Raw genomic sequence first — 56816 nt, 5'->3', positions numbered from 1 at the left:
GCCGGTGGGCAACTCCTGGCGTGACACCGGCGACATCGCGGCCAACTGGAATTCCATCATGGGCATCCTGGACCAGCAGGTCGGGCTGGAGTCGTACTCGGGCCCGGGGGGCTGGAACGACCCGGACATGCTGGAGGTCGGCGTCGGTTCGGTGACGGGCACCGAGGGGCGCGCGCACTTCAGCCTGTGGTCGCTGCTGAACGCGCCGCTCATCGCCGGCAACGACCTCCGTACGATGAGCGCCGACACGCGCGCCATCCTCACCAACACCGAGGTCATCGCGGTCAACCAGGACTGGGGCGGCCGGCAGGGCCACAAGATCAGCGACAACGGCGACCTGGAGGTCTGGCGCAAGCCGATGAAGAACGGCTCGGTCGCGGTCGTCCTGCTCAACCGGGGCACCTCGACCGCGACCGTCTCCACCACCGCCGCGGCCCTCGGGCTGGGCTCGGCGTCCTCCTACTCCGTGCGTGACCTGTGGGCGCACACGACGTCCTCCTCGCCGGGGACGATCAGCGCGCCGGTCCCCGGGCACGGGGCGGCCATGTACGTCGTGACGGGAGGCGGCATCGTCCCGCCTGCCACGGTCGTGATCAAGGGAGTGGGCTCGGGACGGTGCCTCGACGTCGCCGGCGCCTCGCAGGCCAACGGCGCCCAGGCGCAGATCTGGGACTGCCACGGCCAGGCCAACCAGCAGTGGACGCCCACCGCGAGCGGCGAACTGCGCGTCTACGGCGGCAAGTGCCTGGACGTGTACGACGGCGGAACCACCGACGGCACCAACGTCATCATCTGGGACTGCAACGGCCAGAGCAACCAGCAGTGGCGCTTCAACGCCGACGGCACCCTCACCGCCGTCGGTGCGAACAAGTGCCTGGACGTGCCGAACAACGCCACCGCCAACGGCACCAAGCTGACCATCTGGTCGTGCAACGGCGGCGCCAACCAGCGCTGGACCCGTAGCTGACCCGTCGTCCCGGGAGCGATCGTGAGAATGGCATTACGGTTTCCGGCCACCACAGGAGCCGGACGCGGAATCGTAGGGGTGCTGGTGCTGCTCGGGCTCGTGGCGCTGCTGCCCGCCCACCCTGCCAGGGCGGACAATCCGATCATCCAGACCGTCTACACCGCCGACCCGGCGCCGCTGGTGCACAACGGACGGGTGTACCTCTACACCGGCCACGACGAGGACGGCTCGACCTGGTTCACCATGAAGGACTGGCGGGTCTGGTCCTCCGCCGACATGGTGAACTGGACCGACCACGGATCCCCGCTGAGCCTGACCACCTTCAGCTGGGCGAAGTCCGACGCCTGGGCGGGACAGACCATCTACCGGAACGGCCGGTTCTACTGGTACGTGCCCACGACCAACCGGGCGACCGGCCGCATGGCCATCGGGGTGGCCGTCTCCGACAGTCCGACCGGGCCGTTCAGGGACGCACTCGGACGGCCGCTGATCGAGAACGGCGAGATCGACCCGACGGTCTTCATCGACGACGACGGGCAGGCCTACCTCTACTGGGGCAACCCGCACCTCTGGTACGTGAAGCTGAACGCCGACATGACCTCCTACTCGGGAAGCGCGACGCAGATCCCGCTCACCACGGCGGGATTCGGCGCCAGGACGGGTGACGCCAACCGCCCGACGCTGTTCGAAGAGGGGCCCTGGGTCTACAAGCGGAACGGTCTGTACTACCTGGTGTTCGCGGCCAAGTGCTGCTCGGAGTTCATCGCCTACTCCACGGCCCCCGGCCCCACCGGGCCCTGGACCTACCGAGGGACGATCATGCCCACGCAGGGCGGCAGCTTCACCAACCACGCGGGGATCGTCGACTTCCAGGGCGGCTCGTACTTCTTCTACCACAACGGCGCACTGCCGGGCGGCGGCGGCTTCACCCGTTCGGTGGCCGTGGAGAAGTTCACCTACGGCTCCGGCGGCACGATCCCGACGATCAACATGACCGCGTCCGGGGCGCCCCAGGTGGGCACCCTCGATCCGTACGTCCGCCAGGAGGCCGAGACGATCGCCTGGGAGTCGGGGGTCGAGACCGAGCCCTCCAGTGAAGGCGGGATGAACGTCGGCTGGATCGAGAACGGCGACTACATCAAGGTCAAGGGCGTCGCGTTCGGCGCCGGCGCCAGGACCTTCACCGCGCGGGTCGCCTCGGCGTCCGCCGGCGGCAGGCTCGAACTCCACCTGGACGGCGTCAACGGCCCGTCGGCCGGGACGTGCACCGTGCCGGGCACGGGCGGCTGGCAGACCTGGACCACCGTGTCCTGTCCGGTCAGCGGCGCGACCGGCACCCGCGACCTGTACCTGAGGTTCACCGGCGGAAGCGGCTACCTGTTCAACATGAACTGGTGGCAGTTCAGCTGACGTCGCATCCCCACGCGTCACCGGCGTCACCGCCCTCGCCGGAGGGCGGTGACGCCACCCCGCAGCACGCGGGTGCGGTACGGCCCCGCCGCCGTGGCGGGCGGAGGGGCCATGACCTGCTGGGCCGATCTATCCGAGCACCGGGTAGTTCGCGCGGAACACGTTGTGCGGGTCACGGGCCCGCTTGATCTTCCGCAGCCGCGCGAGCGCGTCGCCGGAGAAGGACTGCGCCGCCGTCTCGCCGGGGGACAGCAGGGTGTACGGCTTGCGGCCGCTGACGTACGCCTCCAGATCGGCCACGACCCCGGCCTGCTTGGCGCGCGTCGCGTCGGCCGCGTGCGGCAGGCCGAGACCCACCAGTCCGAGCAGGTACGGCTCAGCCACCGCGCCGCTGGCGCCGGCCCCGCCGTCCGGCTCGGCGAGCGCGCCGCCCAGGTGCCTGATCTGCACGTTGACGAGCGGCTCGATCGGCTTGGCCAGCAGCAGCTCCACCGCGTCCGCGTCCAGCCCGGTGAGCAGCTCCGCCCGAGCGATGGACGGGACCGGGCCGGTGGGTTCGGCGGATATGACACCCAGGTCGGCAACCGGGACGACGCCGCGGCTGTCGGAGATCGCGTCCTCGATCTTGTCGATGCGCGCCAGCAGGTCCGCCCCCTGCGCCGCCTCGCCCAGGTAGGCCAGATCCAGCGTCACCATCGGCGGCGCGCCGGGGGGCTGGAGCCGGTTGATCCAGACACTGAGTTCACGCGGCGCGTCGGCGGTGATCTCCAGGAACGCGTCGTACACCTCCCTGGTCCGGTGCTCGGGCCAGATCACGCGCCCGCCGTACAGGTCCGGAGCGGGATACAGGTCGAGTTCGAGGGCGGTCACCACCGCGAAGTCCCCGCCGCCGCCGCGCAGCGCCCAGAACAGGTCCGGGTCGGACTCGGCGGTCACCCGGCCCGGCTCGCCGTCGGCGTCCACGATCTCGATGGCCCGCACGCTGTCGGAGGCCAAGCCGTACGCGCGGCTGAACCAGCCGACCCCACCGCCCAGGGTGTAGCCGGTCACGCTGACCCCCGGCGCGCTGCCGGACAGGCCGGTCAGACCCAGCGGACCGGCCGCCGCCAGCACCTGCCCCCACTTCACGCCCGCGCCCACCCGGACCACGCGCTCCTGCGGGCGTACCTCCACCTCGTTCAACCGGCCGGTACGCAACAGGATCAGGCCGTCCACATCGCCCGAGGCGCCATGCCCGCTCGGCTGCGCGGTCACCGTCATGCCCGCCCGCCGGGCGTAACGCACGAGCGCCGTCACGTCATCGGCATCCGCGGCCTCCGCCACGGCCGCCACCGGCTGCCTCACGGTCAGGTTCCACGCGGTGGCCGCCTGTTGGAAGCCGTCGTCACCGGGCAGGAGCACACGCCCCTTGAGGACACCGGCCAAATCGTTGATCGTCATTGTCGTCTCCCTGGTCGAGTTGTCAGAAAAATGTGGGCGTCAGGCGGGCTGCGCGGCGGTCGCGGGGGCGGTGCCGGCCTCGCGGAGGGTCAGCAACCCCGTGACCGCGATCAGCGCCGCGGTCAGGCCGTGGACGCCGAGCGCGACGGCCGTGGATCCGTGGTGGGCCAGGACGTTGACCATGTCGCCGAACGGGGCGACGGCCGTCATCAGCAGGACCCAGCCCAACGGGCGGCGGTGACCTGTCACCAGCAGGACGCCCATGGCCAGGCCCATCGCGATCTCGCGGCTGCCCTTCACGATGGAGAAGCCGCTGCCGTCAGAGGGCCAGTTCGCCAGCCCCGGGAAGGTGGTCCCGAGGGGCAGGACGAAGGACAACCCGAGGTAGAGGGTGAACAGGACGACGACGGCGGCCAGGACGGTGTTGAGCTTCTTCAGCGACATGGTCGTTCTCCTTTGTCTGTACGGACGGTCAGGAAGTTCAGCCGCGGACACGGCGGATGTGGCGGGCGTAGCGGGGGCGGCCGATGACGTGCCAGATGACGCGGACCGGAGCGGGAAGGCCGCGGAGGACGACGGCGCGCTCGGCCGGGTTCGCGTCCTCCAGGACGGCGCCGCAGAGCGTGAGCAGGGTGAGTTTGGGCGTGTTGTGCACCAGGTGGTCGCCCAGGGAGGCCCACTCCCGTGGGGTGATGTGCTTGGCCGCGAGCGGGAGGAGGGTGGCCTCCTCGTCGCGGAGGTGTTCCAGCAGGACCGCGCGGTGCTCGCAGAGCGCGGCCGCCAGGGCGTCGCGCTCGTCGGCGCCCGCGGTGGCCTCCCAGGCGGGGAACGCGGCGTCCAGCCTGCTCAGGGTGGCCGCGACGCGTTCGTGCTGGGCCTGCATGCGCAGGACGACGTCGGCCTCCAGGTCCACCCGGGAGAGCAGCGGCGGCCACAGCAGCTCGTCCTCGGCCTCGTGATGGTTGCGCAGGCCCAGCCGGTAGAGGCGGAAGTGGCCGGAGATCACCTTGGCGCGAGCGGTGTCACCCGGGGCGACGGCCGCGACGAGCTCCACCAGCAGCCGCGACTCACGGCGGAGCACGCGGTGGACGATCTCCATGTCCTGGGCGTTGACGCTCATCTGTTCCCGCTCCTTCATCGGTTGCGATGTGTTCAGCCTGCTCCTGGGTCTTTGGAAGGCATTTGGAAGGGATTTGGAACGTCCACGTCAGATGCGCGGATCATGGTCTTCACCGCTGGACACGAGCCCCGCCGTCCCGGCCCCCCGGCCGGTCAGCGTTCGATGGGGACTGCCGCGGGATGAACGTGCCGTCGTTGGTCCTGGTGATGTCGAAGGAGGCCACCACGTAGGCGCCGTCACGATGGAGCGGCAGCACGTCCACGTTGGGTTTGTCCGCTTGGCGGCGCCATGACCAGGTGGAATCGGCCACCCGCGTTCCCGGATCGGCGCGGAAGGGGGGCCGCCGCTCCCGTGGAGCCGCGTACCGGCCGGGGGAGGGGCTTGTGGTGGCCGCGTCGCCGCGTCCGGCCCTGTTGCTTGATGGAGTAGGAGATCTCCACGCGGCGGTTCCTGGCCCGCCCTGCCGGATTGTCGCTGCCGTCCCGCGGCTTGTATAAGTCAATGCTCATAGAGCGGAGGATGGTTGGGGCGACCTCGGCGAACTGGCCGCGTCAGAACTCCCAGGTGTCGTCGCGCAGGAGCACCACCTTCCCGCCGGGCCCCAGCCCGGTGACCGTGACGTCCGGGCCGCCGACCATGAAGTCGACGTGCACGCGCGAGGTGTTCACGCCCGCCGCGTCCAGCCGTGCGGGGTCGTCCGTACGCAGGTGGGCGGGCACGCCCGGAGGCAGCCCTGCGCCCCAGGCCAGGTGGCAGGTGGCGTTCTCGTCCAGAAGGGTCTCCAGGTAGGTGATGCCGCTTTCGCCCACCCGCGAGGAACGGTCGACCAGAGCGAGCTCGCCCAGCCGGGCGGCGCCCGCGTCGGTGGCCTGGTGCGCGCGGACGACCTCGGCTCCGGCGCTCGCCCTGACATCGGTCACGACGCCGTCGGCGAAGGTCAGCTCCAGGTCGCGGATGAGGGTGCCGTCGAGGGACAGCGGCCGGGTGGCGCGGACCGTACCGGTGACGCGGCGGTAGTCAGGGGTGGTGAACACCTCCTCGGTCGGCAGGTTGGCCTGGAACGGGCGGCCGTTGACGTCCTCCAGGCGGGCGGCGGTCCAGTGGGCGTCCGGGAGCAGGCCGATGGTCAGGTCGGTGCCGGGGCCCTCGAACCGCACGGCGTCCAGGCGCATGTCGGTGAGCCGTCGAGCGCGATCGAGCAGTTCGGCGATGCGCTGCCGCCACGCCTCGCGCGGATCGGGCTCGTCGAGACGGAGGATGCGGCGCAGGTGCCGCCACAGCCTGGCCTGGTCGGGTTCGCCGAAGACGGCACGGGCCCACTCGGGGGTGGCGTAGGGGACGATCGTCCAGCGGACCAGGTTGTTGAGCTGGAGCCGCTGCCGTGAGGTCAGCGCCGGCATGCGGTCCAGCCCGACGCGGATCGGATGGAGTCCGGCCAGGAGGTCGGGGGCGGCGGTGCCGCGGACGTTGACGATGATGCCGCCGTTCCGCCCCAGCTCGTCGTTGCGGGCGTCGAGCCACGAGGGCACCTCGGCCAGGCTCGCGGTGTCGGCGTGCCGGAGTCGGGAGCGTTTGGCGTGCGGGTCGAAGTACCAGATGTCGGCGTAGCGGGCGCCTCGGGCGTAGGCGGCCTCGGCCAGGGCGCGGGCGAGCGGGGCGTGCTCGATCTCGGCGTTGATCAGCACCCGGTCGTCCGCCAGCAGGGGCACGGCCACGTCGAACACGACGTCGGCATAGTCGGACAGGTCAGCGGGGGGAATGGTCAAGGGGGGCTCCTTCGCGTTCGTTGTGGTGCATGGGCGGGAACAGCAGCGCTCCGGCGGACGGCGACGAGGACGCCGCCGTGGACCAGGAGATGGAGACCGCAGGTGACGGCCGGCGAGACGCCCACCATGCCCGCCTGCCGGCCCAGCGAGCCGGTGAGGTGTCGCGGAACCGCCGGGACGAGCGGTCCGATCGGCAGGAACGCGCCGGCCGCGCAGGAGAGCAGGCGGCCGATCACTGTTCGTCACGTAGTTCGAGCAGGAGCGCGGTCATGCTGACCTTGACGCCGTCGTGCGGCGGTCCGGCCTTGTCGTGCAGGAGCGCCACGGCCTGGTCGATCAGGCCGACGATCTCCTCCCAGACAGGCCTGGCCAGCCACACCTCGGCGTCCATGGACGTGCGCCGGCGAGCGGTCTCAGCCAGGCGCCTGGCCAGGTCGGTGCTCATCGCCTGGTGAAGAAGCTGCTGTCCCTCGGACCGGTCGAGGCGCTCACCACTGGACGGGTCGTACCGGTAGAGCAGCTGCGGGCGGCCCTTGCCTGCCCGCGGACGCTCCTCCGTCTGCTGGAGGAAGCCCGCCTTGGCCAACTGGCGCAGGTGGTAGCTGGCCGAGGCGTGCGCGATGCCGAGCTCGTCGGCGACCTCGGTGGCCGACATCGACGCGCCGGTGAGCAGCGACACGATGCGGATACGCAGCGGGTTGGCGAGGGCGCGCAGGGGAACAAGATCGTCCCGGTTTTCCAAAGACACCTTGGGATAATAATTTTCCCAACGACTCTTGGGAAGGGGTGGCTCACGGATGCTGCTGACGATCCTTGGCGGATGCGGTGCCTGGCCGGCGGCGGGTCAGGCCTGCAGTGGTTACCTCGTGGAGCACGACGGGTTCAGGCTGCACGAGTTCGCCGTCGGCAGCGCATTCGACCTCGGCCCGTTTCGCGCACAGACTCGCCTGCTGCCGCACTCGGTCCCCAATGCCGGCGTACGGCTGACAGCGGGCGGACGGGTGCTCACCTATACCGGCGACAGCGGCCCGAGCCCCGACAGGGTGGAACTGGCGCGTGACGCTGACCTGCTGCTGGCCGAGGCCACCTATGTGGACCAGGTCCCGGAGGATTTGCGACGTCACCTGACCGGCGCCCGTCAGGCAGGTCGGCAGGCGCTGGAGGCCCACGTCCGGCACCTGCTCCTGACGCACCTGCAGCCGGGCACGGACACCTCGGCCGCGCGGGCCGCCGCCGGGGCCGAATACGACGGTGAGATCGGCATCGCCACGTCCGGTCTCGTCTTCGACCTGTCGTGAGCCGAGGTCTCAGGGGGCGAAGAACGTTCACCGCACAGGCGCAATCACAGTAGTCGATCGCCTGGTGATGGACCGTATCCCTGATCGATCTCTGCTGTATCATGATTGACTTATATAAGTACTGGCTGAAATTATGGCCCGCGCACGCACTCGACGTGCTCGGCGGCGCTGGACGCTGAAGTCGCGCGCGCCCGGCGCGAGCGCCGTCACCCGCTTGAGGAGATCCGTCCGATGAGGGACGAACAGGCTCGAACGACGAGAAGAAGGACCAATGATCGACATCGTCAACCAGGTGAACGCCACCCGGCGGGAGACCGGCAACCGGCCGGTCGCCGTCGGCGAGGGACGCTCACTGCTGCTCAAGGACAACGCCAGGGGGGAGATCCTGCGCCGTGAGAAGCCCCATCTGATCAAAGTGACCCGGATGTCGGGGAAGGGCATGCCCACCGAGGTCGAAGCGGGTCTGGCGCCCGGCGGTGACGGCGGCGGGACCGTCCTGGAACTGGAGCACGCCGCACCCCAGGCTGCTCGGGGCACCGGCGACGACGGCCTCGCCGCGGCCGTCGCCTTCGCCGTGCAGCACTTCGCCCCCGAGTCCGGCAGGGACGGCGACAGATGACCCGCCGCTCGGTGGGTCGTCCCGTTCTCAGAGGAGTGGGCCGGACGGCCGACAACCCCACCACCACAGCGGTCAGCAGGGCGACGCGGACGCTGCTGACGTGCGGCACCGTCGCCGGACCGTTCTACATCATCGTGGTCCTGCTGCAGATGCTCACCAGGGACGGATTCGACATCAGCCGGTACCCGGCCAGCATGCTGAGCAACGGCGACCAAGGATGGATGCAGATCGCCAATTTCACGGTCAGCGGCCTGCTGTTCGTGGCCGGAGCGGTCGGCCTGCACCGGGCTCGTGGCCCGGCGGGCTGGGACGGCGCCTGGGGGCCGCGACTGGTCGGCGTCTTCGGCGCCGGGATGATCGCCGCTGCCTGCTTCTCCGCCGACCCTGCCGACGGCTTCCCGCCCGGGACGCCCGTCGGCCCGCCCACCAGCATGAGCACGGAGGCGATGCTGCACCTCCTCGTCTCCGGGATCGCCTTTCTCGCGCTGATCGCCGCGTGTTTCGCGTTCGGACGGCGGTTCGCGGCGGCCGGCCGTCGCGGCTGGGCCGTCCTGAGCATGGTGACCGGCGGGCTCTTCGTGGCGGCCTGGATCTCGATCTTCGCGGCGCAGGGCTCCAGGGCGGCCAATGTCGCCTTCGCGCTGGCCATCGCGCTCACCATGGCATGGGCGTCGATCCTGGCCGCGTACCGGCTGGCTTCGACCCGGCGTCGCGGCGTCACCCTGACCGTGGTCTGAGCGGGCATCGTGACCTCATGACGTGATCACGGCGGGGTTCCCCTCGCTCCAGACGCTGGTGATCCTGCGGTGGGCGAACCGCCAGCCGTCCGGGGTGCGGCGCAGCCGGTCGTCGTAGCGACCCCCGGCAAGGAACTTGTCGCCATCGGGCAGGCCGAGGCGGACATGCTGGGCCTGGTAGTAGCACGTGTGCTCGGCCTCGTCGCCGTGCACTGTGGCGACATGGTTGCCGTTCAGGTGATGGGTGGCGTCGAATCGCTCCACGCCGGTCCGGATCCTGGCGGTGATCGCCTCAGGCCCGTGGAGCCGTTCGCCCGAACCGCTGTACTCCCAGCAGGCGTCGTCGGTGAACAGCGCGCCCAGGGTCTTCCAGTCCCTGGTGTCCAGGGCCGTCGCGTAGGCGATGACGGCGTCCACGATCGCGGTGCGGTCTGCCAGTTCCTGCAACATGGGGGCCACCTTCCGGTTTGGTGCACGATTTGATACGGAGTACATGATTGGTGACTGTCGAGACCGGCGGAAGAAGGCACTTTCATGTCCCAGAGTCACATCGATGTGTCAGCCCTGGCCCGCGAGGCGTGCCCGGTCTCGGAGGTCCTCGATCACGTCTCCGGGAAGTGGAGCATCGGCATCCTGGTAGCCGCTGCGCAGGGTCCGGTCCGTTTCACGGAGCTGGAACGCTCGATCACCGGGATCAGCAGGCGCATGCTCACGCTCAAGCTGCGCAAGCTGGAGCGGGACGGCCTGCTCGTCCGCACCGTCCATCCCGTCGTTCCGCCCAAGGTCGAGTACACGCTGACGGAGATGGCCCGGGAACTCCACAAGTCGCTGCTGGAGCTCACCGACTGGGCCAAGCGACACGGCGCCGCCGTCGCCGCCGCCCAGGCCGCCTACGATCACGAACACAAGGGCTGACGGCAGCCATCGCCCAGAAGACTCCGTGCCCTTGACGGTCAGACGGCCCTCGCTGCGGAGCGGCTCGACCAGCTTGGCGACGCCGAGGCTGCGCAGGAATCATCAGCCCCACACCCGGCTTCGCGCCTATGATCACGCGGATGAGCGACATCAGCGGCCCCCCGATCGCCCGAGTGGACGTGGTGCGCGACGTTCACCACGGCGTCACGCTCGACGATGCCTACCGGTGGATGGAGGCGGACGGCGAGGAGTTCCACCGCTGGCTCGACGGCCAGGCCCGCCATGCCCGCGAGCAGCTGGACACCCTGCCCCGCCGGGAGGAGCTGCTGACCCGGATCCGCGAGCTGGGCGGCGCGCTCCCGCAGTACTCGACCTTCACGCCGGCGGGCGACAGGATCTTCCACCTGGCGCGCGAACCGGGCGCCGGCGTACTCGTGCTGATGGTGCGTGAGCCCGACGGAACGAGCAGAGTCCTGTTCGACCCGGACACCCTGCCCGGCGAGGGGCACCACGCCATCGCCTGGTACGTGCCCTCTCCCGACGGTCGCCACGTCGCCTGCGCCGTCTTCCCGTCCGGGTCGGAGGAGAGCACGATCCAGGTCATCGACGTCGGCTCCGGTGCCGTCCTGGAGACGATCCCGCCCACGGCGCGCTTCGCCTTCCTGAGCTGGCTGGAGGACGGCCGGTCGTTCGTCTACCACCGCTTCGTGGCTCCTGCGGCGGGCGCTCCGCCCGAGGAGCGCCGCCTGGACAGCCGTTCCTTCCTGCACCGGCTGGGCGCCGACCCGGCGCGGGACGAGGTGGTGCTGGCGCGCGGGCTCAACCCCCACGTCGAGCTGACCCCGCAGGATCGGCCCTTCCTCGTGGTGCCGCCGCGTGGCGAGTGGATGCTGGCAATCGTCTCCCGCGGCGCACTCGGCCCCTGGACCCGCGAGCAGTTGAGCGATTGCGCGCTGTACGTGGCGCCACGAGCCGCGCTCGCCGATCCGGCCACCTGCCCCTGGCGGAAGGTGGCGGACGTGGCGGACGGTGTCACCGCCTTCGCCGCCAGTCACGACACCCTCTATCTGGTCTCCCATCGGGACGCGCCCCGCTCCCACGTGCTGGCCGTTCCGTTCGCCGCACCCGATCTGTCGCGAGCCCGGGTGGTGGTGCCCGCGGGTGAGCGCGTGGTGGAGGCGGTGCGGGTCGTCGGCGACCGGCTGCTGGTGCGCGATCTCGACGGCGGCGTCCATCGGGTACGGCATGTGCCCCTGTCCGGCGGCGCGCCCGCCGACCTCCCGCTGCCGGGGGAGGTCGCCGTCTGGGAGTTGACCACCCACCCGGAACGGCCCGAGGCCCTGCTGCTGGCGGCCGGTTGGACGGACGCCCCGCGGCTCTACCGCTACGACGGCGAAACCCTCCAGGACACCGGGCTGGCGCCCCGCTCACCGGTCGACTTCGGCGACGTGCACGCCCGCACCCTGCATGTGCCCGCGAGGGACGGAACACAGATCCCGCTCACCGTCATCCACCACAAGGACGTCGTGCTGGACGGCGACAACCCGGTCCTGCTCACCGGCTACGGCTCCCATGGCATGTCCGAGCTGCCGGAGTTCCGTCCGGAGATGCTCGCCTGGTACGAGCGCGGCGGCGTCTACGCCGTCGCACACCTGCGCGGTGGCGGGGCCTATGGCCGGGAGTGGCACGAAGCCGGGCGTGGCCCGCGCAAGGAGGCCACCATCACCGACTTCATCGACTGCGCCGAGCACCTCATCGCCCTGGGCTACACCCGGCAGGGACGGCTGGCGGGCGAGGGCGTCAGCGCCGGCGGCATCCCCACCGGGGGCGCGCTGGTGCGCCGGCCGGAGCTGTGGGCCGCCATGGTGATGCAGGTGCCGACGGTCAACGCCACCCGGATCGAGTTCAGCGAGAACGGGCCGATCAACGTGCCGGAGTTCGGCAGCGTCACCACCGAGGACGGCCTGCGCGGTCTGCTGATCGCCGATGCCTACCTGCGGATCCAGGACGGCGTGCCGTACCCGGCGGTGCTGCTGACCACCGGACGGCGCGACGCGCGGGTGCCGCCGTGGCAGCCGGCGAAGCTGGCCGCCCGCCTGCAGGCGGCCGGCGCCTCCGGCCGGCCGGTGCTGCTGCGTGTGGAGGAGCACGGCGGTCACGGCGCCGGCTCGACCCGGGAGCAGGAACATGCCCTGCTCGCCGATGTGCTGGCCTTCCTGCTGCACGCGTTCGAGGCGTCACGATGAGGACGACCGAGCAGTGGGCCCCGTGCCGTCGCCCGAGTACCACGTGCCCGCCCCCGCGCAGACCTTGAGCTGCTGAGGGCTTGGGCCAACCAAACGAGGAGCCGGGCGAGGGGATAGCTTTAGGTGTCCGTACGACTACTAATGGTGATAACTCTGGAGTGATCAACAAACAGCAGATCGCGAGCGCCCTGAGCGCCGCGCCGCCGGTCGTCCTGTCCTCCAGCGCCAGCTCCAGGGCCGGCGCCACCACCACCGCCCCGCCCGCCGAGCAGTGGAGCGACCGCTGGCAGCTGCCCGGCGGCACGGCCTGGGTGTACTACGGCGAGCGGAACCAGACCCTGACCCGGCCGGTGCTCCTGGCCGACGGCTTCGGGGCCGGGGCCACCGACATCGACGAGCTCTACGACGGCCTGGAGCGGCGCGCCTTCCCGCTGATCAGCGAGCTGCGCCGGCGCGACCGCGACGTCGTCGTCATCGGCTACGACGACCGCGGCGCCTCCATCCTCGACAACGCGGAGACCGTCACCGCGGCGATCCACCGCGCCGCCGCCGAGCGGGTCGGCGACAACCGCCTGCTGGCCGGTGGGTTCAGCATGGGCGGCCTGGTCACCCGCTACGCCCTGGCCCGGATGGAGACGCAGCACGTCGACCACCAGGTCGGCGTGTACTTCTCCTGGGACACCCCGCACCGCGGCGCCTACGTGCCCATCTCGCTGCAGGCGTTCGCGCACCACAGCAAGGCCTACGACCCGCGCTTCTCCGACCTGTTCAACAGCCCCGCCGCCCGCCAGCTGCTGGCCTGGCACCTGCCTGACCCCAATGGCGTGCCCGGCGTCGACCCGCTGCGCACCCAGTTCCTGCGCGAACTGGAGTCCGTCGGTGGATGGCCGCGCATCCCGCGTCTGCTCGCCGTGGCCGACGGTGCGGGCAACGGCGCAGGCAACGGCACCGGCGCCGGCGAGAGCGCGCTGCTCGGCACCGGCGACCTCATCTCCGGCACCGATCTGCGCACCCAGCCCAAGGCGCCCGAGACCCTGGCCGCCAGGCTTCGCCTGCTGACGCCCGACGTCATCGAGGTCCAGGCGCCGGGGGTCCCGTGCGTGGACGGCGCGCCCGGCGGCATCCTGGACGGGTTCAAGATCCTCGCCGACGCGCTCAACGCCATCGCCGAAGCCACCGGTCTCGGCCTGGACGTCGACAATCCGATCGCCGGCCACTGCTTCGTCCCCTCCATCAGCGCCGTCTCCGTGCGGGACGTCACCGACGCCCACCTGTACACCGACATCGACGCGCTGTCGCCGGACGAGAGCGACTTCGACGACTTCCTCTGCGCCAACGACAACCACGGCCACACCGAGATCACGGAAGAGGGCGCCACCTGGCTCCTGGACCGCCTGCCCGACTAGAACGCGCCACCGATCCCACAGCAGCCCGGCATCCTCGATGTCGCGAATGGATCAGAGCGAAGCGGCCCCGTGATCACCAATGGGATCACGGGGCCGCTTCTCATCATGTCCCGAGGGGGAACGGTGTCTGCTTCCCGCGTGAGCGGGCTGCGTCCACCGGTCCGCTGAGTGGACCGAAGATTGCCCGCCGCCGCGCCCCGCCAAGAATATGGATGCTGTACAGGGCCGATCGCGGTCGGTGACGGCCCGAAGGTCGCGTGACACCTATGTCCGGCGGCGGCGATCAGGCCGCTGACGAAGGGACGGCCACGATGAACAACCGATCGGCGAGGGCCCTGTCCCGAGCCCTGATCGCAGCGGTGGTGGCGGCTGCTGTGATGACGGCGCCGGGCCTGACCGGCGCGAGCAGCGCCTCGGCCGCGGCCGGCCCGACATGCGGGAGCTGGATCTCCAGTCTCGTCTTCCCCGGCCTGTCGGCCCGAGCCTGTATCTGGGGCACCGGTGCCCCCTGGAAGCAGGCCCAGACGGAGGTCTTCAACGGCACGGGCTTCTCGGTGGAGGTCGAGAACCTCACCGCCCGCCTGGAGGGCCTTCCCGCGGACGCCCGTTGCGTCCACATCAGCCTCCAGAACGGGCAGACGGCGTTCTGCGGCACCCGTAGCGTGCCCGACAACAATCCCTTCCAGTTCGACCGGGCCCTGGGCACCGCCCAGGTCACGGACCTGATCAGGCGGGAGCAGTTCTCCTTCGATTCCCCCTTCGTGGGGTGAGCGGCGGCCGGGGCGGGAGAGGTCATCAGGTGATGGGCACGTCGTGCATCGGGGTGAACCCGAACAGGTTCACGTCCACGCTGGTCACGTCGGCGGGTGGGGCGGTCATGAGCACGAACATCCGGATCTGCTCGCCCGCTCCCAGCGACTTCAGCACCGTGCTGGAGCAGACGCAGTGCCGGGGCACGTCGAGGCGGCCGGGCGTGGTCAGCGGGAGGTAGCGGGTACGAGCCGCGTCGGTCAGCGCGAGCCAGAAGAAGTCGAGCTTGTACCCGTAGATGCCGGCCTGCTGGTCGACGTCGGGGTCCCAGGCTCCCCTCTCCAAGGAGACCCTGTCGCCGCCGCCGGCGTGTCGGAAGGTCACGGTGGCGATGAGGGTCCTGTCGTTGATGCGTCTCAGTTCCCGCAGGTCGGCTTTGAGGCCGGTCAGCTCGCGCAGGCCGGTGGCCGTCGGAACCGCCGTGGTGGCCGTCGTGGTCGCCGTGACGGACGGCGTCGGAACGGGGGTGCGCGGCGCGCCGGCCGGCTTGGGCAGCCGCTGGAAGGTCACCTCGACCCGCCGGTTGCGGGCGCGGGCGGCATCGGAGGTGGCCGGCACGGCGGGCTCCGTCTCGCCCTTGCCCTCCACCTGCAAGGGGACCGGGCCGACGAGGCCGGTCAGTGCCTTCTGCACGGCCTTGGCCCGTCTCAGGGACAGGTCCATGTTGTAGGTGTCGTCGCCGACGTCGTCGGTGTGCCCGACGACCCGCACGGCGCCCTGGGCCTCGGTGCGGACGCGCTCCGCGACGCGCTGCAGTGTCTGCTTGGCGCGGCTGGTGAGGGCGGCCTTGTCGAAGGCGAACAGGACGTCGGTGTTGAGCGCCAGCTCGACCTGCTGGTCCGACTCGGTCACCGAGGTCGTGGTGGCGTCGGAGCGGGTGGCGAGCGGGACGGTGAGCGGGAAGGCGGCGGCGATGGCGGCGGCGTCCGGTTCGCCGTCCAGCCGGGGGCCGGTGCCGGCGGGGCTGATCGGCAGGGGCGCGGTCAGTCCGGCGCTGTCGAATCCGACGGCCAGGCTGGTGGTCTCCGGCGGCACCTGGTAGGTGGCCCACATCAGCGCGGGGCTGCCGGGCGTGGCCTTGGCGAGCGGCCCGGAGTAGCTGCACAGGCAGCGGGCCCGGACCTCGGCGTCGTCCTTCTTCATCGGGTAGTAGACGGAGAAGCGCGGGTCGTCCAGGAGGAAGAAGCCGGAGGCGGCCTGAATGTAGTCGTAGGGGGTGCCGCCGGCCAGCTGGCCGGCGTGGAAGCCTTCGAGCCGGACCTCGCCCTGGTCGGCGCTGATCCTGAACCGCGCGGTGACGGCGTTGGGGGCGCTGCGTTCCAGCCCGATCACGTCGATGCGGGCCGTGGCCACGCCGTCGGTGTGGCCGTCGCCGTACAGCGTGGCCAGGGGCGGAGCGTCGGCGGGCGGCGTGCCCCCGTTGGCGGTGGCTGCGGAGGGGCTGGCGGACGGCGCGACGGACGGCGCGGCGGACGGCGGTCGTGTGGTGGCCGCCGGTGCCGACGGGACGGAGCAGCCACCGAGTAAGAGCAGTGCCGCGATCAGAATCCGGCCGCTCGCTGAAAGCCTGCCAAAGTTCATGATCCGCCATTAAATCAGCATCGATTCGCCGCGTTCGACGCACTCTCGGCGGCGAGCAGCGCCGCGCGCAGCCGTTCGTACGTCGGGGCCAGCCGGCGCAGCCCGGCCGCCAGCGCCGCGTCGTCGCCCGCCACGAGCGGGCCCTGCAACCCGCCGACGATGCGGGCCTGCTCGGCGGCGACGGCCGCGCCCGCGTCGAGGCGGAGGGACGACAGGCAGGCCGCCAGGTCGTTGAGGCGGCGGGCGCCCACCCGCACCGCGAACGCCTGCCACAGCATCCTGATCTCGGGATCCAGCCCTTCCTCCACCAGTTCGGCCGTGCGCTCGGCGGCCTCGGCCAGCCCCAGCGTGCCGGGCGGGACCCGCACATCCGTACGGCCCGCCAGCCAGGCCAGTCCGGCGGGCAGCGAGCGCCGCAGCGCCTCCTGCCGGCCGACCTGCTGGCGGCGGGTGAAGCCGTGCCGCATCAGGAACGGCCGCTCCAGATAGGGGATCAGCTCTCCGCGCCACGCCTCGGCGAAGGCGCCGACCGGCAGGGTGGCGTACGGGTAGCCCTGCGGGTCGTGCACCAGCACGGTGTCGCCGACCACCTCCAGCACCACCAGGTAGTGGTCGGCGCCGACCGCTTCACCCGACCCGGGCTGGTAGGCCAGCAGGCCGAGCTCAAGCGGGCCGGCCAGCACCGGGCCGTCCTCGCAGGCGCGGCGCAGCCGGTCGAGCGCCGCCGCCGCCGTCCCGCCGTCGGCGCGCTCGCACTCCCAGCCGAGCAGGCCGAGCGCGGCGTCGATCCCGATCCCGGGGTCCCAGCCGAACGCGTCGAACAGCGGCAGCCGGCCGCCGATGAGCTGCATCCCGTACGGGGAGCCCGTCAGGACCTCGATCACGGCCGGAGGCGGCGCCTGGCCGCCCAGGACCATCGCGAGGGAGTTGGCGTAGCAGTACGGCCCGGAGCCGACATAGGTGACCGACATGCTCCGCACCGTGCCGCCTGACACGGTGTCAGGGTCAAGTCCGTCGTCGTCACGGCTCCAGGTGGGTGAGGTCGAGCCGACCCAGCCGATCGGGGTCGGACAGGATGTCGATCGTGGCGATCCTGCCGTCGGAGACGGTGAAGCTCATGACCGAGATCAGCTCGTCGTCGATGGTGTTGACCAGACCGGCCAGGCCGTTGACGAGCGCCGGGCGGGTGGTGGCGCTCGTGGCCATGCGCTGGAAGGTGGCGAGCTGTCCGGCCACGGCCGCGGCGCCCCTGATGACCCGCATGCCGCCGGTGAGCGTCCCGCCGTCGGCGCGCAGCGTCACCTCGGGGTGGAGGACGGACACCAGCGCGGCGAGGTCGCCGTCGCGGGCGGCGGCGAGGAAGGCGTCCACCACCCGGCGCTGACTGCCCGGATCGGGGCCGGGGTTCGGGGTCGCGCCGCGGACCCGCAGGCGCGCCCGGCTGGCGAGCTTCTTGGCCGCCGTGGGAGTGCGGTCCACGACGGGCGCGATCTGCTCGAACGGCATCCCGAACATGTCATGGAGCACGAACGCCAGCCGTTCGGCGGGGGTCAGGGACTCCAGCACGACCAGGAGCGCCAGTCCCACCGAGTCGGCCAGCAGCACTTCCTGCTCCGGGTCGGCGGCGTCCGCGCGGCTGATCACCGGATCGGGCAGGCGTTCCTCCAGCGACTCCTCACGTCGGGACCTGCGGGCGCGGAGCATGTCCAGGCACACCCGGCCGACCACGGTGGTCAGCCAGCCGCCGAGGTTGTCGATGTCGCCCGCGTCCGAACGCGCCAGCCGCAGCCATGCCTCCTGGACCGCGTCCTCGGCCTCGCTCAGCGAGCCGAGCATGTGGTAGGCGACCGCCTTCAGGTGCGGGCGGTGCCCCTGGAACCGGTCGGCAAGGAAGTCCTGGGATGTCACGGTCGCGTTCCTCTCTTGTCAGCCACGTCAGAGCGCTGACGCACCGAACCGGTGAAAGGTGACCGGGCACGCGTCCGGTCACCTTTCCCGCGGACCGTCCGTCATGCCGGCGACCGACACTCACTCACGAAGGGTTGCCGACGATGAGCAGGACGAATGTCCACGGAACGGTCGCGGACGGCTTCGAGCAGGTGCGCGAGGAGTTCGCCGCGGTGGTGGCCGGGCAGGACGGCCAGGCGGGCGCGCAACTGGCGGCCTATGTGCACGGCCGTCAGGTGGTGGACCTGTGGGCCGGGGACGAGGTGGGCGGCGACACCCTGACCGGGGTCTACTCCTCCACGAAGGGCGCCGCGACGCTGGTGACGGCGCTGCTGGCGCAGGGCGGGGTCCTCGATCTGGACGAGCCGGTGGCCCGGCGATGGCCGGAGTTCGCCGCCGCCGGCAAGGACGGGATCACGCTGCGGGACGTGCTGACCCACCGCTCCGGTGTCATCAGCGTCGACGGCGGACTGTCGGCCGCCGAGCTGGCCGACGACGCGGTGATCGCGCGCCGGCTGGCCGGGCAGCGGCCGTACTGGAAGCCGGGCTCGGCCTACGGCTACGGCGGGTTCGTCTCGTTCGCCATGGTGAGCGAGGTGATCCGGCGGGTCACCGGCCAGTCGCTGCAGCAGGTCTACGACGAGCGCGTCCGCGCCCCTTACGGGCTGGACCTCTACCTGGGGCTGCCCGAGGCCGAGGAGCGCCGCTTCCGGCCGATCCGGTGGTGGACCGCCACGCCGGAGCAGGAGGCCGCGTCCTGCAGGGCCTCGGCGCCGCGATCGTCGCCCCGGCCGCGCTGTCGCTGCTCGCCGACACCTTCCCCGCCGGGCCCCGGCGCAACAAGGCGCTCGGCGTGTACGGCGCCATGGGCGGCCTGGGCTCGGTCGCCGGGCTGCTCCTGGGCGGTGCGCTGACCGAGTACCTGGGCTGGCGCTGGATCATGTTCGTCAACCTCCCCATCGCGCTGCTGGTCCTGGCCGGCACGTTCGCCCTGGTGCCCGGCACCCGTGAGCGCGGCGGGCTCGACCTGCCCGGCGCGCTCACGGCGACCCTGGCCCTCGGCTCGCTGGTCTACGCGATCAACCGGGCCGGGTCCCACGGCGTCGGCGACGGGCTCACCCTGGCCTTCGGCGTGGTGGCCGTGGCGCTGCTCGTCGCGTTCGTGGTCGTCCAGCGCGGCGCGCGCAGCCCGATGTTGTTGCCGTCAGGCGTGCTCGCCGACCGGGGACGGCTCGGCGCCGACCTGGTCATGCTGCTCATGGGCGCCGGGCAGCTGGCCACCTTCTACTTCCTCACCCTCTACATGCAGACGATCAAGCAGTACTCCCCGATGATCACCGGCCTGGCCTATCTCCCGTTCGCCGTCGCCGTCGCCGTCGCCGTCGCCGTCGGCATCGGCATCGGGTCCGGGCTCGCCGGGCCGGCGTTGCAGGCGCGTACCTCCACGCGGACCGTCCTGGTGACCGGCATGGCGGTGGCCGCCGCGGCGACGGGCTGGTTCGGTCTCCTCGCCCCGGACCAGAACCCCCTGTTCGTGCTGCTGCCGGCCCAGCTCGCCGGGGGCGTCGGCCTGGGCATCGGCTTCGTCGGCGCCACCATCGGCGGCGTCCAGGGCGTCGTCCTGGCCGCTGTCCTGCTCCTGCGGCCGCGGCCCGCCGGCCGGAGCGCCGAGCCTGTCGGCAGCACGCCTGCCTGACCGCCATCGACCCGCCGGTCACGTTCGGCCCGCGGGATCCGTCATGGCGGCGGAACACCGTTGAACCAGAAAGGAACTCCAGCACCATGACCAGCACCGAGCAGCAGCACCGCCAGTCGCGCCTGTCCAACCCGGCCGTGCTCGTCCCCGAGCTGAAGGAGATCGCCGGAGCCCTGTTCAGGGCGACCGGGAACGGCTCCGTCCCGGAGGTCACCATCAGCCTGCTCCAGCTGCGCGCCGGGCAGATCGTCGGCAACACGTACCTGACGGTCCTGCACACCGGCAGCCTCCGCAAGGCGGGGGAGACGGAGGAGCGCATCACCGCCGTGGCGTCCTGGCCGGACGCCCCCTACTTCACCGAGGCCGAGCGCGTCGCGCTCGCCCTGGTGGAGGCCGTCCTCACCGCGAACCCGGCCGGCGAGCGCGTCCCCGACGAGCTGTACGAGCGGGCGCGCGAGCACTACGACGAGAAGGCGCTCGCCACGCTCATCATGGCCATCGGCCAGGTCGGCTTCTTCACCCCCCTGGCCCTCATCGGCAAGCCGCTGGCCGGCGTGTCGCCGACGGAGCAGTGGAGGCGGTAGCCGGCGGACCCGCTCAGGGTGAGGACGCGGTGCCCGCGCCTCGCCCTGAGCGCTTTCAGTGCTCGGACGCCTACCCGCCGAGCGTGACCAGTTCGACGTCCTCCAGGTATTCGGGGTCGGCGAGCAGGTCGATGTGGGTGATCCGGCCGTTCGCGACGGTGAAGGCGAAGACCACCCGCGGCCGTCCGCCCGGCGCCCACACCAGGCCGGGTGCCCCGTCGATGAGCGCGAGCTCGGCGGCCCGAGCCCGGCCGGCGAAGGTCTCGGCCACGCCGTCCGCCCCTCGTACCAGCCTGGACGCGCCGGAGAGCACGGCGGTGCGGTCCGCGCTGATCTCCACGTCGGGGTCGAGCAGCGCGAGCAGGGCCGCGAAGTCACCGTCACGGGACGCGGCCCGGAAAGCGGCGACGATCTCCCGCTGCCTGACGGAGCCGGTCCCTGCTCCCGGGGCCGACGGGTGCTGCACGCGCCGGCGGGCGCGGCTGGCCAGTTGCCGGGCCGCGGCCGGCGAACGGTTCACGATCAACGCGATCTCGCCGAACGGCACGGCGAACATGTCGTGCAGGACGAACGCGATTCGTTCCGCCGGCGCGAGCATGTCGAGCACCACCAGCAGAGCCAGGCCCACCGAGTCGGCGACGACCACCTCGTGCTCCGGATCGTCCGCCTCGCGAAGGCCGGCCACCGGGGCCGGGCCGGAGACGCGCAGCGGCTCCTCGCGGCGCGTCCGGCGATCGCGCAGCATGCTCAGCGCCACCCGTGCGACGATCGTGGTGAGCCAGCCCGGCACGTTACGCACGTCCTCCGCGCCGGCGCGGCTGAGCCGCAGCCAGGCCTCCTGCAGGGCGTCGTCGGCCTCGCTCGCCGAGCCGAGCAGCCGGTAGGCCACCGCCCACAGATGGTCGCGATGCTGCTGGAACCAACCGGCCAGCAGGTCCTTCTCCTCCATGACGCCGTCCCTCTCGTGCTGTCTGCAACAGATGACGGAAACGACCGCACAGATGTGACGGCGGCGCGCTGTCACAACCTCCCCTCGCGGCGCGTCATCAGGGCGGAAGTCCAGCCGATACAGCGGAGAAACACATGCAGACACGGATGAAGAATCCCGCCGCCGTCCTGCCGGCGGCGATGGCGCCCGTCCAGGAGCTCTTCAAGGCCGCCCGTACGGGCGGCGTGCCGGAGACCACGCTGGGGCTGGTGCACCTGCGCGCCAGCCAGATCAACGGTTGCGGCCCCTGCGTGGAGTCGGGGGTCCGCAGCGCCAGGAAGAGCGGCGAGAGCGACGAGCGGACGGGGCTGGTCGTCGCCTGGCGGGAGACGCCGTACTTCACCGACGCCGAACGGGCCGCGCTGGCCCTCACCGAGGCCGCCACCCGGCTCGCCGACCGCAGCGACCCGGTCCCCGACGACATCTGGGACGAGGCGGCCCGGCACTACGACGAGGCGGGACTGGCCGCGATCATCCTGATGGTCGCGGTCACGAACCTGTCGAACCGGCTCAACGTCACCACCCGGCAGCTCGCCGGCCAGAAGTGGGGCTGAGTCGCATGGCGCACACGACGGAGGGCTCATGACCTTACGCACCTGGCCGCGACGGCTCGCCACGGTCCTCTACTGGTATCTGGCCGCGTCGTTCTTCGTCGGCTTCGTCACCAAGTTCTGGCCCGGGCCGACCTTCTTCGGCCCGGCCTACGCGGAGAAGTTCGTGGACTGGGGCTGGCCGCCGTGGATGCGGTTCGTGGTCGGCGCGCTGGAGCTCGTCTTCGGGCTGACGATGCTCGTCCCGCGGCGGCGGGTCAGGTTCATCGGGGCGGCGGGGCTGGTGTTCGTGCTGATCGGCGCGGTGACGACCCACCTCATCGACGTCGCCCCCCTGTACGAGGAGGTGTCGGCGCCGCTGCACCTGATCATCATGATCGGCGTGGCGCTGGCGAACTGGCCGGCGGACTGGCGGGACCTTCTCCACCCTCTCGACGACCGGAGCGTCCGCGCGGAGCCGAGCCCGTCGGTGGGACGCGCGTCGGCCGTTCGGTAGAGAAACCGGCCTGGCCGTGATCAAGCACGTGATCACGGCCAGGCCGGGCAAGCCTGCCGTGCACAACACCGTGGCCCGGGCGTCCGCATGTCCTTCGGCGGATGCCCGAGCCACGGCGCCGTCCTCAGCTCGTCACAGGTGCGGCGCCTGCGTCGCGGGAGGGCTGGAGGTCGACGACGACCTCGTAGATGCTGGGCCGCGCGGTGATGTGCAGGCCGGGGTCATTGAGCAGCCGCTGCGCGCTCTCCTGCCATTCGGGTCTGCCCAGCGCCTCTTCGAGCTGCCGCCCGCTCTCCCAGTGGGCCACGTTGACGAACCGCAGCTCGGCGTCGTCGATCATCGATCGGTGCAGCCGCGCCCCGACGAATCCCGGCTGCCGCGCCATGATTTCGGCGTTCTCCCTCCACAGCGGCAGGAACGTCTCCGACTCCGCCACCGGGACGGTGAAGGCGTTGATCATGGTGATCGGCTCGTCGACCGGCGTTTCGGTACGGGTGATCGGAACTTCGTTCATGATTTCTCCCTGGTGATCGGTGATGAGAGGGTCAGTTCGCCATGCCGATGACCTGCTCGACCGTTTCCGGCCGGTCGAGCACCGCGAGCATGGCGTGGGCCACGTCGGCGCGTGAGACGTACCGGCCGCCCGGCACGTTCTGTGCCACCGCCGTCCGGTAGGCGCCGGTCACCGGCTTGTCGGTCAGCTGCACCGGCCGGAGCACCGTCCAGTCCAGGCCGCTGTCGCGCACGGCGTCCTCCATGACGGCCAGGTCGAGGTACTGCGGACGTAGCACGGCCTTGACGATCGGATACACCACGTAGCGCAGGAACGGCCCGTCGCCGGGGTCGTGCCGGGGCGGGTTGGGCCGGCCGGGGGAGGGGGTGGTGCCGACCGGGGCGGCGCTCACCACCACCAGCCGGCGGGTCCCGGCGGCCTGCATCGCCGCGATGATCGCCTTGGTGCCCCTGGAGGCCACCCCGGCCGCGGCGTTGTTCGGCGGGCCGAGCGCCGACAGAACGGCATCGGCTCCCTCGACGGCGGGCAGCAGCGTCGTGACGTCGGCCGTGGCCAGGTCGGCGGCACGCACGACGCGGACCGGCTTCCCGTCCAGCTTGGCCGGACTCCGCACGACGGCCGTGACGTCGTGCCCCTCGGCCAGAGCCTGGTCGAGCAGTTGCCGGCCGACGCCGCCACTGGCGCCGAAGACGGTGAGTTTCATGGACGAATCCCTCCGGGTTTGTGGAAAGGGGTTGCTGAGGCAGACGATCCCTGCGCGTGGGCGGCGGCCGGCGGGACCGCCTCGAAGACGCCCCAGTCGCTGACATATATGGACACCCACTTGCTCGCGTTCTGTCTTCGCCTGTACGACGAGGCGGGCACGGCGAAGGTGACGACTCCCGGGAGCGACGCTCCGCGAGCTGCCGGCGGCCGAGCCCGTTCCGCCGCCTCCATGACCCGGCGCGCGGCGGAAATGTGACAGCGGGAATGATCACATCTCTCGGGGCCTCCGGAGTCACGGCCGGCCGGTGCCGCTGATCCTGGGCCGTCCGCCGCCACCCTGGCCACGCCGGATCAGCCGGACCATGGCGGGAGATCTCCAGGACGGCGGCCGGAAGTAAGTGCATCAACGCCGGATGCCTGTGTGGTCCGCCGCGCATGGCGCGCTGCGGCCGGGCGCGGGCGAATCCAGCCGTGACAGCGTTGAGATCTTCATTCGCGAAGATCTCCCCAGCCTCCGTTCCGGACGGCACGGAATCGAGCGGGGAGCGCGTGAGCATGGGGCGATGGAGGATCGGGCTGGTTCTCATGCTGACAGCATCGGTCTCGCTCGTCGGCCCGCATGCCGAGGGCGTCACCCGTCCCGGTCCGGTGGCGGCGCTGAAGCGGCAGCTCAACGGTCACGGCGGGGTGCGGCAGAACTCGGTGTATCGCAGCGTCTGGGGGCGGAAAAGGGAACACGTCACCAGCCGATCGAAGAGCCTCTACGAGTTCGGTGGCGGCGGGATCGTGGCCGTCGACTTCCGCTACTCGATGTTCCCATCCGGCGACTCCCGGAGCATTATCTTCCCCGACCGCGCCTACGGCTGGGAACGCGACCGTTCCGACCATCTGCCGGCGGGCAAGTCCTGGCTTCTGGAGACCAAGAAGTACGACCTGGAACTGGCGTGCGGGCAGATCAGGCTGAGCGATCCCGCCACCCTCCAGCACGTGCTGGCGACCACGACGGTCAAGCGGCCCGCCGGCGTCTACGACGGCACGCGCACCACCCTCCACGAAGGCAGTATCACCATGGGGGAGCTGTACAAGCTGAATCCGCGCCTGCGGGTGAACGACTACCTCGACAAGCCCACAGGACTGTACGCAAGCTATGCCAAGCTGCCCGTGAAGTGGCGGCTGTGGCTGGGCGCGGATCAGCTCGTACGCAGGTGCCAGACGCGGTACGACGAGCCCGACTCGCCCTGGAACGCCGAAGACCGCCGGGTCATGACCGCCGACGTGCGGTTCTCCGGCTGGGGCGACGCGATCGACATCAAGCCGCCGCCTGCCGAACTCGTGGCGACGCGCGACGAACTGGTCTTCGCGGACGACGACTGAGAGCCGGCTGACACCTACGAAGGGCCCTCGATCCCTGGCACGGGTCCTACACGCACCGGCCGTCCACTTCTGCGAGTACGCCTGTAGCGCACCTGGTTGAACACGTTCGCGCCGTACCTGGCCGACATGGATGGCCGGCGGGTCTCTACGCTGTCCCTGTTCAGGCCGCTGAGTACACGGGAGCCCGCGATCCTCACCGGAGCCGGGTGCGCAGACATCCGATCTGCCCAAGATGTCAAGCTGTACTGAGTGCCTGCGTCCCTCGATCACGAGAGTGGCTCCGTCACGCCGAAATCCTCTCACGATGATCCCCAAGCACCGCGATGATGTGCTGATGTTCCCGGAGACCGCCTATCACGACGCGCTCGGAGACTATTTCGCCGAGCACGCCGGCATCAGCCCGTACAACGCCTACACCGATCGGCCCGCGATGCTGGAACTCGCCGGTGACGTCGCCGGCGCGAAGGTCCTCGACGTCGGCTGCGGAGCCGGGCACTATGCGGCTGAGCTGCTGGTACGCGGTGCAGAGGTGGTCGGGGTCGACGGTAGCGCCACGCTGCTGGAGCACGCGCGGATGCGGGTGGGGGAGCGGGCCGCGCTCGTCCTGCACGATCTGGAGGAACCCCTCGACTTCGCCGATGACGCGTCGTTCGACGGGGTCATATGTGCGCTGGTGTTGCACCATCTCACCCATCGCGCGCGGTTGCTGGGCGAGTTGCGCCGCGTGCTACGGCCGGGGGGATGGCTTGTGCTCTCGACGACCCACCCGGCGGCCGACTGGCGCCACTTCGGCGGTTCGTATTTCGCCGACGATTGGGTCGACCTTCCCCTCAAGGGCACCTCGCTGTCGATCCGCTTCCAGCGGATGCCGTTGGAGACGTTCCTGGGTGAACTGCTGGCGGCCGGATTCGTTCTGGAACGACTCATCGAGCCGCGCCCGGTGGCCGACCTGCGAGAGATCGACCAGACCGCATACGACAGGCTGCACCAGAGGCCGTCTTTCCTAGCCGTCCGGCTCGTGCGCCCTTGACCGCCGGCGAAGGTGATCTTCCCCGAAGACGGCCTGCAGCCGGTCGGCCCCGTCGAGCGCAGGATGTCGGCCAACGTCATGGCGTCGGCGTGGTCGGACTTGGCGCGGGCGACGGTGTGGCGTTCGTGGTAGCGGGCCACGGCCAGTGGGTTGATCGCATATACCTCGCGCGGTTTAGGGGCGAGTGCCGGATACGGGCGGGCCTCCAGTCTCACGGAGCCCCGCCCGTTCTCGCTGTAGCACTTCATCGATGGCGCAATCGTCGAGTGTCAAAGATCAGGCGATGACGAAATAGAGAAACTGCTGACAGACGGTTTGATCATTTCGCGATGCCCGTCCCGAGGAGCTGCGGGTCCTATTGCGACCTCGCAAGAGAGCCCGGCGAGATGCGGACCGGCATCAAGGTCAGGGGGCCCTTCAACATCGCCCTTTCCCTGCCTACACTGACCCTGACGTGGACAGGCCGCGCGCACAACAACCGCACCAATCGCCACCACCGCGCGGGACGCCCCGAGATCGGGACCAGCCGAAAACGGAGAAGGACATGGCGCATCCCCCCAAAGATTCCTTCGTGGTTGCAGAACGTCTACGCATGGACCTTGCCGAACGCTTCTTACGTCCCGTGCCACTGCCTGTCCGCGAGTTCTCTTCGGATTTCGGCGACCGGTCGGATGTGGATCTGACCCCGCCTCCCGGAACGGTCGTGGTGTATTTCGCCCGCGACACCACGGTCCTGGATCGCCTGTCCCGGGCTTTTGAGGCAGCGGATCTGACCGTACTGGCGGAGCTGCGCAGAGAACTGGACGGCAGGCGTTCCATCACGCCCTCCAAGAACTTCGACCTGCTGCAGCTCGTGAGACAATCCGACTGCGTATTCGACATCCGTTACGGAGGTCGAACGCTCGCCAGTAACAAGATCCTGCCGGACGCCGAGCTCCTGGGCTCCGTATCCATTTCGTGGACCGGCGGAGAGCTCGACGACAACCTGTTCTCGGTCGTCGAATACCATAAACGCGAGGAGGCCGGTCCACACCTGCAGTACGTGGCGTACCGGCGTCCGCCGTATCTCACGGACATGGAGCGATCCATGGTCTCCCGAATTCCGTCCGCGATCTCGGAAATCCACCTGGGCGTGGTGACACCGGACGAGACGCGGACCGCGCGCGAGGTCTGCGCGATCGTCGAGAAAGCGGCCAAAGACGCGGCCAAGACGCGGACGTGCGGCCCCGACCTCACCTTGCTTGCTCAGCTGGAAGAGGAGATCCGCAACGGTACGATCTCCCCGGAGGCGTCCGTTCGTGAACTTGTCCGAGCGCGCCTGGAGCTCATGACCCGCACACTTCAGCAGTAAGTCCGTGGTCGAGAACATCCTCGGATGGCTTGCCTGGACAGTGCTGTCCGGTTGGTACCTGGCCACCGTCGCCGTGAACATCCCCTACGTGGAACGCTTGATCGGCAGCCGTTTCGCCTCCAGGCGGGTCTGGTCATTCATTCCGAACTGGTCGTTCTTCGCTCCGCGTCCTGCCGTCAGCGACACCTTTCTCTTCTATCGAGACCGTCTGGCCGGCGGAACCTGCTCGCCGTGGCGAACGGCAGCCGAACCGCCGAAGCTGCACTGGCTGCGCCGAATGGCGTGGAATCCGCACAGCCGGCCGGGGAAGGCGATATCGGATGCGGAGTCCGTGCTCCTGCAGGAGGGGATCGCCGCCAGATCCATGGCTGCCGAATCCCTCTTCCTGACGGTTCCGTATTTGCTGCTGCTCAACCACGTCTGCTCCTTCGCCGTCGGTCCTGGGGTAGGAGCCCGTCAGTTCGCCCTGGCTCGCCGCGACGGGCGCAGCCGTCAGTTGGAAATCGTCTTCGTCTCCGGATTTCACACGCTCGGGGATCGCCAGGACGCTCAGGAGGACAGGCAGGCGTGGACGTAGCGATGTTTGCGCAGGCCCTTCCCTTGTCGGTTTCGCTGATCGGGCTGGCGGGACTGATCCGGGCCGGTGAGGACTGGGCAATCCGCAAGGAGTACGGCGCGGACGGGGTGATGTCCGGGGACATCGTCCTGCTGCAGCAACCGGGCAGGCCCGGCTCTGTGTGGACGGCCCTTCGTCCCCTTCTGAGATCCGACCGGGTGCTCTCTTTCTGCGTCGTCGGCCGCCTCGCGTCGGGCGCGGCGCTCACGGTGACTCCATGGGGTGCCGATCACCTCGTCGGCCCCCTGCTGTTCTTCAACCTCGCGCTTCTGATGTTCTCCTTGCTCCGGTGCGGTTACGGCGCCGATGGCGCCGACCAGATGCTCATCATCGTCTGCACGGGGGCGTTGCTCGCCCAATCGGGAATTCCGGCGGTTCGTTCCGCGGGTCTGTGGTTCGTGACCGGGCAGTTGGTTCTGTCGTTCGTGGTGGCTGGGATGGCCAAGCTCTCCGGCGAGGAGTGGCGTTCAGGAAAGGCGATCTGCGGGATTCTCAGCACGGAGCGCTATGGGATGCCGGCACTGGCCGGCGTGCTGACCCGGCACGGCAGCCTGTCCCGCCTGCTGGGCTGGGGAGTCATCGTGTTCGAAGCATCCTTCTTCATGGTGCTGTTCGGAGTCGAGCCGCTCACGCTGGCTTATCTGGGGGCGGGGCTCGCCTTCCATGCCGGGGTGGCGGCCACCATGGGGCTCAACAACTTCCTCCTGAGCTTCGCGCCTGCCTATCCCATGGCGGCGATTTGCCTGGTCTCCTAGCACTGCGGCCGCAGAAGCCGGCGTCTCCAGGAGCGGCCGGCGCGGGCGAGCATGGGCAAGGTGACGTGGCCCCGGCCGCAGGAACGGCGCCGCCACGCCTCAGCGGGCGGGGGATCGGGTCACGTCGGCTGGACCGGGTGCGGTGTCCTGGGGGCCGTGCGGCGGCGGTAGTCGCCGGGGGTGGTCCCGTACTGCTGGCGGAAGGCCAGGTGGAAGCCGACCGCCGAGTGGTAGCCGACGCGTTCGCCGATCCGGCTGTGGGCGAGCGTGGTCTCGCTCAGCAGGCGGGCGGCCTCCTGCATGCGGCGGGCGGTCAGGTGCCGGATCGGCGCCTCGCCGACCAGCTCGCGGAAGGTCGCCGCGAACGCCGAGCGCGACATCCCGGCCTCGGCCGCCAGCGACTCCACCGTCCAGGGCTCGGCGAACCTCGTCTGTACGGCGTGCAGCGCCGCCCCGATCGCCGGGTGACGCAACGCCCGCAGGACCGGCGAGCCGTCGGGCATCTCGGCCATCTCGCCCACCGCGGCCCGCAACGCCAGCACGAAGACCAGCTCGAAGGCGCGCAGGGCGACCAGTGTCGCGCCGGGCTCGGCCAGGTCCCATTCTCCGGCCAGCCGTCCGAGGGTGCCGCCGAGCAGCCCGTGACGTTCCAGCGTGGCCCGGTCGAGCACCAGGACGGGCGGCAGCGCCCGGTAGATCGGCGAGATGGCGGCCCGGTCGTAGTGCAGCCCGCCGCAGAGCAGGACGGTCCGCTCGCCTGGCCCGCCCAGCTCGACGGTGCTCACGCCGCCCTGCGGCCGCTCGGGCAGCACGGCCGCGAGCGGCACGGCGGGACGCCCCGGCCGGTCGCCCAGCCGGTGCGCGCTGCCGTGCGGGAAGATCGCCAGCTCCCCGGCGCGCAGCAGGACGGGCTCGGCGCCGGGCAGCTCGACGGCACACGTGCCCTCGTGCACGTAGTGCAGCAGCGCGCAGTCCTCGCTCTCGCCCGCGACGCCCCAGGGCGACCCGGCCCGCCAGCGGCTGTGGAAGACGCCCTCCAGCCGCAGCGGGGCCAGCAGAGCGCTCAGCAGGTCACCATCCACCGGACGATCCTTAAATAAGCCGATATTTCGCTTTATAGAGCGTATCGCAGACTCGTTGGAAGCTGTCCGTCATGACGTTTCTTGTGATCGGCGCGGCAGGCGCCCAGGGCGGCGCGGTCGCGCGGCGGCTCGTCGCCGAGGGGCATACGGTGCGCGGACTGACCAGGAGCGGCCGGGTGCCGCACGGAGTGCAGCCGGTCGCCGGCGACCTCGGCGACGCCGAGGCGGTGAAGGCGGCCTTCGCCGGGGTGACGCACGCCTCGGTGACCCTGCCCATGGTCTACGAGCCGGACACGGTGGCCGCCCACGTCCGTCATGTGCGCGACGCCGCGCTGGCGGCCGGGGTGCGGCGGCTGGTGTTCAACACCGCCAACCGGCTGCCCGAGGCCGCCACGCGGGTGGCGGCCTTCGAGACGCGCCGCCGGGCGGTGCGGACGCTGCGGTCGGCCGGGCTGCCCGTCGTGGTGTTGTGCCCGCCGGTCTACCTGGACAACCTGGCCGCGCCGTGGGTGACGGGGCCGCTGGCGGCCGAGGGCGTGCTGCGCTACTCGCTGCCCGCCGACCTGCCGGTGCCCTGGCTCTCGCACGACGACCTGGGCGCCGCCACGCACGCCGCGCTCGTGCGTGACGATCTGGAGGGAGCCGTGCTGAGGCTCGGCGGCCCCGACGTCGTGACCGGCGACGAGCTGGCGGCCGCCTTCGGCGCCCGTTACGCCGCGCAGGATCCGGCCGAGTTCGAGTCCGGCCTCACGAGGGCGCTGGGCGCGCCGACGGCCGCCGCGGTGGCGGCCACCTACCGCTGGGCCGCCGCCGACCGCGACCTGTTCGCGGCCGACCCCGCGGCGGCCGATCTGCTGGGCCTGCGGCTGACGCCGCTGCGCACCTGGATCGCCGCCCAGCCCTGGGCGAACCGGTGAACGACGTCGAGGCGGAGATCGTCCGCCACCACGAGGTCGTCGAACGCTGGCTGACCGGCGCCGCCGCGCCGGAGGAGTTCGCCCGCTTCGCCGACGCCCACGCCCCCGGCTTCACGCTCATCACCCCCGACGGCCGGACGCTCACCCGCGACCAGGTCCTCGCCGAGGTCGAGGCGCTCCACGGCCGGGCGCCAGGGCTGACCATCGAGATCCGCGACGTACGGATCGTCGCCTCCCACGGCGCGCTCGTGGCGGCCACCTACCAGGAAGTCCAGCCGGACCGGACCCGGCAGTCCACAGTGGTCCTCCAGTCCGCCACGTGGTTGCACCTGCACGAGACCTGGCTCCCGTGACGTCCGGTGCAGGTCGGGGGCGGAGCGCGGCGCCTGGCCGGCGCGGCCGCCGACGGCCTCACCAGCAGGTCAGGTCGGGGTTGGGGGAGGGGCCGCAGGGGCCTTGGTTGCCGCCGCCGTCGGCGACCGTGCCCGGGGGCGCCCAGATCAGATGGCCGGCGTTGCCGGTGCCGACGTTGTTCCTCAAGGTGACCGGAGGGGTGACAGCCAGGCGCGACGCCAGGTGGATGCCGCCCTGGACCACCTGCCCCTGACGGTCGACGAGACCGCTGGGGTTGTGGCCGTTGCCGACGAACACGTTGTCGGAGACGGGATCGGGACCGGCCCGGTTGCTCCCGTACGAGTTCTCCACGAACATGCCGACGGTCTTGTTGCCGTTGAACACGTTCCTGCGGACGATGCGGTGCTTCAGCATGGAGCTGGAGTGCAGGCCGCCCATGGGGAAGGCGTCGAAGACGTTGCGCGTGAAGACGCCCCGGTCCGTGGCGCTGACGGTGAGGACGGCGCCGCCGTAGTCGATGTAGATCGCGTAGGTGAAGCCGGTGATCGTGCCGTTGCGGACCGTGGTGCCCTGCCTGCCGGTGGCCTTCAGCCCGTTGCCGGTGCCCGAGCCGGTGATCGTGTGGCTGTTGAGGTCCAGGTCGACGTCGTCGGCCCCGATGGTCAGGGCGCCGGCCGGGCAGGTCAGGTCGGCGGTGAGCGTGGTGTCGGTGGTCAGGACGTCACCGCAGGCCACCGCCGTGGTGGTCGCCTCCGCGGGGTTCGCCACATCAGGGTGGCCGATAAGAGGAGCAGGCACGCGGCCGCCCCGCGCGCGATCGCCGCCTTGGGCGCTCCGGGCATGATGATCTCCTGTCAGTCCATGGAACAGGGGGTCGTGATCAGAAGCATGCGCGAGATGATCCATGTGCAGGAGTCACTCGATCGCGACCGGCGAGTGGGAAAACTGTGGCCGCCGCAGATGTAACGCATCGCACCGGTCCAAGCGCGGCTGCAGGGCGGCGCTCGAGGTGGTGCCGGGGCTCGTCCGGTCCGCCGGCGCACGTCAGCGCGGCGGCGGATCGGAGCGTTGGCAGCCGTTGGCGAGGGTTGCTCGGAGCCGGTCGTGCTTGAACTGGTATCTGGCTCCGGCGGTGCGCAGCACATGACGCCGGCGGGCGTCTTCGAGGAACCGCATCCCGCGCAGCGGGAACAGCCGCCGCATGCGGAGCTGGGCGAAGAGCAGGCCGGTACGCCAGATGTCGGAGATCGCCGCGACGGAACCGAGGGTGATCATGATGCCGAACCCGGCGGCGGTGACGATCCCGGCCGGCACGCCGTGGGTGCGGCCGTTCTGGAAGCCCAGCGCCATGCTGATGGGGATCGCGGCGCTGCAGGCCACCAGCAGGGCGCGCCGGCGGTCCAGGCGCCAGCGCATGAGGGGAGTGGGCGGGGTGTCGATGTCGGCGATCGGACGGGCCACGGCGACCATGAGCCCGAACCCGAAGGCGGCGATCAGCCCGGCGAACGTTCCGTGCAGCGGCGTCTTGCTCAAGCCGTAGGCCAGCCCGATCGGCCCCCCGATGGCCGCGGCGGCCAGCAGGTCGACGCCGCCCGGACGCAGCCTGCTCCACCAGGAACCGGCGCTGTACGTGGGGCGGATGCGGGTGGCCGCGTGCCCGGCGACGGCCGCCGCGACGATCCCGGCGGCCAGGCCGTACGGATAGGCGCTCTGGTTGCCCACGGCCATGGTCACCACCACGAAGATCGCCAACCCGGCTGCGGTGTTGAACGCCGGGCGAGGCCGTCGGTGCGGCGGCCGGGCGGGCCGTCCGCCGAATGCGGCGCCGAGCCTGTCCGCCCAGCCAGAGCGGGGATCGCGCAGTTCGGAGACCAGGCCGGCCAGTAACCCGAAACACCCGCCCATGAGGGCGCCGTACCACACGCCGAACGCCGTCCCGGTGTCACCGGCGACCGTGTACTGCCCGATCGGGCCGAACACCACGGCGCCGATCCCGCTCGTCAGCAACATTCCGGCAAGGGCGTTGATCAGGCAGCGCTCCCACATCGGCGCCCAGTGGTGCATCTGCCACCATGCCAGGTCGCCGCGGCCCATCCGGGCGGCCAGAAAGCTGAGCCATCTGCGAGCCTGCTCCGCCGAAGGGCCGGACCGGTGTGGCGGGTAGGTGGCGGGAACGACGCGATCGAGCAGGAAGTCCTCGGCCTGCTCGCGCGTGGTGAAGCGGCCTGGCCGGAGCAGGCCGGCGGCGGCCTGCGGGTCCTCCCGCAGGAGGGTGAGCGTCAGTGGCGTGTCCAGCGCCTGGCTGACCGGGTCGTCGGGGTGTTGTCGGAGACGGTCGATCAGTCGGCTCATGGCGTCGTCGTCGTCGCCGGCGAGCCGGTCGGGCTGGTGGTCCTGCAGATATCTGACCGCCTGCTCGGCCGCGACCGGGAGGAGCTCCACCGCCGCGGCGCCGTGCAGCGGGCCGGTCCTGGCCTGTACGGCGGCGCTGAAGTCGTCGGTGCGGGCCAGCACCAGGAGCCGGAAGGAACGGCGCTGCCGATTGACGTGGTGCAACGCCTCGATCTGGCGAGGCTCGTCCATCTCGTCGAAGCCGTCGAGGAGGAGCGAGACCATGCCGTGGCGGACCAGTCCGCCCGCTGCGTCCGGGCCGTATTCGGGGGAGGTGAGGAAGTCGTAGGCGGTGGCCAGTTGCCGGGCGAACCAGTCGCTGAGACTGTGGCGCCGGGGATCCCAGTCGCAGGCGTTCAGCAGCACCGGAACCGGCGTGCCCATGGCCTGCTGAGGGGTCAGGCGGACCCGGTGATCCAGCGCCTCCAGCAGTAACAGGATGGCTGTCGCGCTCTTGCCGGTGCCGTAGTGACCCATGACGACGATGCGGCCGGAGCCCAGCCCCGCGTACAGGTCGAACAACCCGGCAAGCCCGCCGCCCTCGACCGCCTGCGCCGTCGCCTGCTGGACGCCGGGCAGCGGCGTGAAGCGGGGCCGCCGCGGGTCGTCGAGGGCCACGCGCAACCGGCTGGCGACGGGCCGGGAGGTGCGCACCCAGCGCGGGGGGATCGGCGGCGGGTTGTCCAAGCCGCGATCGGCCGCCTCGTCCTCCCACTGCACCCGCAGCTTTCTCGCCAGCGCGTTGGCCGCCTTGGCCAGCCGGACGCCATCCTCGCCCTCGGGCACGATCCTTGACAGGGCAACGTCGTCCGGGCCCGGGCGACATCGTTCCTGAGCGAGATCAGGGGAAGACGCAGCCATTTCCGGACACCTTTCCTCCGGCGGGCCGGATTCGGACTCCTCCTTCATATCACGTGCGATGTCCGCCGTTTCATTTCTGCCCGCGGCCATCGGGACAAAGGCGCTGCGAATGGGGACGGCGACGGTGTCGGACACCCTGGATTCGGCGAGCACGGTTTTCGCCGGGCCGGTGGTGGCGGTTCCGCGCATTGTCCACGCATGGTGAGCGCGGCGCGCGAGGTCGAGGAAGGCCGCGTGCTCGGGGTGCTCGACTTCCAGCCCTGCCCGGACGAGCACGGAAGAGATCAATGTCTGGCGCGGGAAATGCCGCTCTTTGCGCCAGTGTCCAATGGTGGAGGCACTCAGGTCCAGCGCCCTGGCCAGGTCGACGTCCAATGGCTTCCCGTCGGCGTCACGGCGGGCCTGCCAGCGTTTTCCCTGTTCGGAGCGCCGGGCCGCCTCATATACGTACCCGAAGAAGCGGCCGAAGAACTCGGCGATCGCATCATCTTCCGCCCTCGGTGTCCGATTGGTTCCGACCATGCCTTGTTCGACCTCCTGGTTCTCGATGGGTAATTCACGGCATTTTCCAGCTCCACCGTATCGCGTCCCGGCACCGCTCCTCCCGCGCGATTGCATGTGCAATGCAATTGTGTTGGGCCAGGTCGCAGGCCTTGCCATTTGCATTTGAGGTCATTTCTGTGGAATGGCTTTACGGTTCGAGTCAAGCGATGATCTCCTTTCCCGGGACACGATCGTGGCGGCCGGCCAATAGCGCCATCCGGGCGATTGACACGCTCGGCCGTCGGCGAAGCCGCCGGCCGCCTGAGAACACCAAGGGAGAATCACCATGCAGAGCACCAGGAAAGTCAGATGGGCCGCCTCGTTCGCGGCGGCGGCTCTCGCCGGCAGCCTCACGATGACGGCATCCGCCTCTGCCGAGGCCGCCGTCACAGCGCCGTGCGGTCTCAGCTACACGACGGGCGACGTGCCCGGCGGCCCCCTGAAGATCGTCTACTACACGATCCGCAACTGCCACGCCTACACGGTCAAGCGCAAGCTGGACATCGCCGGAACCACGGACGAGCCATGTCTCACCATTCCTGGCGGAGGGACCGTGTCAAGGACGCGGGTCATCGCGGGCTGGGCGGGCGTCAGGGGGATGAAGCCCTGCTGAGTCCGCGCACCGGGCGCTGACAAGCGTGACGCGTGCGCCTCCGGGGGCGGCCCGCGGCCGGGCCCGTCCCTGGAGGCGCCGTCGGAAGCAGCGCCGGTGGGGCGTTCCCAGCCCAGCGCCCACGGGCGCGGCTCAGTGGCCGCCACCGGCGGCGTGCTCGCGGCGGTCGAGGTGGGCCCGCAGCTCGGCGAGCCACTCCCGGCCCCTGCTGCGCCCGTCGGGGAGCTGGTCGTCGCGGTCCCAACGCCAGGAGACCGCGAGGGCGAGGCTGAGGATCCGGCACTCGGCGAGCAGCCCGGAGTCGGCGCCCGGGTAGTGCGCGGCGACGTCCTGCGGGGCATGGGCCAGGTCGAACTCGACGGGGCCGCGGCAGGCGGTCTCCAGGTCGATGAAGAGCGGTCCGTCCACGGTGGCGAGCAGGTTGCCGGGGTGCGGTTCGCCGTGCAGGAGCTGTTGCCGCGGGCCGCGGCCCAGGATCGCGCGGCTGATTCCGCGGAGGGTGCCGGTCAGCAGGGCACGTTCCGCGGCGCCGAGGTCCGGGCTGACCGCGGGGTCCTCGACGACCCGGAGGGCGTCCTCGACCCGGTCGGTGAACGGCGGTGCGGGCGAGTCGATGCGGCGCAGGCCGGCGTGCAGCCGGGCCAGGGCGTCGGCGTAGGCGGCGGGCGGGTGGTCCTCAGGTGCGGCGGTGGGCTCGTAGTAGGTCCAGAGGGTGACGGCGAAGCCGTCGCGGACATGGACCCGGGGCTCGGCCCTCGGATCGAGACCCGCCACCGGGCTGCCGGTCCCGGCGAGGCGCCGGGCGAGCTCCACCTCGAAGTCCGGGCGGTGCGCGAGGGGCGCGACCCGGGCGAGGACGCCGCTGGGCCGCAGCCGGACGGCGATCCGGTTCGAGTTGTGCAGCACGGCGGTGTCGTCGGCGCCCAGGCCGTACTCCGCGGCCGTGTCGACGGCCGCGGCCACCGCCCGCGGGATCTCGGTGTCCTTCACGTGTTCGGCGCCTCTCCCTGCTGGAGTTGATGTGCGCGGCGCAGGGGGAGGCGGTCGCGGGGTTCGTCCGGTGGCCGGTGTCGCGTCAGCGCCCGCGGGCGGGCGGCTGCTTTCGCAGAAGTACGGTCACGCCTGTATCCAACACCACCCGGCTGGTTCGGCGCATCCGGTTTGTTGCCGGTGCCGGTGCCGGTGCCGGTGCCGCGGCCGCGGCCTCAGGTCCACGGGTTCTTGGTCAGGACGGTGGACGTGCTGCGAGGACGGTCGCCCGGCGGGGGAGTGGACGCCGGCGGGTGCACCTTGGTGGTCTTCACGAAGCCATCCAGATTGCCCTGCACGGTGATCTGCTTGTTCTTCTGCGCCTTCTTCTTGGCCGGGAGCTTCTCCTTGGACGTGGCCACCTTCTCCTTGACGACGGCCTTGGGGGTCGAGACGGTTCTCTGCCGCGGCGCCTGGGTGACGGGGGTGTCGATGGAGGTGGTGGTGATGATGCCCGACTTCGCCGACCTGCCGAAGAAGTCCTTCTCTTTCCCGACGATCCTGGTGCCGGATCCCTCGGTGATGTAGACCTTCTTCCCGGCGGCCTCCAGCTTCTCGGCGGCGGCGCGGAGTCTGGAGTGCACCCAGTCGGGAGCCGCGTCCGGAAAGACGTAACGCAGGTGACAGACCTGGCTCGGCAGGAGAAGCTTCTTGACGTAGTCGTTGAGCTGGGCGTCGAAGTCGTTGACGAAATCCTTGGTCGGGGTTTGGTTGGTGCCGTACCCCTTGTACTCGCAGAAGCAGAGTGCGGGCTCCGGCTCTCCGCGGGTGAAGACCAGCTCGATGCTGTCCACCGATCTCCCCTTGCTGGAGTTCGGGATGGCGATCGGCAGTTCGACGTCCTTGAGCAGGTAGTTGCTGCGTGCCGCCAGCGTCTTGTTGATCTGGAAGATGTAGCCGCGCAGCTCCGCCCATTCGACGGTGGCCGTGCCTTCGTCGATCGCCCTCAGCAGCCTGTCGATGTTCTCCCGCATCCACTCCAGCCTGCGGCCGTCGTCGAAGCCGTCCCGGTCGAGGACGGACAGCGCCTCGTCCAGCCAGGCGCTCGTCTCGGTGACCTGCTGCTTCGCGGGCACGGAGTCCATGCCCTTCTTCTTCGCCCCCGGCAGCACGTACGGCTCCGGTTGCGGGCGGACGGCGAGGAGGTAGGCGCGGACCGTCGCGGTGAGTTCGTCGACCGTCGGATCCGGGCCCTCGACGGCCTGCGTCTGCCGTTTGAGCAGAATCTTCGCCATCAGGGTCAGCTGCTTGAGCGAGAACTTCTTCATCGTCTGCGTGCCGGCCAGGGTGACGAGGTCATGCATCTGCTGGGCGTAGTCGTAGGACGACGACCCCTCTTCCGTGCCGGCCATGACGCTCTGCGCGAGTTCCAGAGCGCCGGTGCGCAGCTCGTCACTCGACGGCTTCTGCTTCTTGGCGGGCTTTGGCGGGTCCATGTCCAGGGTCGTGGTCGTCAGCGAGATGGACGGGGTCAGGAACGACAACGACTGCTTGGGCTTGGTGATCGTGCTGGGTTCGCCGTCCGTCGTCAGGACCGGCGTGATCGTGACCGGTGTTCTGTCGCCGCCGGTCGGGCCCGTGCCGGTGTCCGTGTCGATGGTGACGGGCACGCGGTTGGGCTGGACGTCGCCCTGGTTCTGGTTCGCCTTCTTCTTGTTCGGGGCGGACAGCGTCCTGGCTTTTCTCTTCATGGTCGTGATCCGTCCTGGTCAGCGGGCGCGGTAGAGGAGGGCGAGTCGCAGACCCGCCAGGGCGGAGCGGTCACCGGTGAAGGCGAGCACCAGGGGAGCGGTGGCGGGGAGTCCGGGGGTGGGCAGGAGGCGGCCGTCGACCAGCGGGTTGCCGTGCACAGCGAACTGGGCGGCGCCGGGCGTGGCCGGGTCGTACACCGGGTAGATGCCCGTGATCTGCGGGCTGTACAGGTCCGGCAGCAGGGCGGGGGACAGGGGAAGGGTGAGAGTGTCGGTGAACGACTCCCACTGCTCGGGGAACTCCGCGGCGACGTCGATGAACCGGGCCGCGTCGTACGGCCGCAGCAGCCCCTTCACCCCGGCCGCGAACGTCTCGCCACCGTGGTCCGCCTCGTACCGCAGCGTGATCCTGGCGTCGTGCAGACCGGCGGGGTGGTCGGCGGAACGCAGGCCGGGCAGTGTGAGACGCCAGGCGGAGACCGCGCCCGTGCCCTCGAACGGCAGGTAGCGGTCCTCGTCGTAACGCAGCTCGAACAGGCCGTTGTTCTCCCAGCCCTCGGGCGGTTGCGACAACGCGATCTGCCGGCCCGCCCGCCAGTCGGTACGCACGCTGCTCGGCGGCGTGCCGGTCGGGGTGAGCAGGTACTGCACGCCCTTCGGGTCCGGGGTCAGCAGGGTGTGGTGCGTGACCTGGGCGAGCGTGGCGTTGAGCGGCAGCGTCGCCCCGTCCGCGCCGACGAACGTGATGGCCATGGTGCGGATCTGGCGGCGGTAGTGGCCGGGGAAGTCGCGGTCGAAGAAGCCCTCGGTGAGCGCGAACTCGCAACTGCCGGTCGTGCGCAACGTGAGCAGCGCCACCGGATCCAGCTCCAGCAGCGAGATCTGCCGGGTGATCTCCAGCCGCCGCCCGTCCCCTGCCGTGTACGCCTGACCCAGCCGGTCCAGGTCGTGCGCGAGCAGCTGCCCGGCGAGCAGGCCCTTGCGCCTGCTGTCCCAGTGCGCGGGAGTGATCACGCCGCCGGTGGCGCCCCGCTCGTACTGGTAGGCGCGTTCGGCGGCACGGGCCAGGTCGGCCGCCATCCCGTAGGTCTGGAAGTACAGCCCGGCCAGCCGGCCCGACATCCACTGGTACAGGTCGGCGCCGGTGAACTTCTCCCGCAGGAACGCCGTCACCGTCTCCTGGTCGGAGATCTGCCGGTGCAGGATGTCCAGTTCGCGCCGCGCGATGGCCAGCCGCGCCTCGGCGCTCGTGACCTGGTGCTCGATCTGCGCGCTCTCGTTGGTGGCGATGGCGAGCTGCAGCTGGTTGTCCTGCATGGCCCGTTCCTGCTCCGCGCGCACGCCGAGCAGCTCGCCCAGGACCGACAGCCCCTCGCCCAGCGACTCGGCGATCCCGGCGACGCTGTCCAGGGCGTCGCCGATCTCGTCGCCGCCCGCCATCGTGCCCATGATGAACGGGCCGACCAGCACCTGCGGCGCGCCGTGCGCGGCGGAGGCGCCGATCCGCAGGCCGCTGGAGGTGAAGTGGGCGGTGGACGCGGCGGCCATCATGGTGAGCTGGGCGACCTGCAGCGGCGTGACACCGGCGTCGATCACCTGCTGGAAGTGGGCCATGCGCGCCCGCGCCCCGGCCAGCCCGGTCCGCAGGCCGGCGAGGGTCTCCTCGGCGTCGGTGATCTGTGCTGCCTTGACGGCGCGGGTGAGTTCGAGAATGCCTGACTCCTGGGTGGACTGCAGCAGGCTGAGCGCCTCGGCGTCCTGGCGCTCAAGCACGTCCTGCAGGTTCGCCCCGAACTGGCAGACCCGGTCGGTGAGCTCCTGCGCCCTGCGGTACAGGTAGGCGAACCGGTGCTGCGGCACCTCGGCGGCCGGCGTGACGCTCACGCCGTCGAGCTCGCCCGCGTACGCGCCCGCGACCAGCGTCATCGGGTCGATGGGCGGCTCGAACAGCGGCAGCGGCCGGCTGATGCCCATGATGTCCAGCGACGCCCTGATCTTGGTCAGCCGGTCGGCGACCAGATCCCAGTAGCCGAGCAGCGTGGTGTTGACCGGCGCGAAGAAGTACGGGTGCCCGATGCTGGCATGCACCCTGGCCAGCTCCCCGAACAGCTCGTCGGAGGCCGAGACCTTCTCCAGCTCGGCGAAGCCCATGGCCGCGTCCAGGGGCATCGGCCCCAGCTCCTGCGGACGCCGCCCGAGCAGGTCGTGGGCGAAGATGTACAACATCCGCGCCTCGTCCACGCTCTCCGGGGTGAAGCGCCGGTAGAGCTGGTCGCCCCAGTCGAGCAGGTTGTCGATGTACCCGGTGACCACCGCCCGCCGGTAGGCCACCGGCCGCAGCGCCGCGATCGTGTGCGGGTCGAAGGGATCGTCGCGGTACGCCTCCCGCAGGCTGTCCACGTCGCCCGTCGCGTCGTACACGCGGGGCAGCTCCATGGCGATCGCGAGCTCCTCACCCGGCGGCAGCGCGGCCAGCGCGGCGAGGTCCCTGCGCTGCTCGTCGGTGAGCGCCGCGCCGCCACGGAAGACCGGCACGAGCGAGTCGAGCAACGCGATCGCGCCGGCGAGGGCCGGATCCCCGTACGCCCGCAACGCGTCGGCCAGCGCGGCCGGGTCGGCGCCGAGGAAGGGCAGGAACCGCCACGGCTGACCGGGCCGCGTGGGGTCGAAGACGTACTCGTACCAGGTCCGCGCCTCGTCGAACCGCTGGGCGGCGTTGAGCGCCTGCGCGATCAGCAGCGGGGCGTGGAAGAAGATCTCCCAGTAGTAGATGCCGTTCGCGCTGGTGAAGTCCAGGTGGGAGCGGCCGGGCAGCCAGGCCTTCTTGACCCGTTCCGCGCGCACCTTGATCGTGACGGCGTCGGAGGCGCCGGTGTCGAAGGCGGGCAGCTCGTCGGTCTCCTGGGTGGAGGTGTCCAGCAGCGCGGGCACGCCGCCGGCCAGCAGGCGCTGGTTCAGCTTGTAGGCGGTGCTGGTGGTGAGCCTGACGATGTCGTGCGGCACCTCGGTGTACTCGTACGGGTGCGGCAGGCCGCCGCCCTTGGCGTACACGGCGTACTGGTCGCCGACGAAGAGGTACACCTCGGCGCTGGTCTCCAGGGCGCCGGTGATCCCGGCGGGCAGCTCGCCCCAGTTGCCCGCCAGGGGCCGCCACTTCCAGTCGCCGACCCTGGCGTACTCGCCGTCGCTGATCGCCCAGCCGCGGAAGACGGCCTCGACGGTGTGGTTGATCGTCTGCGGGTATCCCCGGTCGACCACCTCCGGGACGCTGTACCCGGGGCCGAGGGTGTAGCGGGCGAGCCTGGTGCCGCTGGTGATGAACAGGTACCTATCGTCGACGACCCACGCCGCGTCCACCGAGGTCCAGCCGGGCCCGTCGGACGAAGCGCCCTGCTGGCCCGGCGGGTCGTGCCGGACCGGCAGGTCGATCTTCCCCGGCCCCCGCCCGCCGCGTGACCCGCCGCGCGCCGGTTCGGGCGCGGCCATGGGACCCGTGGCGTCCGGTTCGGCGTCAGGATCCGGCTCGGCTCCCGGACGCGACGGGTCCCACGGCCGCAGCGGCTCGGTGAGCCCCCAGTGCCGGGAGATGTACTTGCCGCGCTCCGCGGTGTTCGACCCCGGCGCCATCCTGGTGAACCGGCCGCCCCGGCTGTTGGTGAAGAAGTAACGCGTGCCGTCGGGCAGCGCGACGGCGGCGTCCACGCGCACCCAGTCGGGCAGCCCGGTGGCCCCCTTGATCGGCGCCAGCGCGGCCGGCTCTCCCGCGGCCGGCAGGATCGGCCGGCACAGGAAGCTGCCGCCCTTGTGGTCCACGCTGAACCAGGAGCCCTCGCCCGTCCCGGAGCCGGCCGGCCGGTTGAACCAGATCACCGAAGCCGGGTCGATCCCGCCCGGCTCGTCGAAGATGGTCGTCACGTCTCCCGTGGGCGGCTGCACGGCGATCCCGGGCACGGGCACGCTGTACAGCTCGGGGGTGAGCGCGTACGACGTGCCCATGCTGCCGCCGCCCGCCAGCGTGGCCACGTACGAGGCGATGATCGCCTGGTGGTCGCCGCCGCCGGGCAGCGGGCCGGGCCGCACCGCGAGGGTGACGCCGAGGATCGGGATGTTCGTCGAGGACCCGGTGGCCAGCAGCTGCGCGGGCACCCACTCCTGGTTGAGGTTGACGTAGGAGTAATAGATCGTGACGGCGTGCCGTACCGGTGCGCTCACCTGCTGGCCGGTGCCCGACTCGACGACCGCGATGGTCGTGGTGCCGGTCCGCTCGGGTGGCAGGTCCTCGACGGTGGCCCAGAACACGAAGGTCCGGTCGAAGGCCCGTACGGGCTGGACGCGGTCGGCGTCGATGCGCAGGTCCACCTTCTGCCAGGGCCGCCAGGTGGCCGACAGCTTGTCGCCGTCGCGGAAGGTGGCCGTACGGCAGTAGTAGCGCCGTGGATCGCTGCGGGTACGCCCGAACAGGACCAGGTCGCGCGCCCCGGCGTGGGCGGCGTCCGCGTACCCGCCGGCGATCTCCAGCCGGGACACCTCGGTGTACTCGTCCAGGTAACGCTTGTACGCGCGCTGCGCGCCGGCGGAGGTGACGCCGCTCTGCAGCAGGTCGCTCTCCAGGTCGGCGAAGCCGGGCGTCTTGGTGTCACGCAGCTCGGGACGCAGGTAGTTCTCCGGATACAGGTAGACCCGCCGGTTGGCCTCCCACACCCGGTAGTTCTTCATCCAGGACCACCAGCGGCGCAGCCGCGCCCGTGTCTCCGGGGCGGCGAGGCCGGGGGCCTGCTCCAGGTCCAGCAGGCAGCGGTGCAGGTAGAGCTGCACGGCCGCGATCGCCTCGCGGATCCGCGAGGTGACGCCCTTGCCGCCCATGTCGACGTCGATGAGCTGCCGGTCGAACAGGTCGGTGGAGTCGGCCAGGCCGGGGTCGGCCGCGAGCACGACCGACAGCAGCGCGTCGCGCCGCAGGACGTTGTCGCGTTCGCCGGTCAGGCCGGGCAGCCTGGACGGCGGCACGCCGAGCTTGCGCGCGAGGGCGAACAGCTCGCGCGCCGCCAGCACGAAGCCCATGTCCGACGCCGACGGCATGGTGCGCTGCGCCCACATCAGCTCGGCCACGTCCCAGCCGAACAGGCCCGCCATCGTCTTGTACGGCTCCTTGTCCGCGGCCGTCAGGGCCTCGGCCGGCGCGGCGCCGAGCGCGGCGAAGCGGATGATCGTGAACAGGTCGGCGAGCCGGTGGTCGGCGCCGTCGCCGAAGCCCTCGGTGAGCGTGCGCACCAGGCCCGCGTCGCTGACGTACGTGTCGCCGCGCACCAGGTACAGCCGTCCGGCCAGGGTGAAGGCGGCGTCCACGCCGGACTCGAAGGCGGGCGGCACGGCGCCCCAGTCGTCCTTGATCGTCCGCGGGAAGCCGGGGTCGGCCAGGTCCAGGACGCCTGCCGGGTCCGGCCCGCCGTCCGTCAGGCCGCCGGCTTCGATCGTGTAGCGGACGTACTGGTCGCGGCGGAAGGCGTACACCGCCTCCTCGATGGCCACCACGGCGTCCACGGGGCCGTCGAAGGCGTTGCGCACCCGGCCCCACACCGGTGGCGGCGTGCCGGGGGCGTCGGCCCGCAGGTAGGCCGGGGCCGAGAACAGGTGGATGCCGTGGCCGGCGAATCCCGCGTCCACCCCGTCGAGGAACGCCTCGGGCAGCGGCGCGGGCAGGCCGAGGTCGTCGGCGAGCCGGGCGAAGATCGCCCGGGGGTAGCCCTCGTCGGGCCGGACGTACTCGTTGCCCGTGTAGCGGCTGTAGCGCTCGCCGGACAGCAGGTAGGTGCGCTCGCCGACGATCAGCGCGGCGTCGAGCGGGCCGCCCAGCGGACGGGTCCGTCCGGCGAGATCCTCGTAGCGGGCCTGGTAACCGGCCTCGTCGCCGCTGGCGAAGGCGGTGTCGAGCACCGCCTCCTGCCCGGCCGAGACCACGTGGCAGCGGCCGCCCATGAACAGGAAGAGGCTGCGCCGCCCGGTGACGGCGGCGTCCACGCCGGTCAGGGCGTCCTCGAAGGACTCGGCCAGCCCCGGAAACTCTTTCCGGAAATTTCGGGACATGGGCTTGGGGTAGCCGGGGTCGGCGTAGGCGTACTCCTGCGTGGAGTACCGCGCGTACCGGTCGCCGCTGATCAGGTACGTGCGCCCCGCCCAGGTGAACGCCGCGTCCACCCGCCGGAACGACTCGCCGGCCGGTCGGGTGAGCGGGCCGAAGGCGCCGTCGGCGTAGCGCCGGTACTGCTCGCCGAAGCAGAAGTAGGTCGCCCCGTCGCCGCCGACGTACGCGCTGGTCAGCGTGCCCTCGAAGCCCCGCCAGAGCCGGCCGATCGGCCGCGGCGCCGACCCGTCGGGCAGCGTGTACGTCAGCCCGGACAGCAGCACCAGCGAGTCGCCCACCGCCAGCACCGCCCGGGGCACCTCGTCGGCGTTCCAGTACGACGCGTCGGTGACCCGCGGATACCCGGGATCGGGCGCGGTGTAGTCGGGGCCCGAGTAGACCACGTACCGCATGAACCCGTTCTCGTCGGGCCGCTCGAACAGGTAGGTCGCCTGTCGCCACACGTACGCGATCGCGACGCTGGTCAGACCGCCCCACGTCGCGGCGATGGGGCGTGGCCGGCCGCCGTCCACCGTGTACTGCTCGCCGCTGAACAGGTAGGTGCGCCGGTCGCGCCCGGTGAACCCGGCCTCCACCGCGCCGAGCCCGCGCGGCCTGCCCCACGCCTCGGCGACCGGGTACTCGCGATCGACGAGCGTGTCGTAGCAGGCGTCGCCCTTGAACACGTACGTGACGCCGTCGGTGCCGCGCAGGACCGCGTCCAGGCCGGTGCGGAACCGCTCGGGCACCTCGCGCAGCAGCCTGGGCCTGGCCGGGCCGCTCACCGCGCCCAGCCCTTCCACCGACCCCTGCCGCCGCCAGCCGCCCGGCCCCTCGACGATCAGCTGCCCGTCCTCCACGAAGGCGCAGGACACCCCGGGCACGTCGTACGTCCGGTGCAGCGCGTCGGACACCACATGACAGGTGTGCTCGCGGAACAGGTAGACGTTCCCCCGATCGGCGAAGGCCGCGTCCACCGCGTCCAGCTCCGCCGTCAGCCTGCCCAGCCGCGGCTCCTCCTTCAGGTCGGAGAGCGCGCGCGGATACCCGAGGTCGGGCGTGGTGCCGGTGTAGCGGACGAACTGGTCGCCCGAGAACAGATAGGTGTGCTCGGCCAGTTGCAGCGCCGCGTCCACCCGCCCGGTGCGCACCAGGTTGTTGCGCGTCCGTCCCCAGAAGGCGGCCACCGGCGCGGGGTAGCTGTCGTCGGTCCTGCTGTAGTCGCCGCTGGAGTACCGCACGTACTGCTCGCCGGAGAACACGTAGGTGCGCCCGTCGCGCCCGATGAAGGCCGCGTCCACCGAGGCGAACGGCAGGCTGTCCCACTGCTCGGACAGCTTCCGCGGCGCCGACCACCAGCGCCGCCGCGCGTCGAACTCGACGTACTGGTCGCCGCGGAACAGATGAGTCCGCCCGTCGGCCGAGGTGAAGACCGCGTCGACCGTCGAGCCGAACGTGTCAGGCAGGTTCCACCAGTTGCCGGGCAGCGGCTGCGGAAAGCCCGCGTCAGGCTCGGCGTAGTCCGCGGTCGAGTACCGCACGAACCGGCCGCCGCCGAACAGGTACGTCTCGCCGTCCAGCACGAAGGCGGCGTCGACGCTGGTCAGGCCGCCCCAGTCGGGGGCGATCGCGCGCGGGTGGCCGAGGTCCACGCGCGAGTAGTCCGTGCCGGAGTACCGCAGGTACGTCCCGCCGCTGAACAGGTACGTCCGCCCGTCCAGGCCGACGAACGCCGCGTCGACCCGGCCGCTGGGGAACGCGGCGGGCATGTTCCCCCACCGCTGCGTGGTCGGCACGATCCGCGCGTCGCCGGTCAGCGCGACGGTACGGCCGTCCTTGAACAGGTGGACGACGCGGCCCGCGTCGGCGAAGGCCGCCTCGATGTCGCGCTCGAACTCGGCGGGCACGCCGGGGAACCGCGTCTCGATCTTCACCGGGTAGCCGTCGTCGGCCTGCGCGCCCTCGTTCTCCAGTGACGCCGTGTGCAGGGCGACGCGGTCGCCGCGGAAGACGTACACGCCGGTGGGGTCGGCGTACGCGGCGTCCACCAGCCCGTCGAAGCCGTGCCCGTCGAACCCCGGCGCGCCGGGCTCCTCCCCGTCGCCGGCACCGGCCCCGCGCCAGAACCCCGCCTCGTCGCCGAAGGCGTGGAACGCGCCGTCCCGCCCGAAGAAGCCGGGCTCGCCGAACTCCGCCGCGGGACGCGGGAACCCTTCGTCCACCACGCCGAAGTCGCCGGTGGAGTAACGCACGTACTGGTCTCCGCAGAACAGGTAGGTCCGCCCGTCGTCGTCCACCAGCGCGGCGGTGATCTTCCCGCCGCCGGCGAAGTCGTCGCGGAAACGTCCCCAGGCCTGCTCGTGGGCCACCCATCGGGTGCCGCCGGGCTCGCGCACGTACGCCCGCGCGCCGCTCACCAGCCAGTCGGCCCCCGCTGGGTGCCGGAACGCGGCCTCCACCCGGGTCAGACCCGGCACGAGCGTGGCCAGCGGCGCGGTGGTGGTGAGCGTTCCCTCGTGGAAGCGCCAGTACCGGTCGCCGCGGAAGACGTACACGTCTCCGTCCGCGCTCTCCAGCACCGCGTCGATGCCGTCGGCCTGGTCGGGCAGCGCCAGCGGCTCGGGGTAACGCCCGGCCAGCCGCAGGTCGGCGAAGGCGAGCGCGACCCGGCGCTCGTCCAGGCCGAGCTTGGCGGCCAGCCGGGCGAACGCCCTGATGCGCCGGTACGCCGTCGTCGGCGGCTGCAGCAGGTCGGTCAGCTCGGCGCCGGCCCCGGCGCAGATCGCGGTGACGACCGTGGCGGGCACGCCCAGCCTGTCCTGCGCGACCGCCAGCAGCGCCGCCGCCTGGGCCTCCTCCTGCGTGACGAGCACCGCCTCGATCTCCGCGACGGCCCCCTGGGTCGCCACGGCGACCGCGTTCAGCAGGCCGAAGACCTGCGCGCTGTAGTCGGCGACGCCCGGCAGGTAGAACTCGACCACGCTGTTGGGCTCGGCGAAGAACGCCAGGCGATCCTCGGGCACGGCCAGCTCTTCGTCCAGGTCCCCGCCCTGGATCAGCGCGTCCAGCACGCCCTGCGCCCCGGCCTCCTCCAGCCCGAGCGCGAGCAGCGACTCAGGGGCGAGCCGGTAGGGCCGCTGCTCCTCCGCGACGGCCCGCAGCCGCTCCTCGACGACCGGATCGTCCCACTCGCCCGCGTCGATGATCCGCCGTCCGACGGCCGGCTCGGCGATCTCGACGAAGGCCTCCGGCGGGAAGAGGCAGACCCGCGCCCACAGCTCGGCGACCTGCTCCTGCATGATCGCCAGAACGTCCGCCTTGTACGGCTCGAACTCGGCGGAGAGCGCGAAGTCCTCCGCCGCCAGCTCGGCCACCGCCTCCTTGTCGCGGTAGTTCCCTTCGCCGTCGATGAACCCGTTGTACTTCAGGTTCGCCAGCAGCCCGTCGGGCGCCGCACCCAGCTCGATCTTCAGCGGCTGCGTCAGATAGGCCTGGCCGCCGGCCCTGATCAGCTCGACGACGTCGGCCGCGACGTCGCCGAGGTCGGCGTTCAGCTCGCCGACGGCGGCGTCCAGCACCACGCCCTCGGCGTCGATGTAGCCGTTGTAGACGAGGTTGTCGTACAGCTCAGCGCGCTGGGCGATCGACAGCCCGGTCAGCTTCTCCAGGTGCGACGGATAGCACATGTCGCCCAGGTCGCCGAACAGCTCGGCAACCTTGTCCCGGTACGCGGAGAAGTCGGTGGCCAGCTCCGACGGGACCTCGACCAGCTCGCCGTCGGCCGTGAGGTTGCCGCGGAGCACCAGGTTGGTGAAGATCTTGACGGCCAGCCGGTCACCCAGCCCCAGCCCGGCGAAGTCGGCCGGCGTGATCTGCGCCGCCCCGATCAGGGCCGCGTACGCGTCGGCGGGCCCCTCCCAGATCGCCCGGGACGCGCGCTCGCTGAACCGGTCCGACACGAACATCCGCGGCCCCGGCGCCACCAGCGCCAGCGCCTCGCCGAGCGCGGCGGCGAACTCCTCCTCGCCCTCGACGGGCTCGCCCGGCACGGCCTCCGGCGCCGGCCCGCCGGCGAACTCGGCCAGGTCCTGAACCGACAGCCCGCCGTCGCGCATCCACCGCACCACCAGCGGCAACGCCTGCGCCAGCCATAACCCCGCCCCCGCCGCGGGCATGGCCAGGATCCGCCTGCAGTCGCCCCTCCTGCGTGGCGTCGCGAACGGCATGGTGAACGGCACCGCGAACGGCACGGTGATCGATCCGTCCAGCAGCCGCAGCAGGTCGAACAGCTCGTCCGCGGTGAGTCCGAGCACCGTCATCAGCCGCGCCGCCCGGTGCAGCGCCGACGGCCCGGCCTCGCCGGTGACCACCTCGGCGAAGCGCGCACGCAGCCGCTCCAGCTCCGCGGCCCCGATCCCGAGCGCCTCGGCCGCCGTGACCCCGGCGAACGTACGGACCTCCAGCTCGGCCGGCATCGGCGCGGCCAGGCTCACCGTGACGTCCATGGGCAGCCCGAGCGAGCGGCTGACGTGCACGGCCGCGGCCAGCACGCCCAGCGCCGCCGCGTCCAGCCGGTTCTCGCAGCAGCCGCTGAGCACGAGGTCCAGGTCCTGGAACGCCAGCCCGGCCCGCCGCGCCAGCCGGACGAACCGGTTGAACCGGTCCAGCCAGGCGAGCAGCTCGGCGCCGCCCGGCAGGCTCAGCCGCCCGCCGGCCACGCTGACGGCCGCGCCGCCCTGCCTGACGAACGCCGCGCCGAGCACCCGGGTCAGCTCGACCTCCGACAGCCCCGCCGTCCGGCGCAGCCGCGCGGCGTCCGCCAGCACGCCGAGCTGCTCGGTCTTGCCCGCCGCGTCCTTTCCCACCTGGAAGGACGCCCGCAGCTCGGCCTCCACCGGCCGGGCGGCCGTGACCACGCCGACCACCTCGGGCGACAGGCCGAGGAACCGTTCAGCCAGCTCGGCCGCCTGCGCGCCGAACAGCCGCGGAATCTCGTCCCGCCGGACGTCGTGCCTCGTCAGGAACGTTCCAAGCTCTTCGTAGGCCAGGTTGAACGGCTTGTCGAAGGGGAAGGGCATGGCCTTCATGCGCTCGTACGGGTCCGGGGCCGCCAGCCGTTCGAGTATCTCGACCACGATGTCGATGTAGGGGAGCTCGGTGGTGGTGTGCTCGGCGTCCAGCGGGATCTCCCGGATGTCGGGCCGCCGCTCGTGCAGCCGCGCCCCGTCGGCGTCGACCTCCTCGTCCAGCAGCCGCAGCAGATCGGCCAGGTAGGCCGCCGGTGAGTTCACCGTCCGCGCCTCGTCCCCCGGCCGGAAATCCAGTTCACCGAACAGCAGCTGGTAGTTGGGCAGGCTGTCGCCGACTCGCATGGGAAAACCTCCGAATCGCGGGCGCGCAGGGCAGGCCGGCGGCGCCGCGTACAGGTGAAGTCGTCTTCCGGAGATGAAGAATGGGGGTCGACAGCGGGAAGGACCGTTGTGCGGTGAATCCGTCGTCGTCCCGGTAGCCGCCCCCCCTTGGCGCGACCGTCAGCGGCCAGGGCCCCCACAGCACTGGCTCAAAGCGCCGCCCGGCCTCGTCACGGCAACGCACCGGACAGGGACAGGCAGTAGCAACAATGCATCGACTTCAAAGTCAGGTCAATGCATGACGACACCGGAGATTCCGCCAATTTCATCGCGCGCTGGTCCGCGCGTCAGCACATCGACGGGATGCAGGTGAACGGGTTCTCCAGCGGGGACGGCTGCTGCGGCTGGGCGGGCGGCTGGGTGGTCTGCCGAGGCGGCTCGCGCGTGGGCTCCGGCGGTTTCTCCGTGTTCCTGGCAGGCGTCGGGTGGGGCGCCGAGCCGTCGTCGACGCGGCTGCTCACCGGGTCGCCCGTCCTGGCCGGCCGGGTCGCGGGGGCCGAGCTCCCGGGCCGGGCCCGCTGCGTGGCCGGCGGGGACGACGTGGCCGGCGGGGACGACGTGCGCCGCGCGGTGCTCCTGGCCTCCTGCGGCGAGGCGGTGACCGCGGCCGGAGCCGAGGTGGTGATGCCGGCCGACGGGGGCGCGACCGAGCCGATCGTGGCCGGGGGCGGCGCGGGCGGGCCGTCCCCGAAGAACAGCACGCCGCCCGCGACGAGCAGCGCAGCCGTCGCGGCGGCCGCCGCCGGCAGCGCGCGCCGCCGCCCCCGACCGGCCTGAGGCTCCGGCGGCGGGGGAGACCCGGCGGCCGGCTCCGGTACGAACGCGCCCGAGGTCAGCCCGGCGACCAGGTCGTCGGCGCTCGGCCGCGCGGCCGGGTCCTTCGACAGGCCGGCGGTGACGAGCCGGAGCAGGACGCCGTCCAGCCCGGAGACGGCCGGCTGCTCGTTCAGGATGCGGTTGATCACCGCGGGGGTGGAGTCGGCGCCGAACGCGGGCCGCCCGGAAGCGGCGAACACCATGGTCACGGCCCAGGCGAAGACGTCGGCCGCGGCCGTCACCTGCTCGCCGCCGAGCTGCTCGGGCGCCAGATAGGACGGCGTGCCCATCAGCGGGCCCGTCGAGGTGTTGCCCGGCGCGTCCAGGGCCCGGGCGATGCCGAAGTCGATGACGACCGGGCCCTCGGGCCCCATGAGGATGTTGGCCGGCTTGAAGTCGCGGTGGAGCACCCCGGCCCGGTGGATGGCGGCCAGCGCGGCGGCGGTGCTGATCGCCAGCCGTTCCAGCGCGGCCCCCTGCCGTGGTCCCTCGGTGGCGACCAGGTCACGCAGCGAGGGGCCGGGCACGTACTCGGTGACGATGTAGGGCCGCCGGCCCGCCAGGTCGGCGTGGAGCACGGGCGCGGTGGAGAACCTGGCCACCCGCTGGGCGATCTCGACCTCCCGCAGGAACCCGGCGCGCGCGCCCGGATCGGTCAGCAGGCCGTTGTGCAGCAGCTTGACGGCCACCTGCCGGCCGGAGGGGGCGCGTCCCAGATAGACGACGCCCTGGCCGCCCTCGCCGAGCCGGGCGACGAGCTCGTACGGCCCCAGCGTGCGCGGATCGTCCTCCACCAGCTGATCCATCTGGCTCCCTGCGACACATGAACGGACAGGACAAAACGATGGTGCAATGATGCCTGTTCCTTCAGGCTGACAGGCCGCTCGGGTGGGCGTCGGCGACGAGGCCGAGGACGACGTCGTGCTCCAGCAGCGCCTTGAGGGCGCTGATCAGGAACGTGAAGCCGCCGGTGGAGTCGGTCACCTGCTGGACGAGCTCGTCGCCGGTGCCGGTGAACCCGGTCTCGGTGACCTGGACGTAGGTGGTGTCGTCGGGCATGGGGATGAAACGGAACTCGACCGTGGTGGGGGCGTCGGGCGAGTAGTTGCCCCAGGTGAAGCGGATCCGGCGGTTCTCGTCCACCTCTTGGACCGAGGCTCGGGTCGACGCCCCGTACATCTCCCATTCCCAGGTCAGCTCGGCGCCGGGGGTCATCCTCCCGCTGCTCCTGGTGTACCAGATCTTGCTCGTGACGGCGGGGTCCACGATGGCCTGGAACACCTCGCGGGCGGGGCGGCGGATGAGCATGCCGACCTTCACCGAGGGGATCGTGGTGAGCTCGAACGTCCGTGCGGACATGCGCTGGTTCTCCTTTCGCGGTCCGGCCTTGTCGTGGTCAGCGTGTCAGGTAGGCGCGTAACGCGCTGATGAGGGCGGCCGGGTTGTCCTCCTGGACGTTGTGCCCGGCGTCCGGCACGACCACGAGCTCGCCGTCCGGGACGTGCGCGACCAGGCGTTCGGCGGTGGCCTGGGGGAGCACTTTGCTGCGTCCGCCGCGCACGAGCAGCACCGGCGTCCTGCCCAGCCGGGCGGGCAGCCGCTCGATGGCCGCCAGGATGGCGGGGAAGTCCGGAGGCCGCGGATCGCCCTTCGGCACCCAGCCGCCGCCGGGTGCGCGGCGGAACAGCGTGCTCATGCGGTAGGCGACGCTGGGCCGGTGGGCGCGTGGGTTGACCCGCATCGCGGCCTCCACCACCGTCTCCAGATCCCGCACCGGGCCGAGCCCGCCGATGAACGTCCGCACCCGCCAGGTGCTGTCGAAGTCCACGCCGGGTGCGACGTCGATGAGCACCAGCCGCTCCACCCGGCCGGGATGCTCGTCGGCGACCTGGGCCGCGACGACGCCGCCCAGCGACATGCCGACCAGCTTGACCCGGTCGAAGCCGAGATGGTCGGCCGCGGCGACGACGTCGGCCGCGAGGGTGCCGAGGCGGTAGTCGCCGGACCAGCCGCTCTCGCCGTGACCTCGCAGATCCAGCGCGATCAGCCGGGCGGCGCCGCGCAGGCCGAGGCAGACGAAGTCCCACGTGTGGGCGGTCAACGCGCCACCGTGCAACAGCAGCACCGGGGATCCCGGTCCGCCCCAGTCGAACGCGTGCAACCGGCAGCCCGCCCGGGAGAAGTGGATCTCGCGGGGCGGAGCCGGATCGTCGATCGCGACACCCAGTGCCGCCGCCAGTTCGGTCATCGCCGGAATCGCCAAGTGTCCTCGCACGCGCCGCCTCCCTTACCTTGAGCAATCAAGGTAAGGGAGGCTGCCTTGACCGGTCAAGGTAAGGTGGGCGCATGGCCGCCCGAGTACGACGTCAGCCCGAGGACGCCAAGCGGCTGATCCTCGAGGCGGCGAGCAGGCTGCTCGCCGCCGGTGGCCCCGCCGCCGTGCAGGTGCGCGCCGTCGCCGCGGAGGTCGGCGTGTCCGACGCCGCGGTCAACCACCACTTCGGCACGCGTGACCGGCTGCTGGAGTCGCTGCTGCGATTCGGCGGGGCCAAACTGAAGGCCGAACTGCACGTCGTGCTCGACACGTGGGCGGGCGCCCCGATCGATCCCGCCGAGCTGGTGCGCACGCTGGCCGCGCTGTACGCGGGTGGTTACGCCGAACTGGCGCTCGCGCTGCACCGTTCCGGCTGGCGGGACACCGGTAGCGGAATGCTGGACGAGGTGGTGGACCGGCTGCACGCCCAGGCTCGGCAGCAGTGCGAGGCCACCGGGCGGACGCCGCCGTCCCGCGAGGCGATCCAGCTGACCGTGTGCGCGCTGCACCAGGCCGTCGCGACGGAGCCGCTGTTCGGCGACGAGTTCCGCCGGAGCGTCGGGCTGGACGACACCGCCCGCGATCGTCTGCTCGACTGGTGGATCGAGACCCTGCGCGCGACCGTCGCCGGACAGGGCTAGCCGATCAGAGCCCCTGGGGAGATCAGCCGGTCGATCGGCGGTTCCGCTGGGCCGTCGCGGCGATTCCGTCGAGCAGGGCGCGCAGGCCGAGGTCGAACGCGCGCACCGCGGCCTCGGCCGCGCTGCGGTCGAGGCCGCCGTCGTGCCAGGTCTGTTCGATCGCCGGGTAGCGCGCCGGGTCGAAGGTGGTCTCCCAGAACTCCTGGCGGGCGGCCCACCAGTCGTCGCCGGACAGGCCGCTCAGCCGCTCGGCATGGGTGTGTTCGGCGAGGGTGGCGGCCGCGGCGTCGACGAAGGTGACGATGGAGTCGCTCGCCGCGGACGTCTCGGCGGCGGACAGCCCGGTCATGGACAGAGCGGCCAGCAGGAAGTCGGCCCTGGCGAGCAGGCCGGGACCCAGGGGCGGTCGTACGGTCGACACCATGCGGAGCCACGGGTGGCGTTCGTGCAGGGCCGTGTTCTGCTTCGCGTAGTGCTCGATCCGGTCCCGCCAGGAGCCCGATCGGGTCAGGTCGAGCTCCTGCCAGGCGGCGTCCACCATCAGGTCGACCAGTTCGGCCTTGCCGGGCACGTGGGTGTAGAGCGTCATCGTGCCGACGCCGAGGGACGCGGCGAGCCGGTCCATGGTCATGGCGGCCAGTCCTTCCCGGTCCGCCAGCGCCATGGCCGCAGCCACGATCTTGTCCAGGGACACCTTGGGCGGCCGGCCGCGGCCCGATCGAGCCTGCGGGGAACGCCAGAGCAGGCGCAAGGTCTCCCGAGGGTCTCCACCGCCGCTGCGTTCCATCAAGCCTCCCCTTTTCCGTAGATCGTACGGTAACGTTTTATCCGTAGGACGTACGGAAAAGGAGGACGGGCGTGCGAGTGCTGGTGACCGGGGCGACGGGGAACGTCGGGCGGCATGTGACAGCGGGCCTGGTCGAGGCCCACATTCAGGTACGGGCGCTGACCAGGGACCCGGGCCGGGCCCGGCTGCCCGGCGCGGAGGTCGTCCAGGGAGATCTCACCGAGCCGGACAGCGTGCCGTTCGACGGCGTGGACCGGATGTTCCTGTTCCCGGAGCCGTCGACGGCGAAGGAGATCGTCGAACGCGCGAAGCGGGCCGGCGTGCGGCGGATCGTCGTGCTCTCGTCGGGCGCGGTGAGCGGCGGGTTCGACACGACCTTCCATCCGCCGGTCGAACAGGCCGTTCAGGAGTCCGGTCTGGAGTGGACACACCTGCGGCCGGGCGAGTTCGCCGCCAACAAGCTCTCGCTGTGGGGGCCGTCGATCCGGGCCGAGCGGCTGGTCCGGGACGCGAACCCGGACGCGGCCTGGTTTCCCGTGCACGAGCGGGATGTCGCCGACGTGGCGCTGAAAGCCCTGCTGGAGGAGGGACATCACGGCCAGGCGTACGACATCAACGGCCCGGAGTTGATCAGCCTGCGCGGCCAGGTCCGAGCCATCGCCGACGCGCTCGGCGAAGAGGTGAGGTTCGAGGAGGTCACTCCGGCGCAGGCGCGCGAGATCTACCTGAAGATCGGCGGATTCGCCGCCGAGGCCGCCGACTTCCTGCTGGGATTCGCGGACTACGACGGCAATCCGGTCGATCCGGCCGGCAGCACGGACTTCGATCCGAGCACCTTGGGCCCGTTGCCCACGGCGCAGTCCGTGACAGGCAGCCCGCCGCGGACGTTCGCGCAGTGGGCGCGGGATCATGCCGAGGACTTCCGCTAGGAGAACTCGTCACCGCCGCTTGCCCGCACTTCGTGCCCGGCACTCCGCGACGACCCCCGCCGGAGGGTACGGTGCCAGGTGAGTGTCTAGGGTTCCGCCGCCGGGCCCGTTCCACGCGGGTCCGGCGGGCCTGGTCCGAGCGACACCGCCGGCGGCTCGGGTGGCCACCGGTCAACTGAAGGGGCAAAAGCCTGGAGGTCGTGCCTCCCGCGAGCGCGGGAGCCGGAGAGGCCTCCTGGTGTGCCCGATCGTTGTCCTGTTCATCCAGCATCTGCCCGGTGGGATCCCGCGGCAGAGCGCACCGTTTCTCGAGCCGTCCGCCGGCCTCGTCCCCGCGCTGCTGACCGCGTCGGTGCTGGCCTTCGCTCTGGCCTGGCTGTCGTCGGTGGGCGGCGTGGGCGGCGGCGTGTTGATGCTGATCGCGCTCACCGCCCTGTTCGGTCTTCAGGTGGCCCTGCCCACCCTCGCACTGACTCAGCTGGCCAGCAACGGCGGCCGCGTCTGGTTCAACCGGCGCGCGGTCCAGTGGCGGCTCATCACGTGGTACGCCCTGGGCGCCGTCCCCTTCGCCCTGGCCGGCGGTCTCCTGCTGCCCTACGTGCCGGTCGAACCGCTCAAGCGCGTGCTCGGCGCGTTCCTCGTCGTCACCGTCCTCTGGCGGCGGTTCCGGCCGGCCCCGGCGGTGCCGGCCGACAGGACGTTCGCCGCCGTCGGCGCCGGTTGCGGACTCGCCTCAGCCCTGTTCGGGGCGGCAGGGCCGCTCGCGGCCCCGTTCTTCCTCGTCAAGGGCGTCCTCGGCAGCGCGTACATCGGCACCGAGGCTGCCGCCTCCCTGGTCATCCACCTGACCAAGATCGTCGCTTATGGTGCGGGCAGCCTGCTGTCCGTCCACGTGCTCCTCCTCGGCCTGGCGCTCACCCCGGCCGTCGTCGCCGGCGCGTGGCTGGGCAGGAGAACCGTCGCCCGGATGAACGCCCGGACCCTCGTGCTGGTCATCGAGGGCGGAATCGTCGTCGCGGCGATCTTGTTGCTCGCCGGGATCTGAGCCTGGACGACGTCGTCAGGGCGGCGAGGGGATCAGCGCCGCGATGCCCTCCAGGAGGCGGTGGAGCCCGAACTCGAACAGGGTGTCCAGGTCGAGCGAACGAAGGGGGACGAGGGCGAGGTTCGGGAACGCCGTTCCGCCTGAAGGGCCCGTCAGCGCCGGTGTGCCGCGGGTGTCCATCCACTGCTCGCCGGTGATCCCCGAGTGGGCCGCGGCCGCCGCCTCGGACTCCAGGTCCGCGGCCACCCCTCGGACGTAGGCGGCCACGCAGGCGTGGATGTGCAGGCTGGTGGCCGGGTCCAGGCCGAGCCCGTCCAGGGCGCGCATCATCCACTCGCTGTGGACCATC

At 71.4% G+C, this 56816-nt stretch carries 50 protein-coding genes (2 of these 50 only partly in view); 26 read left to right on the top strand and 24 right to left on the bottom strand.

The genetic code is table 11. The features are described from left to right. On the top strand, nucleotides 1–967 hold the 3' portion of the coding sequence (locus AB0J71_RS24100) for a lectin (protein WP_364416101.1). It extends 611 nt beyond the left edge of the window; 967 of the gene's 1578 nt are visible here — the last part of the coding sequence; its start codon lies off the left edge, out of view; it ends in the stop codon at nucleotides 965–967. A 78-nt stretch (nucleotides 968–1045) separates the two neighbouring features. Beyond that, on the top strand, nucleotides 1046–2377 hold the full coding sequence (locus tag AB0J71_RS24095; RefSeq protein ID WP_352328007.1) for a glycoside hydrolase family 43 protein: 1332 nt from the start codon (nucleotides 1046–1048) through the stop codon (nucleotides 2375–2377). Nucleotides 2378–2506: 129 nt separating this feature from the next. Here the strand turns inward: AB0J71_RS24095 and AB0J71_RS24090 are convergent, their stop codons facing one another. The 6 genes from AB0J71_RS24090 to AB0J71_RS24065 all read right to left on the bottom strand — a co-directional run bounded on the left by AB0J71_RS24090 (nucleotide 2507) and on the right by AB0J71_RS24065 (nucleotide 7451). Continuing rightward, nucleotides 2507–3817 (bottom strand): FAD-binding oxidoreductase, encoded by a 1311-nt coding sequence (locus tag AB0J71_RS24090; protein ID WP_364416099.1) that lies wholly within the window; start codon nucleotides 3815–3817, stop codon nucleotides 2507–2509. A gap of 39 nt (nucleotides 3818–3856) precedes the next feature. Continuing rightward, nucleotides 3857–4261 (bottom strand): DUF4267 domain-containing protein, encoded by a 405-nt coding sequence (locus tag AB0J71_RS24085; protein WP_352324366.1) that lies wholly within the window; start codon nucleotides 4259–4261, stop codon nucleotides 3857–3859. Nucleotides 4262–4298: 37 nt separating this feature from the next. Next, a complete protein-coding gene (locus AB0J71_RS24080; RefSeq protein WP_364416097.1) occupies nucleotides 4299–4937 on the bottom strand; it encodes a hemerythrin domain-containing protein in 639 nt (212 codons plus the stop codon). A 109-nt stretch (nucleotides 4938–5046) separates the two neighbouring features. Continuing rightward, nucleotides 5047–5199, bottom strand: coding sequence for a hypothetical protein (locus AB0J71_RS24075; protein WP_364416095.1), 153 nt, complete (start codon nucleotides 5197–5199; stop codon nucleotides 5047–5049). A gap of 289 nt (nucleotides 5200–5488) precedes the next feature. Continuing rightward, a complete protein-coding gene (locus tag AB0J71_RS24070; RefSeq protein WP_352324363.1) occupies nucleotides 5489–6703 on the bottom strand; it encodes an aminopeptidase in 1215 nt (404 codons plus the stop codon). Nucleotides 6704–6935: 232 nt separating this feature from the next. Then, nucleotides 6936–7451 carry a helix-turn-helix domain-containing protein gene (locus tag AB0J71_RS24065; protein WP_352324361.1) on the bottom strand — a complete coding sequence of 172 codons (516 nt, stop codon included), beginning with the start codon at nucleotides 7449–7451 and terminating at the stop codon, nucleotides 6936–6938. Between the two features lie 49 nt (nucleotides 7452–7500). Between AB0J71_RS24065 and AB0J71_RS24060 the strand changes: the two genes are divergently transcribed. From AB0J71_RS24060 to AB0J71_RS24050, 3 genes are all read left to right on the top strand, one after another. Further along, nucleotides 7501–8001, top strand: a complete 501-nt coding sequence (locus AB0J71_RS24060; RefSeq protein WP_364416093.1) for an MBL fold metallo-hydrolase — start codon at nucleotides 7501–7503, stop codon at nucleotides 7999–8001. A 271-nt stretch (nucleotides 8002–8272) separates the two neighbouring features. Then, nucleotides 8273–8620, top strand: a complete 348-nt coding sequence (locus tag AB0J71_RS24055) for a hypothetical protein (RefSeq protein ID WP_364416091.1) — start codon at nucleotides 8273–8275, stop codon at nucleotides 8618–8620. Next, a complete protein-coding gene (locus AB0J71_RS24050) occupies nucleotides 8617–9357 on the top strand; it encodes a DUF998 domain-containing protein (RefSeq protein ID WP_364416089.1) in 741 nt (246 codons plus the stop codon). Before AB0J71_RS24055 ends, AB0J71_RS24050 begins: the two co-directional genes overlap by 4 nt. Nucleotides 9358–9372: 15 nt before the next feature. Here AB0J71_RS24050 and AB0J71_RS24045 read toward each other — a convergent pair whose 3' ends face one another. Further along, entirely contained in the window at nucleotides 9373–9807 is a 435-nt protein-coding gene (locus AB0J71_RS24045; protein ID WP_364416087.1) for a nuclear transport factor 2 family protein, read from the bottom strand. Between the two features lie 84 nt (nucleotides 9808–9891). On the opposite strand from AB0J71_RS24045, the gene AB0J71_RS24040 reads away from it, so the two are divergent. From AB0J71_RS24040 to AB0J71_RS24025, 4 genes are all read left to right on the top strand, one after another. Beyond that, nucleotides 9892–10272 (top strand): helix-turn-helix domain-containing protein, encoded by a 381-nt coding sequence (locus AB0J71_RS24040; protein ID WP_352324355.1) that lies wholly within the window; start codon nucleotides 9892–9894, stop codon nucleotides 10270–10272. Nucleotides 10273–10412: 140 nt separating this feature from the next. Further along, a complete protein-coding gene (locus AB0J71_RS24035; RefSeq protein WP_364416085.1) occupies nucleotides 10413–12518 on the top strand; it encodes a prolyl oligopeptidase family serine peptidase in 2106 nt (701 codons plus the stop codon). Nucleotides 12519–12676: 158 nt separating this feature from the next. Then, on the top strand, nucleotides 12677–13924 hold the full coding sequence (locus tag AB0J71_RS24030; protein ID WP_364416083.1) for a hypothetical protein: 1248 nt from the start codon (nucleotides 12677–12679) through the stop codon (nucleotides 13922–13924). Nucleotides 13925–14235: 311 nt separating this feature from the next. Beyond that, entirely contained in the window at nucleotides 14236–14694 is a 459-nt protein-coding gene (locus AB0J71_RS24025; protein WP_364416081.1) for a hypothetical protein, read from the top strand. A gap of 25 nt (nucleotides 14695–14719) precedes the next feature. Here AB0J71_RS24025 and AB0J71_RS24020 read toward each other — a convergent pair whose 3' ends face one another. The 3 genes from AB0J71_RS24020 to sigJ are packed head-to-tail and all read right to left on the bottom strand — an operon-like array spanning nucleotide 14720 to nucleotide 18223. After that, on the bottom strand, nucleotides 14720–16315 hold the full coding sequence (locus tag AB0J71_RS24020) for an OmpA family protein (protein WP_364416079.1): 1596 nt from the start codon (nucleotides 16313–16315) through the stop codon (nucleotides 14720–14722). 14 nt (nucleotides 16316–16329) lie between these two features. Further along, a complete protein-coding gene (locus AB0J71_RS24015; protein WP_364416077.1) occupies nucleotides 16330–17286 on the bottom strand; it encodes a hypothetical protein in 957 nt (318 codons plus the stop codon). Between the two features lie 49 nt (nucleotides 17287–17335). Further along, the gene (gene sigJ / locus AB0J71_RS24010) at nucleotides 17336–18223 is read right to left on the bottom strand and encodes an RNA polymerase sigma factor SigJ (RefSeq protein WP_364416075.1); all 888 of its coding nucleotides are present in this window, start codon (nucleotides 18221–18223) and stop codon (nucleotides 17336–17338) included. A 143-nt stretch (nucleotides 18224–18366) separates the two neighbouring features. On the opposite strand from sigJ, the gene AB0J71_RS24005 reads away from it, so the two are divergent. From AB0J71_RS24005 to AB0J71_RS23995, 3 genes are all read left to right on the top strand, one after another. Further along, nucleotides 18367–19176, top strand: coding sequence for a serine hydrolase domain-containing protein (locus tag AB0J71_RS24005; RefSeq protein ID WP_364416073.1), 810 nt, complete (start codon nucleotides 18367–18369; stop codon nucleotides 19174–19176). After that, nucleotides 19059–19958, top strand: a complete 900-nt coding sequence (locus AB0J71_RS24000) for an MFS transporter (RefSeq protein ID WP_364416181.1) — start codon at nucleotides 19059–19061, stop codon at nucleotides 19956–19958. Before AB0J71_RS24005 ends, AB0J71_RS24000 begins: the two co-directional genes overlap by 118 nt. 86 nt (nucleotides 19959–20044) lie before the next feature. Then, the gene (locus AB0J71_RS23995; protein ID WP_364416071.1) at nucleotides 20045–20542 is read left to right on the top strand and encodes a carboxymuconolactone decarboxylase family protein; all 498 of its coding nucleotides are present in this window, start codon (nucleotides 20045–20047) and stop codon (nucleotides 20540–20542) included. Between the two features lie 70 nt (nucleotides 20543–20612). On the opposite strand, the gene AB0J71_RS23990 is transcribed toward AB0J71_RS23995, so the two are convergent. Then, nucleotides 20613–21491 (bottom strand): sigma-70 family RNA polymerase sigma factor, encoded by an 879-nt coding sequence (locus AB0J71_RS23990; protein ID WP_364416069.1) that lies wholly within the window; start codon nucleotides 21489–21491, stop codon nucleotides 20613–20615. A gap of 134 nt (nucleotides 21492–21625) precedes the next feature. Between AB0J71_RS23990 and AB0J71_RS23985 the strand changes: the two genes are divergently transcribed. Next, entirely contained in the window at nucleotides 21626–22084 is a 459-nt protein-coding gene (locus AB0J71_RS23985) for a carboxymuconolactone decarboxylase family protein (protein WP_352324346.1), read from the top strand. 28 nt (nucleotides 22085–22112) lie between these two features. After that, a complete protein-coding gene (locus AB0J71_RS23980) occupies nucleotides 22113–22577 on the top strand; it encodes a DoxX family protein (RefSeq protein WP_352324345.1) in 465 nt (154 codons plus the stop codon). A gap of 124 nt (nucleotides 22578–22701) precedes the next feature. Here the strand turns inward: AB0J71_RS23980 and AB0J71_RS23975 are convergent, their stop codons facing one another. Together AB0J71_RS23975 and AB0J71_RS23970 are read right to left on the bottom strand one after the other, a co-directional pair. Continuing rightward, nucleotides 22702–23091: an antibiotic biosynthesis monooxygenase family protein gene (locus AB0J71_RS23975; RefSeq protein WP_352324344.1), complete on the bottom strand. Its 390-nt coding sequence runs from the start codon at nucleotides 23089–23091 to the stop codon at nucleotides 22702–22704. 31 nt (nucleotides 23092–23122) lie between these two features. Then, the gene (locus AB0J71_RS23970) at nucleotides 23123–23794 is read right to left on the bottom strand and encodes an NAD(P)H-binding protein (protein WP_352324343.1); all 672 of its coding nucleotides are present in this window, start codon (nucleotides 23792–23794) and stop codon (nucleotides 23123–23125) included. Nucleotides 23795–24381: 587 nt separating this feature from the next. Here AB0J71_RS23970 and AB0J71_RS23965 point away from each other — a divergent pair. The 5 genes from AB0J71_RS23965 (at nucleotide 24382) to AB0J71_RS23945 (ending at nucleotide 28922) form a co-directional block, all read left to right on the top strand. Continuing rightward, entirely contained in the window at nucleotides 24382–25170 is a 789-nt protein-coding gene (locus AB0J71_RS23965) for a hypothetical protein (RefSeq protein WP_364416067.1), read from the top strand. 304 nt (nucleotides 25171–25474) lie between these two features. Continuing rightward, entirely contained in the window at nucleotides 25475–26200 is a 726-nt protein-coding gene (locus AB0J71_RS23960; protein WP_364416065.1) for a methyltransferase domain-containing protein, read from the top strand. Nucleotides 26201–26744: 544 nt separating this feature from the next. Then, on the top strand, nucleotides 26745–27551 hold the full coding sequence (locus AB0J71_RS23955) for a hypothetical protein (RefSeq protein ID WP_364416063.1): 807 nt from the start codon (nucleotides 26745–26747) through the stop codon (nucleotides 27549–27551). 4 nt (nucleotides 27552–27555) lie between these two features. Further along, entirely contained in the window at nucleotides 27556–28128 is a 573-nt protein-coding gene (locus tag AB0J71_RS23950; protein ID WP_364416061.1) for a hypothetical protein, read from the top strand. After that, a complete protein-coding gene (locus AB0J71_RS23945; protein WP_364416058.1) occupies nucleotides 28119–28922 on the top strand; it encodes a hypothetical protein in 804 nt (267 codons plus the stop codon). Before AB0J71_RS23950 ends, AB0J71_RS23945 begins: the two co-directional genes overlap by 10 nt. Nucleotides 28923–29041: 119 nt before the next feature. Here AB0J71_RS23945 and AB0J71_RS23940 read toward each other — a convergent pair whose 3' ends face one another. Continuing rightward, nucleotides 29042–30004 carry an AraC family transcriptional regulator gene (locus AB0J71_RS23940; RefSeq protein ID WP_364416056.1) on the bottom strand — a complete coding sequence of 321 codons (963 nt, stop codon included), beginning with the start codon at nucleotides 30002–30004 and terminating at the stop codon, nucleotides 29042–29044. A 71-nt stretch (nucleotides 30005–30075) separates the two neighbouring features. On the opposite strand from AB0J71_RS23940, the gene AB0J71_RS23935 reads away from it, so the two are divergent. Together AB0J71_RS23935 and AB0J71_RS23930 are read left to right on the top strand one after the other, a co-directional pair. Continuing rightward, nucleotides 30076–30921 (top strand): NmrA family NAD(P)-binding protein, encoded by an 846-nt coding sequence (locus AB0J71_RS23935; protein WP_364416054.1) that lies wholly within the window; start codon nucleotides 30076–30078, stop codon nucleotides 30919–30921. After that, nucleotides 30918–31274 carry a DUF4440 domain-containing protein gene (locus AB0J71_RS23930; protein WP_352324259.1) on the top strand — a complete coding sequence of 119 codons (357 nt, stop codon included), beginning with the start codon at nucleotides 30918–30920 and terminating at the stop codon, nucleotides 31272–31274. Before AB0J71_RS23935 ends, AB0J71_RS23930 begins: the two co-directional genes overlap by 4 nt. Before the next feature lie 58 nt (nucleotides 31275–31332). On the opposite strand, the gene AB0J71_RS23925 is transcribed toward AB0J71_RS23930, so the two are convergent. Together AB0J71_RS23925 and AB0J71_RS23920 are read right to left on the bottom strand one after the other, a co-directional pair. After that, nucleotides 31333–32043, bottom strand: coding sequence for a hypothetical protein (locus tag AB0J71_RS23925; RefSeq protein WP_364416051.1), 711 nt, complete (start codon nucleotides 32041–32043; stop codon nucleotides 31333–31335). A gap of 276 nt (nucleotides 32044–32319) precedes the next feature. Then, nucleotides 32320–34452, bottom strand: a complete 2133-nt coding sequence (locus AB0J71_RS23920) for a hypothetical protein (protein ID WP_364416049.1) — start codon at nucleotides 34450–34452, stop codon at nucleotides 32320–32322. A gap of 273 nt (nucleotides 34453–34725) precedes the next feature. Here AB0J71_RS23920 and AB0J71_RS23915 point away from each other — a divergent pair, with 273 nt between their 5' ends. Further along, a complete protein-coding gene (locus tag AB0J71_RS23915) occupies nucleotides 34726–35082 on the top strand; it encodes a hypothetical protein (protein ID WP_352324262.1) in 357 nt (118 codons plus the stop codon). A 274-nt stretch (nucleotides 35083–35356) separates the two neighbouring features. Then, nucleotides 35357–35683 carry a hypothetical protein gene (locus tag AB0J71_RS23910; RefSeq protein WP_352324263.1) on the top strand — a complete coding sequence of 109 codons (327 nt, stop codon included), beginning with the start codon at nucleotides 35357–35359 and terminating at the stop codon, nucleotides 35681–35683. Nucleotides 35684–35815: 132 nt separating this feature from the next. On the opposite strand, the gene AB0J71_RS23905 is transcribed toward AB0J71_RS23910, so the two are convergent. The 6 genes from AB0J71_RS23905 to AB0J71_RS23880 all read right to left on the bottom strand — a co-directional run bounded on the left by AB0J71_RS23905 (nucleotide 35816) and on the right by AB0J71_RS23880 (nucleotide 53026). Beyond that, nucleotides 35816–36673: a phosphotransferase gene (locus AB0J71_RS23905; RefSeq protein WP_352324264.1), complete on the bottom strand. Its 858-nt coding sequence runs from the start codon at nucleotides 36671–36673 to the stop codon at nucleotides 35816–35818. Between the two features lie 215 nt (nucleotides 36674–36888). Then, a complete protein-coding gene (locus AB0J71_RS23900; RefSeq protein WP_364416047.1) occupies nucleotides 36889–38403 on the bottom strand; it encodes a hypothetical protein in 1515 nt (504 codons plus the stop codon). A gap of 18 nt (nucleotides 38404–38421) precedes the next feature. Continuing rightward, nucleotides 38422–49896, bottom strand: coding sequence for a hemopexin repeat-containing protein (locus AB0J71_RS23895; RefSeq protein WP_364416045.1), 11475 nt, complete (start codon nucleotides 49894–49896; stop codon nucleotides 38422–38424). A gap of 326 nt (nucleotides 49897–50222) precedes the next feature. Next, the gene (locus AB0J71_RS23890; RefSeq protein ID WP_352324267.1) at nucleotides 50223–51557 is read right to left on the bottom strand and encodes a protein kinase; all 1335 of its coding nucleotides are present in this window, start codon (nucleotides 51555–51557) and stop codon (nucleotides 50223–50225) included. A gap of 61 nt (nucleotides 51558–51618) precedes the next feature. Beyond that, entirely contained in the window at nucleotides 51619–52110 is a 492-nt protein-coding gene (locus tag AB0J71_RS23885) for an SRPBCC family protein (protein WP_352324269.1), read from the bottom strand. A gap of 37 nt (nucleotides 52111–52147) precedes the next feature. Then, nucleotides 52148–53026: an alpha/beta hydrolase gene (locus AB0J71_RS23880; protein ID WP_352324271.1), complete on the bottom strand. Its 879-nt coding sequence runs from the start codon at nucleotides 53024–53026 to the stop codon at nucleotides 52148–52150. Nucleotides 53027–53097: 71 nt separating this feature from the next. Here AB0J71_RS23880 and AB0J71_RS23875 point away from each other — a divergent pair, with 71 nt between their 5' ends. Next, complete coding sequence (locus AB0J71_RS23875) at nucleotides 53098–53706, top strand: TetR/AcrR family transcriptional regulator (protein ID WP_364416043.1); 609 nt, start codon at nucleotides 53098–53100, stop codon at nucleotides 53704–53706. Between the two features lie 22 nt (nucleotides 53707–53728). Here AB0J71_RS23875 and AB0J71_RS23870 read toward each other — a convergent pair whose 3' ends face one another. Then, nucleotides 53729–54493: a TetR/AcrR family transcriptional regulator gene (locus AB0J71_RS23870; protein WP_364416041.1), complete on the bottom strand. Its 765-nt coding sequence runs from the start codon at nucleotides 54491–54493 to the stop codon at nucleotides 53729–53731. Between the two features lie 71 nt (nucleotides 54494–54564). Here AB0J71_RS23870 and AB0J71_RS23865 point away from each other — a divergent pair, with 71 nt between their 5' ends. Together AB0J71_RS23865 and AB0J71_RS23860 are read left to right on the top strand one after the other, a co-directional pair. Then, nucleotides 54565–55422: an NAD(P)H-binding protein gene (locus AB0J71_RS23865; protein ID WP_364416039.1), complete on the top strand. Its 858-nt coding sequence runs from the start codon at nucleotides 54565–54567 to the stop codon at nucleotides 55420–55422. 238 nt (nucleotides 55423–55660) lie between these two features. After that, entirely contained in the window at nucleotides 55661–56467 is an 807-nt protein-coding gene (locus AB0J71_RS23860; protein ID WP_364416037.1) for a sulfite exporter TauE/SafE family protein, read from the top strand. 15 nt (nucleotides 56468–56482) lie between these two features. Here AB0J71_RS23860 and AB0J71_RS23855 read toward each other — a convergent pair whose 3' ends face one another. Then, nucleotides 56483–56816, bottom strand: the 3' end of a protein-coding gene (locus AB0J71_RS23855) for a TetR/AcrR family transcriptional regulator C-terminal domain-containing protein (protein WP_364416035.1). It continues 599 nt past the right edge of the window; 334 of the gene's 933 nt are visible here — the last part of the coding sequence; its start codon lies beyond the right edge, outside the window — the gene reads right to left on this strand; the stop codon is at nucleotides 56483–56485.

Origin of the sequence: Nonomuraea sp. NPDC049637 (assembly GCF_040675235.1) — a bacterium.
GTDB lineage: Bacteria > Actinomycetota > Actinomycetes > Streptosporangiales > Streptosporangiaceae > Nonomuraea.
This window is presented reverse-complemented; position numbering and strand designations above follow the sequence as displayed.

Excerpts from the sequence above, each read along its gene's own strand:
- AB0J71_RS23975 (WP_352324344.1), bottom strand. The coding sequence starts at position 23,091 with ATGAACGAAGTTCCGATCACCCGTACCGAAACGCCGGTCGACGAGCCG.
- AB0J71_RS23895 (WP_364416045.1), bottom strand. The coding sequence starts at position 49,896 with ATGCGAGTCGGCGACAGCCTGCCCAACTACCAGCTGCTGTTCGGTGAA.
- AB0J71_RS23900 (WP_364416047.1), bottom strand. The coding sequence starts at position 38,403 with ATGAAGAGAAAAGCCAGGACGCTGTCCGCCCCGAACAAGAAGAAGGCG.
- AB0J71_RS24040 (WP_352324355.1), top strand. The coding sequence starts at position 9,892 with ATGTCCCAGAGTCACATCGATGTGTCAGCCCTGGCCCGCGAGGCGTGC.
- AB0J71_RS24060 (WP_364416093.1), top strand. The coding sequence starts at position 7,501 with ATGCTGCTGACGATCCTTGGCGGATGCGGTGCCTGGCCGGCGGCGGGT.
- AB0J71_RS24025 (WP_364416081.1), top strand. The coding sequence starts at position 14,236 with ATGAACAACCGATCGGCGAGGGCCCTGTCCCGAGCCCTGATCGCAGCG.
- AB0J71_RS23870 (WP_364416041.1), bottom strand. The coding sequence starts at position 54,493 with ATGGAACGCAGCGGCGGTGGAGACCCTCGGGAGACCTTGCGCCTGCTC.
- AB0J71_RS24085 (WP_352324366.1), bottom strand. The coding sequence starts at position 4,261 with ATGTCGCTGAAGAAGCTCAACACCGTCCTGGCCGCCGTCGTCGTCCTG.
- AB0J71_RS24050 (WP_364416089.1), top strand. The coding sequence starts at position 8,617 with ATGACCCGCCGCTCGGTGGGTCGTCCCGTTCTCAGAGGAGTGGGCCGG.
- AB0J71_RS23980 (WP_352324345.1), top strand. The coding sequence starts at position 22,113 with ATGACCTTACGCACCTGGCCGCGACGGCTCGCCACGGTCCTCTACTGG.
- AB0J71_RS23990 (WP_364416069.1), bottom strand. The coding sequence starts at position 21,491 with ATGGAGGAGAAGGACCTGCTGGCCGGTTGGTTCCAGCAGCATCGCGAC.
- AB0J71_RS23935 (WP_364416054.1), top strand. The coding sequence starts at position 30,076 with ATGACGTTTCTTGTGATCGGCGCGGCAGGCGCCCAGGGCGGCGCGGTC.
- AB0J71_RS23995 (WP_364416071.1), top strand. The coding sequence starts at position 20,045 with ATGACCAGCACCGAGCAGCAGCACCGCCAGTCGCGCCTGTCCAACCCG.
- AB0J71_RS24015 (WP_364416077.1), bottom strand. The coding sequence starts at position 17,286 with ATGTCGGTCACCTATGTCGGCTCCGGGCCGTACTGCTACGCCAACTCC.
- AB0J71_RS24035 (WP_364416085.1), top strand. The coding sequence starts at position 10,413 with ATGAGCGACATCAGCGGCCCCCCGATCGCCCGAGTGGACGTGGTGCGC.
- AB0J71_RS23960 (WP_364416065.1), top strand. The coding sequence starts at position 25,475 with ATGATCCCCAAGCACCGCGATGATGTGCTGATGTTCCCGGAGACCGCC.
- AB0J71_RS23915 (WP_352324262.1), top strand. The coding sequence starts at position 34,726 with ATGGTGAGCGCGGCGCGCGAGGTCGAGGAAGGCCGCGTGCTCGGGGTG.
- AB0J71_RS24020 (WP_364416079.1), bottom strand. The coding sequence starts at position 16,315 with ATGAACTTTGGCAGGCTTTCAGCGAGCGGCCGGATTCTGATCGCGGCA.
- AB0J71_RS23890 (WP_352324267.1), bottom strand. The coding sequence starts at position 51,557 with ATGGATCAGCTGGTGGAGGACGATCCGCGCACGCTGGGGCCGTACGAG.
- AB0J71_RS24005 (WP_364416073.1), top strand. The coding sequence starts at position 18,367 with ATGAGCAGGACGAATGTCCACGGAACGGTCGCGGACGGCTTCGAGCAG.
- AB0J71_RS23910 (WP_352324263.1), top strand. The coding sequence starts at position 35,357 with ATGCAGAGCACCAGGAAAGTCAGATGGGCCGCCTCGTTCGCGGCGGCG.
- AB0J71_RS24080 (WP_364416097.1), bottom strand. The coding sequence starts at position 4,937 with ATGAGCGTCAACGCCCAGGACATGGAGATCGTCCACCGCGTGCTCCGC.
- AB0J71_RS23885 (WP_352324269.1), bottom strand. The coding sequence starts at position 52,110 with ATGTCCGCACGGACGTTCGAGCTCACCACGATCCCCTCGGTGAAGGTC.
- AB0J71_RS24055 (WP_364416091.1), top strand. The coding sequence starts at position 8,273 with ATGATCGACATCGTCAACCAGGTGAACGCCACCCGGCGGGAGACCGGC.
- AB0J71_RS23875 (WP_364416043.1), top strand. The coding sequence starts at position 53,098 with ATGGCCGCCCGAGTACGACGTCAGCCCGAGGACGCCAAGCGGCTGATC.
- AB0J71_RS24090 (WP_364416099.1), bottom strand. The coding sequence starts at position 3,817 with ATGACGATCAACGATTTGGCCGGTGTCCTCAAGGGGCGTGTGCTCCTG.
- AB0J71_RS24045 (WP_364416087.1), bottom strand. The coding sequence starts at position 9,807 with ATGTTGCAGGAACTGGCAGACCGCACCGCGATCGTGGACGCCGTCATC.
- AB0J71_RS23985 (WP_352324346.1), top strand. The coding sequence starts at position 21,626 with ATGCAGACACGGATGAAGAATCCCGCCGCCGTCCTGCCGGCGGCGATG.
- AB0J71_RS23970 (WP_352324343.1), bottom strand. The coding sequence starts at position 23,794 with ATGAAACTCACCGTCTTCGGCGCCAGTGGCGGCGTCGGCCGGCAACTG.
- AB0J71_RS23955 (WP_364416063.1), top strand. The coding sequence starts at position 26,745 with ATGGCGCATCCCCCCAAAGATTCCTTCGTGGTTGCAGAACGTCTACGC.
- AB0J71_RS23965 (WP_364416067.1), top strand. The coding sequence starts at position 24,382 with ATGCTGACAGCATCGGTCTCGCTCGTCGGCCCGCATGCCGAGGGCGTC.